The 53,510-nt window shown below is 64.7% G+C and carries 60 protein-coding genes and 2 pseudogenes (2 of these 62 cut by a window edge); 38 read left to right on the top strand and 24 right to left on the bottom strand.

From position 1 onward, the window contains the following. The 3 genes from ACVJ19_RS40335 to ACVJ19_RS40325 all read left to right on the top strand — a co-directional run. On the top strand, positions 1–119 hold the 3' portion of the coding sequence (locus ACVJ19_RS40335) for an MFS transporter (RefSeq protein ID WP_453954619.1). 1,075 nt of this gene lie to the left of the window's left edge; only the last 119 of its 1,194 coding nucleotides appear in the window; its start codon lies off the left edge, out of view; its stop codon occupies positions 117–119. 161 nt (positions 120–280) lie between these two features. Beyond that, positions 281–700, top strand: a complete 420-nt coding sequence (locus tag ACVJ19_RS40330; protein ID WP_453954618.1) for a DUF4118 domain-containing protein — start codon at positions 281–283, stop codon at positions 698–700. Positions 701–838: 138 nt separating this feature from the next. Next, complete coding sequence (locus ACVJ19_RS40325) at positions 839–1,048, top strand: hypothetical protein (protein ID WP_232993882.1); 210 nt, start codon at positions 839–841, stop codon at positions 1,046–1,048. Positions 1,049–1,290: 242 nt separating this feature from the next. On the opposite strand, the gene ACVJ19_RS40320 is transcribed toward ACVJ19_RS40325, so the two are convergent. Then, the gene (locus tag ACVJ19_RS40320) at positions 1,291–2,268 is read right to left on the bottom strand and encodes a LysR family transcriptional regulator (RefSeq protein ID WP_453954617.1); all 978 of its coding nucleotides are present in this window, start codon (positions 2,266–2,268) and stop codon (positions 1,291–1,293) included. A gap of 120 nt (positions 2,269–2,388) precedes the next feature. On the opposite strand from ACVJ19_RS40320, the gene ACVJ19_RS40315 reads away from it, so the two are divergent. The 11 genes from ACVJ19_RS40315 to ACVJ19_RS40265 all read left to right on the top strand — a co-directional run bounded on the left by ACVJ19_RS40315 (position 2,389) and on the right by ACVJ19_RS40265 (position 13,638). Next, positions 2,389–3,426, top strand: coding sequence for a class 1 fructose-bisphosphatase (locus tag ACVJ19_RS40315; protein ID WP_453954616.1), 1,038 nt, complete (start codon positions 2,389–2,391; stop codon positions 3,424–3,426). A 12-nt stretch (positions 3,427–3,438) separates the two neighbouring features. Then, positions 3,439–4,314 carry a phosphoribulokinase gene (locus ACVJ19_RS40310; protein ID WP_211401688.1) on the top strand — a complete coding sequence of 292 codons (876 nt, stop codon included), beginning with the start codon at positions 3,439–3,441 and terminating at the stop codon, positions 4,312–4,314. Positions 4,315–4,330: 16 nt separating this feature from the next. Next, on the top strand, positions 4,331–6,349 hold the full coding sequence (gene tkt / locus ACVJ19_RS40305) for a transketolase (protein ID WP_453954615.1): 2,019 nt from the start codon (positions 4,331–4,333) through the stop codon (positions 6,347–6,349). A gap of 12 nt (positions 6,350–6,361) precedes the next feature. Beyond that, entirely contained in the window at positions 6,362–7,447 is a 1,086-nt protein-coding gene (gene fba, locus ACVJ19_RS40300; RefSeq protein ID WP_453954614.1) for a class II fructose-bisphosphate aldolase, read from the top strand. Between the two features lie 38 nt (positions 7,448–7,485). Then, entirely contained in the window at positions 7,486–8,946 is a 1,461-nt protein-coding gene (locus tag ACVJ19_RS40295; RefSeq protein ID WP_453954612.1) for a form I ribulose bisphosphate carboxylase large subunit, read from the top strand. Positions 8,947–8,957: 11 nt separating this feature from the next. Beyond that, positions 8,958–9,365 carry a ribulose bisphosphate carboxylase small subunit gene (locus ACVJ19_RS40290; protein WP_453954611.1) on the top strand — a complete coding sequence of 136 codons (408 nt, stop codon included), beginning with the start codon at positions 8,958–8,960 and terminating at the stop codon, positions 9,363–9,365. Between the two features lie 98 nt (positions 9,366–9,463). Beyond that, the gene (gene cbbX, locus ACVJ19_RS40285) at positions 9,464–10,399 is read left to right on the top strand and encodes a CbbX protein (protein ID WP_453954610.1); all 936 of its coding nucleotides are present in this window, start codon (positions 9,464–9,466) and stop codon (positions 10,397–10,399) included. Then, positions 10,396–11,133 (top strand): ribulose-phosphate 3-epimerase, encoded by a 738-nt coding sequence (rpe, locus tag ACVJ19_RS40280; protein ID WP_453954609.1) that lies wholly within the window; start codon positions 10,396–10,398, stop codon positions 11,131–11,133. Before cbbX ends, rpe begins: the two co-directional genes overlap by 4 nt. Positions 11,134–11,404: 271 nt before the next feature. Then, a complete protein-coding gene (locus tag ACVJ19_RS40275) occupies positions 11,405–12,565 on the top strand; it encodes a diguanylate cyclase domain-containing protein (RefSeq protein WP_453955306.1) in 1,161 nt (386 codons plus the stop codon). Beyond that, the gene (locus ACVJ19_RS40270) at positions 12,475–13,254 is read left to right on the top strand and encodes a putative bifunctional diguanylate cyclase/phosphodiesterase (RefSeq protein WP_453955305.1); all 780 of its coding nucleotides are present in this window, start codon (positions 12,475–12,477) and stop codon (positions 13,252–13,254) included. The genes ACVJ19_RS40275 and ACVJ19_RS40270 overlap by 91 nt, the downstream gene beginning before the upstream one ends. A gap of 171 nt (positions 13,255–13,425) precedes the next feature. Beyond that, the gene (locus ACVJ19_RS40265; protein ID WP_453954608.1) at positions 13,426–13,638 is read left to right on the top strand and encodes a hypothetical protein; all 213 of its coding nucleotides are present in this window, start codon (positions 13,426–13,428) and stop codon (positions 13,636–13,638) included. Between the two features lie 21 nt (positions 13,639–13,659). On the opposite strand, the gene ACVJ19_RS40260 is transcribed toward ACVJ19_RS40265, so the two are convergent. Continuing rightward, positions 13,660–15,027: an NAD(P)/FAD-dependent oxidoreductase gene (locus ACVJ19_RS40260; protein WP_453954607.1), complete on the bottom strand. Its 1,368-nt coding sequence runs from the start codon at positions 15,025–15,027 to the stop codon at positions 13,660–13,662. A gap of 41 nt (positions 15,028–15,068) precedes the next feature. Beyond that, positions 15,069–15,758: a GntR family transcriptional regulator gene (locus ACVJ19_RS40255; protein WP_453954606.1), complete on the bottom strand. Its 690-nt coding sequence runs from the start codon at positions 15,756–15,758 to the stop codon at positions 15,069–15,071. 111 nt (positions 15,759–15,869) lie between these two features. Between ACVJ19_RS40255 and ACVJ19_RS40250 the strand changes: the two genes are divergently transcribed. Continuing rightward, on the top strand, positions 15,870–16,757 hold the full coding sequence (locus tag ACVJ19_RS40250) for a transporter substrate-binding domain-containing protein (RefSeq protein ID WP_453954605.1): 888 nt from the start codon (positions 15,870–15,872) through the stop codon (positions 16,755–16,757). A gap of 19 nt (positions 16,758–16,776) precedes the next feature. On the opposite strand, the gene ACVJ19_RS40245 is transcribed toward ACVJ19_RS40250, so the two are convergent. Next, positions 16,777–17,613: a universal stress protein gene (locus ACVJ19_RS40245; protein WP_453954604.1), complete on the bottom strand. Its 837-nt coding sequence runs from the start codon at positions 17,611–17,613 to the stop codon at positions 16,777–16,779. A 207-nt stretch (positions 17,614–17,820) separates the two neighbouring features. On the opposite strand from ACVJ19_RS40245, the gene ACVJ19_RS40240 reads away from it, so the two are divergent. Then, positions 17,821–19,368, top strand: coding sequence for a Do family serine endopeptidase (locus ACVJ19_RS40240; RefSeq protein ID WP_453954603.1), 1,548 nt, complete (start codon positions 17,821–17,823; stop codon positions 19,366–19,368). Positions 19,369–19,598: 230 nt separating this feature from the next. Next, positions 19,599–19,958 (top strand): hypothetical protein, encoded by a 360-nt coding sequence (locus ACVJ19_RS40235; protein WP_453954602.1) that lies wholly within the window; start codon positions 19,599–19,601, stop codon positions 19,956–19,958. A gap of 13 nt (positions 19,959–19,971) precedes the next feature. On the opposite strand, the gene ACVJ19_RS40230 is transcribed toward ACVJ19_RS40235, so the two are convergent. Continuing rightward, on the bottom strand, positions 19,972–20,250 hold the full coding sequence (locus tag ACVJ19_RS40230) for a DUF6496 domain-containing protein (RefSeq protein ID WP_453954601.1): 279 nt from the start codon (positions 20,248–20,250) through the stop codon (positions 19,972–19,974). An 87-nt stretch (positions 20,251–20,337) separates the two neighbouring features. After that, the gene (locus ACVJ19_RS40225) at positions 20,338–20,532 is read right to left on the bottom strand and encodes a DUF3072 domain-containing protein (RefSeq protein WP_453954600.1); all 195 of its coding nucleotides are present in this window, start codon (positions 20,530–20,532) and stop codon (positions 20,338–20,340) included. A 115-nt stretch (positions 20,533–20,647) separates the two neighbouring features. Here ACVJ19_RS40225 and ACVJ19_RS40220 point away from each other — a divergent pair, with 115 nt between their 5' ends. Continuing rightward, entirely contained in the window at positions 20,648–20,869 is a 222-nt protein-coding gene (locus ACVJ19_RS40220) for a hypothetical protein (RefSeq protein WP_453954599.1), read from the top strand. 18 nt (positions 20,870–20,887) lie between these two features. Then, positions 20,888–21,097: a hypothetical protein gene (locus ACVJ19_RS40215; RefSeq protein ID WP_453954598.1), complete on the top strand. Its 210-nt coding sequence runs from the start codon at positions 20,888–20,890 to the stop codon at positions 21,095–21,097. 90 nt (positions 21,098–21,187) lie between these two features. Here ACVJ19_RS40215 and ACVJ19_RS40210 read toward each other — a convergent pair whose 3' ends face one another. After that, positions 21,188–21,415 carry a hypothetical protein gene (locus ACVJ19_RS40210; RefSeq protein ID WP_453954597.1) on the bottom strand — a complete coding sequence of 76 codons (228 nt, stop codon included), beginning with the start codon at positions 21,413–21,415 and terminating at the stop codon, positions 21,188–21,190. Positions 21,416–21,510: 95 nt separating this feature from the next. Next, positions 21,511–21,780: a hypothetical protein gene (locus tag ACVJ19_RS40205; RefSeq protein ID WP_453954596.1), complete on the bottom strand. Its 270-nt coding sequence runs from the start codon at positions 21,778–21,780 to the stop codon at positions 21,511–21,513. 139 nt (positions 21,781–21,919) lie between these two features. Here ACVJ19_RS40205 and ACVJ19_RS40200 point away from each other — a divergent pair, with 139 nt between their 5' ends. After that, on the top strand, positions 21,920–22,141 hold the full coding sequence (locus ACVJ19_RS40200; RefSeq protein WP_453954595.1) for a hypothetical protein: 222 nt from the start codon (positions 21,920–21,922) through the stop codon (positions 22,139–22,141). Here the strand turns inward: ACVJ19_RS40200 and ACVJ19_RS40195 are convergent. After that, positions 22,138–23,622 (bottom strand): HWE histidine kinase domain-containing protein, encoded by a 1,485-nt coding sequence (locus ACVJ19_RS40195; protein ID WP_453954594.1) that lies wholly within the window; start codon positions 23,620–23,622, stop codon positions 22,138–22,140. The two genes, ACVJ19_RS40200 and ACVJ19_RS40195, sit on opposite strands and share 4 nt — an antisense overlap. A gap of 13 nt (positions 23,623–23,635) precedes the next feature. Then, positions 23,636–29,932 (bottom strand): HAMP domain-containing protein, encoded by a 6,297-nt coding sequence (locus tag ACVJ19_RS40190; protein ID WP_453954593.1) that lies wholly within the window; start codon positions 29,930–29,932, stop codon positions 23,636–23,638. 288 nt (positions 29,933–30,220) lie between these two features. Here ACVJ19_RS40190 and ACVJ19_RS40185 point away from each other — a divergent pair, with 288 nt between their 5' ends. Continuing rightward, positions 30,221–30,511, top strand: a complete 291-nt coding sequence (locus tag ACVJ19_RS40185) for a hypothetical protein (protein ID WP_453954592.1) — start codon at positions 30,221–30,223, stop codon at positions 30,509–30,511. A 6-nt stretch (positions 30,512–30,517) separates the two neighbouring features. On the opposite strand, the gene ACVJ19_RS40180 is transcribed toward ACVJ19_RS40185, so the two are convergent. Then, complete coding sequence (locus ACVJ19_RS40180) at positions 30,518–31,027, bottom strand: DUF4142 domain-containing protein (protein WP_453954591.1); 510 nt, start codon at positions 31,025–31,027, stop codon at positions 30,518–30,520. 93 nt (positions 31,028–31,120) lie between these two features. On the opposite strand from ACVJ19_RS40180, the gene ACVJ19_RS40175 reads away from it, so the two are divergent. From ACVJ19_RS40175 to ACVJ19_RS40165, 3 genes are all read left to right on the top strand, one after another. Beyond that, a complete protein-coding gene (locus ACVJ19_RS40175) occupies positions 31,121–31,315 on the top strand; it encodes a hypothetical protein (RefSeq protein ID WP_453954590.1) in 195 nt (64 codons plus the stop codon). Positions 31,316–31,430: 115 nt separating this feature from the next. Beyond that, positions 31,431–31,562, top strand: a complete 132-nt coding sequence (locus ACVJ19_RS40170; RefSeq protein ID WP_018648714.1) for a hypothetical protein — start codon at positions 31,431–31,433, stop codon at positions 31,560–31,562. Positions 31,563–31,642: 80 nt separating this feature from the next. Then, positions 31,643–31,849, top strand: coding sequence for a hypothetical protein (locus ACVJ19_RS40165; protein ID WP_453954589.1), 207 nt, complete (start codon positions 31,643–31,645; stop codon positions 31,847–31,849). 159 nt (positions 31,850–32,008) lie between these two features. Here the strand turns inward: ACVJ19_RS40165 and ACVJ19_RS40160 are convergent, their stop codons facing one another. Next, positions 32,009–32,257, bottom strand: coding sequence for a hypothetical protein (locus ACVJ19_RS40160; RefSeq protein WP_453954588.1), 249 nt, complete (start codon positions 32,255–32,257; stop codon positions 32,009–32,011). Positions 32,258–32,429: 172 nt separating this feature from the next. Between ACVJ19_RS40160 and ACVJ19_RS40155 the strand changes: the two genes are divergently transcribed. Then, on the top strand, positions 32,430–32,588 hold the full coding sequence (locus ACVJ19_RS40155; protein ID WP_453954587.1) for a hypothetical protein: 159 nt from the start codon (positions 32,430–32,432) through the stop codon (positions 32,586–32,588). Between the two features lie 148 nt (positions 32,589–32,736). Here ACVJ19_RS40155 and ACVJ19_RS40150 read toward each other — a convergent pair whose 3' ends face one another. The 5 genes and pseudogenes from ACVJ19_RS40150 to ACVJ19_RS40130 form a co-directional block, all read right to left on the bottom strand. Next, positions 32,737–33,219, bottom strand: coding sequence for a hypothetical protein (locus ACVJ19_RS40150; protein WP_453954585.1), 483 nt, complete (start codon positions 33,217–33,219; stop codon positions 32,737–32,739). Next, positions 33,219–33,566 carry a DUF3147 family protein gene (locus ACVJ19_RS40145; protein ID WP_453954584.1) on the bottom strand — a complete coding sequence of 116 codons (348 nt, stop codon included), beginning with the start codon at positions 33,564–33,566 and terminating at the stop codon, positions 33,219–33,221. Before ACVJ19_RS40145 ends, ACVJ19_RS40150 begins: the two co-directional genes overlap by 1 nt. Continuing rightward, the gene (locus tag ACVJ19_RS40140) at positions 33,563–34,138 is read right to left on the bottom strand and encodes a phosphatase PAP2 family protein (RefSeq protein ID WP_453954582.1); all 576 of its coding nucleotides are present in this window, start codon (positions 34,136–34,138) and stop codon (positions 33,563–33,565) included. Before ACVJ19_RS40140 ends, ACVJ19_RS40145 begins: the two co-directional genes overlap by 4 nt. Positions 34,139–34,209: 71 nt before the next feature. Then, a pseudogene (locus ACVJ19_RS40135) lies at positions 34,210–34,567 on the bottom strand (SDR family oxidoreductase); the annotation flags it as partial. Further along, complete coding sequence (locus ACVJ19_RS40130; RefSeq protein ID WP_453954580.1) at positions 34,568–34,795, bottom strand: hypothetical protein; 228 nt, start codon at positions 34,793–34,795, stop codon at positions 34,568–34,570. It abuts the pseudogene before it with no gap. A gap of 152 nt (positions 34,796–34,947) precedes the next feature. On the opposite strand from ACVJ19_RS40130, the gene ACVJ19_RS40125 reads away from it, so the two are divergent. Both ACVJ19_RS40125 and ACVJ19_RS40120 read left to right on the top strand, forming a co-directional pair. Next, positions 34,948–35,322, top strand: a complete 375-nt coding sequence (locus ACVJ19_RS40125) for a PRC-barrel domain-containing protein (protein WP_453954579.1) — start codon at positions 34,948–34,950, stop codon at positions 35,320–35,322. 23 nt (positions 35,323–35,345) lie between these two features. Continuing rightward, on the top strand, positions 35,346–35,504 hold the full coding sequence (locus ACVJ19_RS40120) for a hypothetical protein (RefSeq protein WP_453954577.1): 159 nt from the start codon (positions 35,346–35,348) through the stop codon (positions 35,502–35,504). 294 nt (positions 35,505–35,798) lie between these two features. Here ACVJ19_RS40120 and ACVJ19_RS40115 read toward each other — a convergent pair whose 3' ends face one another. Beyond that, complete coding sequence (locus ACVJ19_RS40115) at positions 35,799–36,263, bottom strand: winged helix-turn-helix transcriptional regulator (protein ID WP_453954575.1); 465 nt, start codon at positions 36,261–36,263, stop codon at positions 35,799–35,801. Positions 36,264–36,424: 161 nt separating this feature from the next. Here ACVJ19_RS40115 and ACVJ19_RS40110 point away from each other — a divergent pair, with 161 nt between their 5' ends. From ACVJ19_RS40110 to ACVJ19_RS40090, 5 genes are all read left to right on the top strand, one after another. Beyond that, entirely contained in the window at positions 36,425–37,162 is a 738-nt protein-coding gene (locus ACVJ19_RS40110) for an SDR family oxidoreductase (protein WP_453954574.1), read from the top strand. Between the two features lie 64 nt (positions 37,163–37,226). After that, on the top strand, positions 37,227–38,228 hold the full coding sequence (locus tag ACVJ19_RS40105; RefSeq protein ID WP_453954572.1) for an NAD(P)H-dependent flavin oxidoreductase: 1,002 nt from the start codon (positions 37,227–37,229) through the stop codon (positions 38,226–38,228). 107 nt (positions 38,229–38,335) lie between these two features. Continuing rightward, positions 38,336–38,755: a hypothetical protein gene (locus ACVJ19_RS40100; protein WP_453954571.1), complete on the top strand. Its 420-nt coding sequence runs from the start codon at positions 38,336–38,338 to the stop codon at positions 38,753–38,755. A 338-nt stretch (positions 38,756–39,093) separates the two neighbouring features. Beyond that, positions 39,094–40,683 (top strand): alkaline phosphatase D family protein, encoded by a 1,590-nt coding sequence (locus ACVJ19_RS40095; protein WP_453954570.1) that lies wholly within the window; start codon positions 39,094–39,096, stop codon positions 40,681–40,683. A 127-nt stretch (positions 40,684–40,810) separates the two neighbouring features. Next, a complete protein-coding gene (locus ACVJ19_RS40090; RefSeq protein WP_453954568.1) occupies positions 40,811–41,629 on the top strand; it encodes an aldo/keto reductase in 819 nt (272 codons plus the stop codon). 70 nt (positions 41,630–41,699) lie between these two features. Here the strand turns inward: ACVJ19_RS40090 and ACVJ19_RS40085 are convergent, their stop codons facing one another. Together ACVJ19_RS40085 and ACVJ19_RS40080 are read right to left on the bottom strand one after the other, a co-directional pair. Next, positions 41,700–41,930, bottom strand: coding sequence for a hypothetical protein (locus tag ACVJ19_RS40085; protein WP_453954566.1), 231 nt, complete (start codon positions 41,928–41,930; stop codon positions 41,700–41,702). 175 nt (positions 41,931–42,105) lie between these two features. Beyond that, entirely contained in the window at positions 42,106–42,558 is a 453-nt protein-coding gene (locus ACVJ19_RS40080) for a hypothetical protein (protein WP_453954565.1), read from the bottom strand. Between the two features lie 157 nt (positions 42,559–42,715). On the opposite strand from ACVJ19_RS40080, the gene ACVJ19_RS40075 reads away from it, so the two are divergent. Further along, positions 42,716–42,988, top strand: coding sequence for a helix-turn-helix domain-containing protein (locus ACVJ19_RS40075; protein WP_453954564.1), 273 nt, complete (start codon positions 42,716–42,718; stop codon positions 42,986–42,988). Positions 42,989–42,995: 7 nt separating this feature from the next. On the opposite strand, the gene ACVJ19_RS40070 is transcribed toward ACVJ19_RS40075, so the two are convergent. Both ACVJ19_RS40070 and ACVJ19_RS40065 read right to left on the bottom strand, forming a co-directional pair. Then, on the bottom strand, positions 42,996–44,228 hold the full coding sequence (locus tag ACVJ19_RS40070) for an aminotransferase-like domain-containing protein (protein WP_453954562.1): 1,233 nt from the start codon (positions 44,226–44,228) through the stop codon (positions 42,996–42,998). Positions 44,229–44,314: 86 nt separating this feature from the next. Then, positions 44,315–44,836, bottom strand: a complete 522-nt coding sequence (locus ACVJ19_RS40065) for a DUF3124 domain-containing protein (protein ID WP_453954561.1) — start codon at positions 44,834–44,836, stop codon at positions 44,315–44,317. A 67-nt stretch (positions 44,837–44,903) separates the two neighbouring features. Between ACVJ19_RS40065 and ACVJ19_RS40060 the strand changes: the two genes are divergently transcribed. The 4 genes and pseudogenes from ACVJ19_RS40060 to ACVJ19_RS40045 all read left to right on the top strand — a co-directional run bounded on the left by ACVJ19_RS40060 (position 44,904) and on the right by ACVJ19_RS40045 (position 50,340). Continuing rightward, positions 44,904–46,634, top strand: a complete 1,731-nt coding sequence (locus ACVJ19_RS40060; RefSeq protein WP_453954560.1) for a cation:proton antiporter domain-containing protein — start codon at positions 44,904–44,906, stop codon at positions 46,632–46,634. A gap of 189 nt (positions 46,635–46,823) precedes the next feature. Beyond that, positions 46,824–47,900 carry a 3,4-dihydroxy-2-butanone-4-phosphate synthase gene (gene ribB, locus ACVJ19_RS40055; protein ID WP_453954559.1) on the top strand — a complete coding sequence of 359 codons (1,077 nt, stop codon included), beginning with the start codon at positions 46,824–46,826 and terminating at the stop codon, positions 47,898–47,900. Between the two features lie 192 nt (positions 47,901–48,092). Beyond that, positions 48,093–49,308: pseudogene (locus tag ACVJ19_RS40050) on the top strand (acyl-CoA dehydrogenase). A 114-nt stretch (positions 49,309–49,422) separates the two neighbouring features. Continuing rightward, positions 49,423–50,340, top strand: a complete 918-nt coding sequence (locus ACVJ19_RS40045) for an MBL fold metallo-hydrolase (protein ID WP_453954557.1) — start codon at positions 49,423–49,425, stop codon at positions 50,338–50,340. A 124-nt stretch (positions 50,341–50,464) separates the two neighbouring features. Here the strand turns inward: ACVJ19_RS40045 and ACVJ19_RS40040 are convergent, their stop codons facing one another. Then, on the bottom strand, positions 50,465–51,319 hold the full coding sequence (locus ACVJ19_RS40040) for a DUF1499 domain-containing protein (protein ID WP_453954555.1): 855 nt from the start codon (positions 51,317–51,319) through the stop codon (positions 50,465–50,467). 203 nt (positions 51,320–51,522) lie between these two features. Then, a complete protein-coding gene (locus ACVJ19_RS40035; RefSeq protein ID WP_453954554.1) occupies positions 51,523–53,151 on the bottom strand; it encodes a fatty-acid--CoA ligase in 1,629 nt (542 codons plus the stop codon). Positions 53,152–53,216: 65 nt separating this feature from the next. On the opposite strand from ACVJ19_RS40035, the gene ACVJ19_RS40030 reads away from it, so the two are divergent. Continuing rightward, a protein-coding gene (locus ACVJ19_RS40030) for an extensin family protein (protein ID WP_453954553.1) crosses the window boundary here: on the top strand, positions 53,217–53,510 show its 5' portion. 789 nt of this gene lie beyond the right edge of the window; only the first 294 of its 1,083 coding nucleotides appear in the window; its start codon is at positions 53,217–53,219; the stop codon falls past the right edge of the window.

The raw sequence follows: 53,510 nt of genomic DNA, 5'->3' as shown, positions 1-53,510 counted from the left end.
CCGGCGCCGCCGGCTCCGCGGTCGGCGCCTGGGCCTTCGCACAGGGCGGCTGGGCGCTCGCATCGGCCATTGGCCTCGCTCTGCCCGTGGCGGGCCTGCTCTATGCGGTCACCGAGTAGCCGCCGGCCGGGACCGAAATTGTCCGATGCGCGTGTTTACCAAGCCGGGACACGCGGCCGTGCCATGCGGTATGTGCCGCAATTTCCATCTCGCGGTTTGGTTGCAGTTGTAGTACTTTCGTCGCAATCGGACCTGGTTAACGGGCGGCAGGGGGAGGTTGATGAGGGGTGCGGGGCTGTTTGGCGTACCGCGGGTACGGCCATGGTCGTGGCAGGCGTTTGTGCTGGGCCTCGTCATCGTCGCGGTTTCGGCCCTGCTTCAGGGCATCTGCGTCGCGCTTGGCGCAAAGCTTTATTTCGCGGCGTTCCTGCCAGGCCTGTTCGTGCTCGCGCTCGTCGCGGGCGTGCCGGCCGCGGCGTTCGCTGCACTGCTCACCATTCCGCTGGTGTGGTGGGCGTTCATGCCGCCGTTCTTCGCGTTCAATGCGCTGACCAGCGCGAACGCCGATTCCATCAACCTGTTTTGCCTGCTCGCCGTGCTCCTGATCGGCCTTGCCGATCTGTGCCGGAAGACGATGACGATCAACAGCCGCGGCGGGCTGAAGCCTTCGGGCAAGAGCGCGGCAACGAATTCGCAATAAATCGGCATTGCGCCAGCGTGCACGTTGCGCACGCGCAACAGTCCGGCAACCATGCGCGAGCTTGCCGCGCGCCGCTAACTTTTCGAAAAAGATTTGGCCGCAATTTCTCCCCCGGGAATGACGAGGGAGTTTTTGGACATGAACGGCCAGATCAACGGACACGCCATCCTGGAGAACGTGCGCCGCTATCGCGGCATCGCATCGCTCTATCGCCAGACCGCCGCATTCCGCCCGGGCCAGAGCTGGTCGCTGCTGGAGCAGGCGAGGGATTGGGAAGCGCGGGCGCTGTCGGAGCTGGAAGCCTATTTCGCCACGCGCATGGACTACGCCGCTCCGCTCGCAGCCTGATCGTTGATCGCGCAGGGCGGGGCGCAATCGGCCCCGTCGGGCGCGGGCGACCCGGGGCGACTACGGAGTTGTCTCGATGCCCGCTTGTGCTAGCAACATCCCGATCGAGATCTCCTTTAGGGAGGGCGGGGGCGAGCGATGACCACCTTCAACCGCATATTCACCACAGAGCGCCTGCTGCAGATCATCGTCATTCTGGCAGCGACGATCGCGATGAAGTTGATGGCATAGCCATCGGCGGGCTATGGCCCGCCGAGCTCGGGCACGACGGGCAGATAGTTCGACCCTTCGGAACCAAGAAAATCGAACATCGCCTGCGCCGGCGGCAGCAGCACCTTGTCGCTGCGGCGGATCACGTACCATTGCCGCACGATCGGCAGGCCGGCGACATCGAGCACGATGAGCCGGCCCTCGGTGAGCTCATGTGCCACGGTGTGCGCCGAGATGAAGGCGATGCCGAGCCCGGCGATCACCGCCTGCTTGATGGTCTCGTTGCTGCTCATCTCCATGCCGATGATCGGCTCGAGGTCCGACCTCTGGAACATGCCCTCCATCAGCGTCCGCGTGCCCGAGCCGGGCTCGCGGGTGAGGAAGGTCTCGTGCACGAGATCGGTCAGGCTGAGGCCGGAATCCTTCTCCAGCCAGTGCCCCTTGCGCGCGACGATGACGTGCGGATTGCGTCCGAGCTGACGGACGTCGACGCTGACGTCGGCCGGTGGCCGACCCATCACCGCGAAATCGAGGTCGTAGCCGTGCATGGCCTCGCGGATCTCCTCGCGATTGCCGATGGTGAGCTTGATCTCGATCTTGGGATGTCGCTTCGAGAACGCCGCGATGGCATGCGGCACGAAATATTTCGCGGTCGAGACCGCGCCGAGCTGCACCGTGCCGCCGGTCCGCCCCGCAAGCAGGTCGAGCGCGCCCTGGCAGTCCATGATCGCGGCTTCGACCCGCTCGGCCAGCGCCAGCACCTCCTTGCCCGCCTCGGTCAGCAGCATGCCGTCGCCGGTCCGCTGCACCAGGGGCAGGCCGGCGAGGTCCTGAAGCTGCCGCAGCTGCTGGGTCACGGCCGGCTGCGTCAGCCCGAGATGGCCAGAGGCCGCGGTCACGCTGCCCTTGGCCGACAGCGCCGCAAGCGAGCGAAGCTGCCGGATCGTCAGATGCCGGAGCTGGGCCGCCGCATGGCCGGGGCCATTATAAGAAAATTCTTTGGCGCTCATTATGAATAGAAATTTTCCTTATTAAGCCGCCCCTGTCAATCTCCTGATGCCGGGACTGACCGCACCGACCTCCAGCGTGGAGGGCAATGGATGCGGCGCCGGCCCAGGGGATGGACGCAGATGACCGGGCAACTCAGGCTGGACGACCACCTTCAACGGTATTCAGAGACCGCGCCCCACGCGCTGGCCGTGGCGGCCGCAGTCGATGCCATCGCGGCGGCCGCGATCGAGATCGCCGACCTCATTGCCAGCGGCGATTTGGCGGACGCATCGGGCCTGACCACCGGCCGCAACAGCGACGGCGATGTCCAGCGCGATCTCGACGTGCAGGCGGATGCGATCCTGCGCCGCTGCCTCGGCAGCCTGCCGGTCGCAGCGCTGGCGTCGGAGGAGATGCGCGAGCCGCAGATCGGCGACCGCGACGGCCGGATCTGCGTCGCGATCGATCCGCTCGACGGCTCCTCCAACATCGACATCAACATGACCGTCGGCACGATCTTCTCGATCCTGCCCGCGCCCGATGATCTCGCGCTCGCCTTCCACCAGCGCGGCTCGGCGCAGCTCGCGGCCGGCTTCGTCACCTACGGGCCGCAGACCTCGCTGGTGCTGACGCTCGGCGACGGCGTCGACATCTTCACCCTCGACCGCAAGGCCGGCTGCTTCCGCCTCGCGCGCAGCGCCGTGCAGATCTCCGAGGCCTGCGAGGAGTTCGCGATCAACGCGTCGAATCGCCGGCATTGGGACTCGCCGGTGCGCGCCTTCATCGACGAATGCCTCGCAGGCATCGAAGGCCCTGCCAACCATAATTTCAACATGCGCTGGATCGGCTCGCTGGTCGCGGAGGCCTATCGCATCCTCACCCGCGGCGGCGTGTTCCTCTATCCCTCGGATGCGCGTCCCGGCTATGGCGACGGCCGCCTGCGCCTCATCTATGAGGCGCACCCGATGGCGATGATCATCGAGCAGGCCGGCGGCTCGGCCTCCACCGGGCGCGAGCGCATCCTCGACCTCTCGGCACAGAGCCTGCACCAGCGCGTGCCGCTGATCATGGGATCGAGCAACGAGGTGCGGCGCGTCGAGGAATTGCACTGCGATCCGCTGCTGGTTGCCAGCGTCTCAGCGCCGCTGTTCGCGCGGCGCGGATTCTTCCGGCTCTGAGCGAGGTATCCCATGTCCAGGAAGCATCCGATCATCTCCATCACCGGCTCCTCCGGCGCCGGCACCACCTCGGTGAAGAAGACCTTCGAGCAGATCTTCTTCCGCGAGAAGGTCAACGCCGCCTACATCGAAGGCGACGCCTTCCATCGCTACGACCGCGCCGAGATGCGCACGCAGATGGCGAAGGAAGCCGAGCGCGGCAACAAGCACTTCAGCCATTTCAGCCCCGAGACCAACCTGTTCGAGGAGCTGGAGCGCGCCTTCCGCGACTATGGCGAGACCGGCACGGCGGTGACGCGGCACTACGTCCACGACGCCGAGGAATCCGCGCTGCATGGCGCGGCGCCCGGCACCTTCACCGATTGGAAGCAGCTGCCGGAGAACTCCGACCTGCTGTTCTATGAAGGCCTGCACGGCGCCGTTGTCACCGACAAGGTCAACGTCGCGCGCTATGCCGATCTGAAGATCGGCGTCGTGCCTGTCATCAATCTCGAATGGATCCAGAAGCTGCACCGCGACCGCAGCGCGCGCGGCTATTCGACCGAGGCCGTCACCGACACCATCCTGCGGCGGATGCCCGACTACATCCACTACATCTGCCCGCAATTCACCGAGACCGACATCAACTTCCAGCGCGTCCCGACGGTCGATACCTCGAATCCGTTCATCGCGCGCTGGATCCCGACGCCGGACGAATCGATGGTCGTGATCCGCTTCAAGAACCCGCGCGGCATCGACTTCCCCTATCTGCTGTCGATGTTGCCGCAGAGCTGGATGTCGCGCGCCAATTCGATCGTGTGCCCCGGCGCGAAGCTCGATCTGGCGATGCAGCTGATCCTGACACCGCTGATCATGCAGCTGATCGAGCGCAAGCGCAGCCTGAAGTGAACAGGGAGAGAATCCGATGAACATCTCCGTCCACGCCGAAGCCGACCTCACGGCGGTCACGCACAACGATCTCGCCAACGCCGTCCGCTTCCTCGCGGTCGACGCCATCGAGGTCTCGCAATCCGGCCATCCCGGCCTGCCCATGGGCATGGCCGATGTCGCGACCGTGCTGTTCTCGCGCTTCCTGAAATTCGACTCGGCCCACCCCAACTGGCCGGACCGCGACCGCTTCGTGCTGTCGGCGGGGCACGGCTCGATGCTGCTCTATGCGCTGCTGCACCTCACCGGTGGCGACGTCAGCCTCGACGACATCAAGGCCTTCAGGCAGTGGGGTTCGAAGACGCCGGGCCATCCCGAATATGGTCACACGCCCGGCGTTGAGACCACCACCGGTCCGTTGGGGCAGGGGATCGCGACCGCGGTCGGCATGGCGCTCGCCGAGCGCATGGCCAATGCGCGGCATGGCGATGGCCTCGTCGATCACTTCACCTATGTCATCGCCGGCGACGGCTGCCTGATGGAGGGCATCAGCCAGGAGGCGATCTCGCTCGCCGGCCATCTCGGGCTCGGCCGCTTGATCGTGCTGTTCGATGACAACGGCATCTCCATCGACGGTCCGACCTCGCTTGCAACGTCGGACGACCAGCTCGCCCGTTTCGCAGCCTCCGGCTGGTCGGTGCGCCGCGTCGACGGGCATGATCCCGAGGCCGTTGCGCAGGCGATTGCGGAGGAGCGGGAGACCGCAAAGCCGTCGCTGATCGCTTGCCGCACCATCATCGGCTATGGCGCGCCTGATAGACAGGGCACCGAGAAGGCGCATGGCGCGCCGCTCGGCATCGAGCAGACGGCGGCGGCGCGCCGGACGCTCGGCTGGGACTATCAGCCCTTCGTGGTGCCTGTCACGATCCAGAAGGCATGGCGGATGATCGGGCAGCGCGGGCAGGTCGATCGGCTCGCCTGGCTCGATCGCTACGAAGACGCGACGCCCGAGCAGCGCGATTTGTTCGTTGAGGGCAAGGCCGTCGCGCTGCCGGCCGCCTATGCGCTGGCCGCCGCAAAATTGCGCGAGCGCTTTGCCAGCGAGCGGCCAAAGCTCGCGACGCGGCAGGCCTCGCAGCAGGTGCTCGACGGCATCGCCGGAACGATTCCCGGCCTGGTCGGCGGCTCCGCGGACCTGACCCATTCGAACCTGACGCATGCCAAGGCGCAGGCGCCGGTCAAGAGCGGCGCGTTCGCCGGTGACTACATCCATTATGGCATTCGCGAGCACGGCATGGCCGCTGCGATGAACGGCCTGGCGCTGCATGGCGGCTTCATCCCGTATGGCGGCACGTTCCTCGCGTTCTCCGACTACAGCCGGCCCGCGATCCGCCTTGCGGCCCTGATGCGGCTGCGCGTCATCCATGTGATGACGCACGACTCCATCGGGCTCGGCGAGGATGGGCCGACGCACCAGCCGGTGGAGCATCTCGCGGCGCTGCGGGTCATTCCGAACCTGCTTGTGTTTCGCCCCGCCGACGCAGTGGAAACGCTGGAGGCCTGGGACTGTGCGCTCGAAGCGGAGGATCGCCCCTCGGTGCTGTGCCTGTCGCGGCAGGCGTTGCCGACCTTCCGCAGCGATGTCCGCGGCAGGAACCGCGTCGCACGCGGCGCCTATCTCGTCGTCTCGCCGGATGGCGGCCGCGACGTGACGCTGATCGCAACCGGCTCGGAAGTGTCGATTGCCCTGGAAGCCGCGCGTCTGCTTGCGACCGAACACATCCGCGCGGCCGTCGTGTCCGCACCCTGCTTCGCACTGTTCGAGGAGCAGCCGGAAGATTACCGCGCCTCCGTGCTCGGCACCGCGCCGCGCGTCGGCATCGAGGCGGCCGTCGCCGGCGATTGGCATCGCTGGATCGGCACCGACGGTGAATTCGTCGGCATGCGCGGTTTCGGCGCCTCGGCGCCGGCGCCGGTGCTGTACCGCGAATTCGGCATCACGCCGCAAAGCATTGCGGAAGCGGCCCGCCGGGCGATCGCCCGCAAGAGCCAATAAGGAGGACGACCCTTGGCCCGTATCACCCTTCGCCAATTGCTCGATCACGCCGCAAGCCACGGCTATGCCGTGCCGGCGTTCAACATCAACAACATGGAGCAGGGCATCGCGATCATGCAGGCGGCGGCCGAGGTCGACGCACCTGTCATCATCCAGGCCTCGCGCGGCGCGCGCAGCTATGCCGGCGATCTCATGCTCTCGCACATGATCGACGCGCTGGAGCGGACCTATCCGGACATTCCGCTCTGCATGCACCAGGACCACGGCAATGACGAGGCAACCTGCGCCTCCGCCATCGCCCACGGCTTCACCTCGGTCATGATGGACGGCTCGCTGAAGGCCGACACCAAGACGGCGGCCGACTATGACTACAACGTCGCGATCACGCGCCGCGTCGTCGATCTCGCCCATTGGGTCGGCGCTTCCGTCGAAGGCGAGCTCGGTGTGCTCGGCTCGCTGGAACATGGCGGCGGCGAGCAGGAGGATGGCCACGGCGTCGAGGGCAAGGTCAGTCACGACCAGTTGCTGACCGATCCGGACCAGGCGGTGGATTTCGTCCGCGCAACGAAAGTCGATGCGCTGGCGATCGCGATGGGAACCTCGCACGGCGCCTACAAGTTCAGCCGCAAGCCTGATGGCGACATCCTGGCGATGCGGGTGGTCGAGGAGATCCATCGCCGGCTGCCGAATACGCATCTGGTCATGCACGGCTCCTCCTCGGTGCCGCAGCCGCTCCAGGACATGTTCAACCAGTTCGGCGGCGAGATGCCGCAGACCTGGGGGGTACCGGTCGAGGAGATCGTCCGGGGCATCAAGAGCGGGGTGCGCAAGGTCAATATCGACACCGACTGCCGTCTCGCGATGACCGCGGTGTTCCGCAAAGTGGCCGCGCAGGCTCGCTCCGAGTTCGATCCGCGCAAATTCCTCAAGCCCGCGATGGACGCGATGCGCGAGCTGTGCCGCGAACGGTTCGAGCAGTTCGGCACCGCGGGCCATGCCAGCAAGATCAAGGTGGTCCCGATGAGCGAGATGGCGCGGCGCTATCGCGCAGGCGAGCTCGATCCTCGCATCGATGCCCGCGAGTCCGTGGCGGCTTAGTCAATCAGAAAGAGCAGAGAAAAGAGCAGGAGAGAGACATGAACGCACATGCAGGCACAGTTCGCGGCAAAGATCGCTATCGCTCCGGCGTGATGGAATACAAGCGCATGGGCTATTGGGAGCCCGACTACACGCCAAAGGACACCGACGTCATCGCGCTGTTCCGCGTCACGCCGCAGGAGGGCGTCGACCCGATCGAGGCCTCGGCTGCGGTCGCCGGCGAATCCTCGACCGCGACCTGGACCGTGGTGTGGACCGATCGGCTGACCGCGGCCGAGAAATATCGCGCGAAATGCTATCGCGTCGATCCGGTGCCGGGCACGCCGGGCTCGTATTTCGCCTACATCGCCTACGATCTCGACCTGTTCGAGCCGGGCTCGATCGCCAACCTCTCGGCCTCGATCATCGGCAACGTGTTCGGCTTCAAGCCGCTGAAGGCGCTACGCCTCGAGGACATGCGTTTCCCGGTCGCCTATGTGAAGACATTCCAGGGCCCGGCGACGGGCATCGTGGTCGAGCGCGAACGGCTCGACAAGTTCGGCCGGCCGCTGCTGGGCGCAACGGTGAAACCGAAGCTCGGTCTGTCCGGCCGCAACTACGGCCGCGTGGTCTACGAGGCCCTGAAGGGCGGACTCGACTTCACCAAGGACGACGAGAACATCAACTCGCAGCCCTTCATGCACTGGCGCGATCGCTTCCTCTACTGCATGGAGGCGGTGAACCGCGCGCAGGCTGCTTCCGGCGAGGTGAAGGGCACGTACCTGAACATCACCGCAGGGACCATGGAGGACATGTACGAGCGCGCGGAGTTCGCGAAAGAGCTCGGATCGTGCATCGTCATGATCGACCTCGTGATCGGCTACACCGCGATCCAGTCGATGGCCAAATGGGCGCGGCGCAACGACATGATCCTGCATCTGCACCGCGCCGGTCACTCGACCTATACGCGGCAGAAGAGCCATGGCGTGTCGTTCCGCGTCATCGCCAAATGGATGCGCCTGGCCGGCGTCGACCACATCCACGCTGGCACGGTGGTCGGCAAGCTCGAAGGCGATCCGAACACCACGCGTGGCTACTACGATGTCTGCCGCGAGGACTTCAACCCGACCAAGCTCGAGCACGGCCTGTTCTTCGACCAGCATTGGGCGAGCCTCAACAAGATGATGCCGGTGGCCTCCGGCGGCATCCATGCCGGCCAGATGCACCAGCTGCTCGACCTGCTCGGCGAAGATGTCGTGCTGCAATTCGGCGGCGGCACCATCGGCCACCCCATGGGGATTGCGGCCGGCGCGACCGCCAATCGTGTGGCGCTGGAAGCGATGATCCTCGCCCGCAACGAAGGCCGCGACTACGTCCATGAGGGCCCGGAGATCCTGGCCAGGGCCGCCGAAACCTGCACGCCGCTGAAGGCCGCGCTCGAGGTCTGGAAGGACGTCACTTTCAACTACCAATCCACCGACACGCCGGACTTCGTGCCGACGGCGCTGGAAACCGTCTGAGGAGATTTGACATGAAACTGACCCAGGGATGCTTCTCGTACCTGCCGGATCTGACCGACGAGCAGATCACCAGCCAGGTGCAGTATTGCCTCGCCAATGGCTGGGCGGTGAACATCGAATTCACCGACGACCCGCATCCCCGCAACACCTATTGGGAGATGTGGGGCCTGCCGATGTTCGATCTCCAGGACGCCGCCGGCGTGATGATGGAGCTCGCCGAATGCCGCAGGGTGTATGGCGACCGCTACATCCGCATCAGCGGCTTCGATTCCAGCCATGGCTGGGAGTCGGTGCGGATCTCGTTCCTCGTCAACCGGCCGCCGCAGGAAGCGGAATTCGAGCTGGTGCGGCAGGAAGCGGCCGGACGCGCGATCCGCTACACCACGGTGCGGAAGCCCGCCGCCCACGCGCCTCAATAGCCATTCTCTCTCCGCGCGGAGCACTCCCTGCTCCGTATCCTTGGCGGACCACTGCTTCGCCGCTCCCCCGCGGCGAAGCTCTTTTCTTCGAGGTGCCGATGCTCGATGTCCCCCATGCCACGACGACCGAACAGAGCGAGACCCAATTCGATCTCCGCAAGGAGGCCGAAGCGGCCGGGATCACCGATACGCTGCAACAGCTCGATCAGGAGCTGATCGGGCTCAAGCCCGTCAAGAACCGCGTGCGCCAGATCGCCTCGCTGCTGCTGATCGAGCGCATCCGGCAGCGCGCGGGTCTCGCCGCCGCGCCGCCGACGCTGCACATGTCGTTCACGGGCAATCCCGGTACCGGCAAGACGACTGTCGCGCTGCGCATGGCGAAGATCCTGCACGGCCTCGGCTTCGTGCGGCGCGGGCAGGTGATCTCGGTGACGCGCGACGACCTCGTCGGCCAGTATATCGGCCACACCGCGCCGAAGACGAAGGAGATCCTGAAGAAGGCGATGGGCGGCGTGCTGTTCATCGACGAGGCCTATTATCTGCATCGACCCGACAACGAGCGCGACTACGGCCAGGAATCCATCGAGATCCTGCTCCAGGTGATGGAAAACCAGCGCGAGGACCTGGTCGTGATCCTCGCCGGCTATGGCGAGCGGATGACGAGCTTCTTCGCCTCCAATCCAGGCTTCCGCTCGCGCATCGCGCACCACATCGAATTCCCTGATTATGCGGAGGCCGAGCTGCTCGTCATTGCCGAGCTGATGCTGAAGGAGCGGGGTTATCGCTTCTCGGTAGCGGCACGCGAGGCGTTCGAGAAATACATCGCCTTGCGCCGGACCCAGCCGTTCTTCTCCAACGCCCGCTCGATTCGCAACGCGGTCGATCGCATCCGCCTGCGGCAGGCCGATCGCCTGGTGTCCGATCTCAACCGCATGCTCGATGTCGCAGACCTCGAAACCATCGACCCGGCGGATGTCCTTGCGAGCCGCGTCTTCAGCGGCGGTCCGGTTGCGGAAAGGAACGTGAAGGCATGACCAGCGAGATCCTTATTGCTCCCTCGATCCTGGCTGCAGACTTCGCGCGTCTCGGCGAGGAGATCGCGGCGATCGACGCGGCCGGCGCCGACTGGATCCATTGCGACGTGATGGACGGACATTTCGTCCCGAACATCAGCTTTGGTGCCGACGTCATCAAGGCGATCCGGCCGCTGACGAAGAAGGTCTTCGACGTACATCTCATGATCGCACCGGCCGATCCCTACCTCGAGGCGTTCGCGAAGGCAGGCGCTGACGTCATCACGATCCACGCCGAAGCGGGTCCGCATCTCGACCGCTCGCTGCAGGCGATCCGCGCGCTCGGGAAGAAGGCCGGCGTCAGCCTCTGTCCCTCCACACCGGAGAGCACGATCGAATACGTGCTCGATCGCCTCGACCTCGTGCTGGTGATGACGGTCAATCCGGGCTTCGGCGGCCAGGCCTTCCTCGAATCCCAGCTCGAAAAGATCCGGCGCATTCGAAGCATGATCGGCGACCGGCCGATCCGGCTCGAGGTCGATGGCGGTATCACGCGCGACAATGCTGCTGCAGTTGCTGCCGCCGGCGTCGATACGCTGGTGGCGGGCTCCGCCGTGTTCCGCGGCAAGAGCAGCGCCGATTATGCCGCCAACATCGCCGCCATTCGCATTGCCGCTGAGGCCGGTCGGGTTCCGAAGCTGCAACATAGTTCCGCGCAGCCGAAGCGCGCGGGCGAAGGAGGTCGCATCCGGTAGACTACGGGAGGCGCAAGCATCAAAAGCTTCGTCGTTCCGGTTGTCCCAAGGCGTGGCACTTTGCTCCGGGGATCTACGGAGGATACTGTACAAACCGATTGGCTCTTTCAGGTCAGGGTAACCAACGCGCCTGAGGCGAAAATTCGATTAACGTCCGCGCAACGCTAAGCGTCACAAGCTGCGCCCTAGAAGTGCGAGAGTGCGCGGGGATGCGGATCGAGGACATTTTCAGGCATGTGGCCTCCGCGCGGCGCGGAGTGCTCGCGTGAGCATGCATCGGCTGTTCGCCGAGCAGCTTCGCTGCGCCACAGACGCCAGCGGACGAGTCGACGTGGTCAAGCTGGGCGAGCTCGTCAGCGCGGCCTATGCAGCAAGCGAGCGCGACCGCCAGCGGATGATCGACGCCCGCGCGCGCACGCACGATGAGGTCGAGCAAGATCTGCTGCGGACCCAGGAGTTCCTCGACACTATCGTCGAAAACATCCCGATCGCCGTGTTCGCGAAATGCGCGAAGGATTCGCGCTATATCCTGCTCAACCGTGCCGGCGAGAGATATTATGGCATGCCCCGCGAACAGATGCTGGGTCGGACACCGGACGAGATCTTTCCGGCCGACGTCGCCCGCATCATCAATGAGCAGGATCGTCGAGTCGTTGCCAGCGGCATGCCGATGTTCCTCGAGGAGCACCTGCTCGAAATAGGCGTCAAGGGTCACGACCGCGTCGTCAATTCACGCAAAATGCTGATCACGGATGGCGCCGGCGATCCGCAATATCTGGTCGGCGTGATCGAGGACGTCACCGAGCGCGTCACCACCCGGGAACGCATCAGCCACCTGGCATATCATGATGCGCTGACCGACCTGCCGAACCGTAGTGCTTTCAACGCGGCGCTGGACGAGCGGCTGGAGCGGGCGCAGGAGGCCTCGACCAGTTTTGCGGTGCTCAGCCTCGATCTCGACCGCTTCAAGGAGGTCAACGACGTCTTCGGCCACCCGGTCGGCGACATGTTGATACGGGCGGCGGCCGATCGTCTTGCCGCGGAAGCCGATGGCGCCTTCGTCGCCCGCATCGGCGGCGACGAGTTCATGATCCTGATGCCCGACAACGTCCGCCGTGAGGACGTGCTGACGCTCGCCGAGCGGCTGGTCGAGGTGATTGGCAAGGAACTCGAGATCGACGACTATCTTTCCCAGGTCGGCGTCAGCATCGGTATTGCTGTCTACGCCGATGACGGCGTGGATGCGGCGACGCTGCTCGCCAAGCCGATTCCGCGCTCTATCGCGCCAAGCGCGAGGGGCGGGGCAGGGTCCGGTTCTTCGAATCCGACACGGACCAGGAGCTGCGCGACCGCAGGCTGCTGCAGCATGATCTGCGGCAGGCGCTGGAGCAGAACCAGCTCCTGGTCTTCTTCCAGCCGCAGGCGCGGATAGATGGCGAGGTGATCGGCTTCGAGGCGCTGCTGCGCTGGAATCACCCGACGCGAGGCTTCGTGCTGCCGGACCAGTTCATTCCACTCGCCGAGGAGAACGGGCTGATCATCGAGATCGGCGAATGGGTGCTGCGTGAGGCCTGCCGCGAGGCGGCATCCTGGCCGCGGCCGTTGCAGGTCGCGGTCAATTTGTCGCCGGTCCAGTTCCAGGCCGGCAATCTCGAACGCTCGATCCATCAGATCCTGCTGGAGACGGGGCTTTCACCAACGCGGCTCGAGGTCGAGATCACCGAGGGCGTGCTGATTGGAGATTTCACCCGCGCGCTCAACCTGCTGCGGCGGCTGAAGGCGCTCGGCATCCGTATCGCGATGGACGATTTCGGCACCGGTTACTCCTCGCTGTCCTATCTGCAGTCGTTTCCGTTCGACAAGATTAAGATCGACCGCAGCTTCATCTCCAATATCGAGGCGACGCCGCAATCGGCCGAGATCGTCCGCGCGGTGCTAAGCCTTGCGCATGCGCTGAATATCCCTGTTGTCGCCGAAGGCGTCGAGACGGAAGCGCAGCGTGCCTTTCTGGCGCGCGAGGCCTGCGAGGAGATGCAGGGATATCTCGTCGGCCGGCCCGAGTTGATCGAGCGTTATCTCGACCTGGTCGGCGTGACCGTGGAGCGCCGCCTCTACGCCTAGTGCATTGGGACGAGAGTTCCACGCGGACGTTTGGAACTAAAATTCTGACCCGGCTTTCTCGAAAGTTGACCGAGGTCAGGCGCGTTATGCACGCAGCAAATGTTTTGCATAAACGCCATCGGCGTGACGCAAATCAGGGCAATAAACCCAGTGAATGCGAGGGAGGGTCTCATGGAGAACGTACGTCGCTACCGGGCGCTGGCGTCCCTCTGTCGTCAGCAGGCCGCCTACAGGCCGCTTCAGAACTGGGAACTCCTCGGCCAGGCCGAGCATTTCGAACATCTCGCCGAGGTCGCGCTGAAGGCGCATTTCGACGCGTGCAATGCGCAACGCGAAGAGGACGTAGTCGCGGCTGCAGCATGGGAGGCGCCCGCCGCGGCGTGAGAGCGTCGGGCTTATGGGCCGCTAGAGCAGCCCGCGACTTTCGGCATTCTCCAGCTCGTTCATGAGCGCCTGGTTTTCGTAGCGTGCAAGCGAGAGCGCGCCGGCAAAGGAAGGAACCGGCGCGCCGACAACCGCCCGGGCGCAGAGGTCGCCCGCAGCGCATGCCGACATCGTCCCATAGCCAGACAAGGCGGCCGTCAGGAATACGCCGGGCGTCCTGGCTGCGCCGATCAGCGGCCAGTTCTCCTTCGTCATCGGATAGAAGCCACCGTAATGCACACGGTCGCGCGGCAGGGCGTCCAGATATTGCCTGAGCGCGGGTTGGAGCCGGCTTGCGGCGCGAAGCACGATTTCGGGGAAATAGGGATTGAGCTCGGGTTCGCGCGTGGGCTCGGCCGGCTCTGCGTTGAAGGCCCAGCCCAGCTTGATCCATTGACCGTGATCGCCGCCGTCGGGGCGGCAATGAATGCTGCCCGGCATGGGCTCCAGCAGGCGGGCAAGTTCCGGAGACGCGGCCAGTGCCTCGCGCTCGTCGGTCGACCAAGCTAACGTCTGGCCGTCGAGATCGATCGCAAACGGCATCTTCCGGTCAACCGCGCGGTTGCGGTCGACGAAGGCGATCTTCTGCTGGACCACGTTGAAGATCGGCAGCTCTTCGCCATGCATGGCTGCGATGTACGCCGCAAACGGGCCGGCGGCATTGACGATGATATCGGCCCTGATGGTCTGGCGCGTGCCATCGGCGATGACGTCGACCACAAACCGGTCGGCCTTCGAAATGCCCACCACGCGCGCCTGCTGAAACTGAGCGCCCAAAGGGCGCATCGTCTCCAGCATGTACTGGCCGAGCTGCTGACCGCTGATGTCGCCGGCCCTGCGGATATGCAGTGCAGTGGCGACCTCGCTGTCGAAGGCCGGGTAATATTGGTGGATGAGGTCGCGGCCGAGCAGCACATCGACGCCGTCGGGCGCGGTCTGCCAGTCGGCCGACAGCGGGGGCGAATAGTCCTTGGCTGCGCCATCGTGCAGGCGGATCAGCTTCGAGGCCGAAGTGCCGTAGCCTGCATATAATTGCTGCAGCAGCTCTTCCGGCCTCTCGTCGCGCGTCACGAGAAGATAACCGCGCCGCGTCATGTGGAAGCGGTTGTCGGTGCGACGCGCGATGTCCTCCATCAGATCGGTGCTGTGGTCGGTGAACGCGGCCATGGTCGGATGCGGCCACCAATTGCGATAGTTCTCGCCCGACTGGGCGGACGTCAGCGCCATTGGCTGGCCCTCGTCCACGATCAACAGGCGCGAGCGCTTGTGCTGGACGGCAAGGTAATAGGCAGTGGCAAGGCCTGCCATGCCCGCGCCAATGACCAGGATTTCGACGTCGTTCGTCTTCAAGCGGACTCTCCTTGAGCACGGTGGGCGGATTGATCCCAAGATCAATCCGTCTTGTCCCGCGATGCATGCCGCTGAGCCGATCTCAGCGTCTTCTGCGTCTGCACGATATGCTCGCGCAGCAGGCGCACGGCCTTCTCGACGTCGCCGTCGTGGCAGTATTCGAGCAGCTGATAATGCTCACGCTGGGGTCGATCCTTGCCGGTGGCGCGCGAGACCAGCGCACGCGTGAAGCGGCTGACATGACCGTAGTTGGCCTCGATCATCGCGAGCAGGCGCGGGCTATTGCAGGGGGCGTAGAGCGCGCTGTGGAAGCGCCAGTTGAACGCGCCCCATTTCTCCGGATCAGGCTCATCATCATAGGAACGCAGGACTGCACGGGCGTCGTCGAGATCGATGTCACCCATGGCCGGGATGGCAAGGCGTAGCGCGTGACATTCGAGCGCAATGCGGATTTCGAGTAGCTCCACCACCTCGTCGATGGAGAGATCCGAGACCACCGCCCCGCGATTGGGCAGGAACGTCACAAAGCCCTCGGCCTCCAACTGCCGCAGCGCCTCTCTGACGGGGATGCGGCTGGTCCCGAATTTTTCGGCGAGCTCGTCCTGCCGGAGCTGAATGCCAGGCGCGAGCTCGCCGGCGCTGATCGCGCGCCTCAGCGCCTCGCGGACCGTGTCGGGCGTCGAGCCGTGAAGGCCGCCGTTGCGTTGCTTCGCCGCTGCTTCCGATTTCATCCGGCATCTCGTCGCGGTTGCCCCAGGATTGATTGTATAAAATCAGTTGGCAGATTATGCAATAGCGTGTATAAAATATTGAGTAATTGTATCCAATAGAGGAGTAAGACCATGAAGGGGCTGCTGTATTCACTTGTGTTTTTGACTGCAGCCTCGGGCTCTGCTCTGGCTCAAGCTCCTGATGGCACGCTGGCCAAGATCAAGGCGGCCGGCGAAATCCGGCTCGGGCACCGCGATGTCTCGGTCCCGTTCTCCTATCTCGACGACAATCAGAAGCCGGTCGGCTTCGCGATGGACCTTTGCGCGCGGATCGTCGATGCCGTGAAGGACGAGCTGAAGCTTCCCTCGCTCCAGACAAAGCTGCAGCCGATCCAGCTCAGCACGCAGATTCCGCTGATCGAGAACGGCACCATCGACATCGTCTGCGGTCCCGCCACCAACACGCTGGAGCGGCAGAAGGTGGTGGCCTTCAGCAACACCATCTTCGTTTCGAGCATTCGCGCGGTGGTCAGGAAGGATGGGCCGATCAAGGCGTTCGAGGATTTGAAGGACAAGCCGGTTGCACTGACCACTGGATCGACATCGATTGTCTTGCTGTTGGCCCGCGGTCAGGAAAGGAATTTTGCGGTCAAGCAGGTGCTGTCGCCGGACCACGCCGCATCCTTCCTCGCGCTCACGACGGGACGCAGCGACGCGTTCGTGATGGACGACATCCTGCTCGCCGGCCTCATCGCCAACAGCCAGTCGCCGGACAACTGGCGGATCATCGACGACAGTCTGCGCACCGAGCCTTACGGACTGATCATTCGAAAGGGTGATCCGGACTTCAAGGCACTGGTCGACAAGACGCTTGGCGCGATGATGAAGAGCGGCCAGTTCGCAGAACTCTACGCGAAATGGTTCACAAAACCAATTCCGCCCAAGAACGTGAACCTGAACTTCCCGATGCCGGCGCCACTGAAGGATGCGGTTGCCAACCCGAATGACAGGGGCGTGTGATCGAGTCCTCGCGGGTCGATCAATGCGACATCAGAGCCGGGATCGTCATGGCCTCCAGCATGGCCCGGGTAACGCCGCCGAGAAGGCGCTCCTGCAATCGCGAATGGCCGTAGCCGCCCATCACCAGCAGATCGAGGCCCTCGTCGGCCGCCAGCGACAGGATGGTCGGCTGGATGTCGGAGCGGGTCGCTGACAGGCCGATCGTCCGGGTCGACAGTCCGCGCCGGCCGAGATGCCTCGCCAGATTGCTTGCCGACACCTCGCCCGGGACCGCGTCGGCCTCGTTGATCGTGATGAGCAAGATCTCCTCGGCGCGCGCCAGGAACGTCGCTGCGTCGTGCATCGCGCGGGCGGCGACGCGGCTGCCGTCCCAGCAAATGCCGATCCGCTTCGCCTTGAAGGGGCCACGGAAGGTGTACGGCAGGAACAGCACCGGGCCGCCGGCCTGGAACAGGATTTCGCTGGGCACGTCGTTATCGAATGAAGCCTGCGCGGGATCGGGCTGGAGCACGATGCTGAGGTCGTGCAGCCGCGCCATCTCGCCGAGCGAGACGGCTGCATCCACGGGGATCGCGCCGAGCGGATGGCAGGCGTAGGAAATGCCGGCGTTCGCCGCTTCGCTTTTGAACACCTCGAGTGCGGCCTCGGCCCGCTCCACGGCGCGCTCGCGCTCCAGTTCGAACACGGCCGCCACGGCGGCACCGCCCTCCATGACGTAAGCTGCTCTGGTTGCGACATAGCCGACCGCGACCGCGTCGAGATGGGCGTTGAGATACGCCGCGAGCGAGATCGAGCCGTCGATCACGGCGCGCATCGGCCGCTCGGTCGGGATGTGGACGAGAATGTCTTTGTACATGGCGCGCCTCCGATCGACATCGTTGATAGAGGCAGTCTTTCACTGCGCGGAGGGGCAGCCTTGAGCTGCATCAAATGTGCAGCCGAGATTTTGGCCGGCCGGCCGCGACACCTTTGCCAAGATTTAATCGCGTGGACGGAACGCCGTAAGGTGGCAACGGCCATGTTGGGTGCAAGGCGACACCTGACCCAACATGGACATTTCGACATGAACGATCGCGTCAATTCCGACACCACCACGACCGGGAAGATCCTGAGACCGCGCCGGCTTGCGCTGCTCGGCACCGTGGCCGCGCTTGGCGTGGCCGTGCTGGCCGGCTCTCCCGGGTCCGCGCAGTTCGGCCTGACCTCCCTGGTCTCGCCCGCGCACGCCGCGGAAAGCGCCGCGACCCCGCCGGGCTTCGGCGACCTCGTCGCCAAGGTCAAACCCGCCGTGATCTCGGTGCGGGTCAAGATCGACCGCGACAACGACAAGAACGCGATGCTGCAACAGAACCGGATGGACTCCGACGAGGATGCGCCGTTCGACCAGTTCTCGCGGCAGTTCGGCTTCCGCTTTCCGGGCGGCATGAACGGCATGCCCCGCCAGCGCCACCAGATGGTCACGGGCGAAGGCTCCGGCTTCTTCATCTCCGCCGACGGCTACGCCGTGACCAACAATCACGTCGTCGATCACGCCGAGTCCGTGCAAGTCACCATGGACGACGGCACGACTTACACCGCGAAGGTGGTCGGAACCGATCCGAAGACCGATCTTGCGCTGATCAAGGTCGACGGCAAGAAGGACTTTCCCTTCGTCAAATTCGCCGACCAGAAGCCGCGGATCGGCGACTGGGTGGTGGCGGTCGGCAATCCCTTCGGCCTCGGCGGCACCGTGACCGCCGGCATCGTCTCGGCCAGTGGTCGCGACATCGGCAACGGGCCCTATGACGATTTCATCCAGATCGACGCGCCCATCAACAAGGGCAATTCCGGCGGCCCGGCCTTCGACATGAACGGCAACGTGATCGGCGTGAACACGGCGATCTTCTCGCCGTCGGGCGGCTCGGTCGGCATCGGCTTCGACATCCCGGCGACGACCGCAAAGCTCGTCGTCGCGCAGTTGAAGGACAAGGGTGCCGTGACCCGCGGCTGGCTCGGCGTGCAGGTGCAGCCGGTGACCGCCGACATCGCCGACAGTCTCGGTCTGAAGGAGGCGCGCGGCGCGATCGTCGACAATCCGCAGGACGGCAGCCCGGCGGCGAAGGCCGGCATCGAGGCGGGCGACGTCATCACCGCCGTCAACGGCACCGCGATCAAGGACTCCCGCGAACTTGCCCGCACCATCGCGACGCTGGCACCGGGCACGTCCGTGAAGCTCGATGTCTTCCACAAGGGCGGAGCCAAGACGGTGACGCTCACCCTCGGCGAGTTGCCGAACGAGCGGCAGGCCCAGGGAAGCGGCAAAGCCGGCGAGGGCAAGGCGCAGCCGGGCAACGGCACGCCGCGGCTCGGGCTCAGCCTGGCGCCGGCCGGCGAGGTGCAGGGCGCCGGCCAGAAGGGCGTCGTCGTCACCGAGGTCGATCCGCAAGGGCCGGCAGCGCAGCGCGGCATCCAGACCGGCGACGTCATCCTCAATGTCGGCGGCAAGCCCGTCGCCAATGTCGGCGACGTCCGCGCTGAATTGGCGCAGGCGAAGTCGTCCGGCAAGAACAGCGTGCTGCTCCAGGTCAAGGGTGCGGAGGCGACCCGGTTCGTCGCGGTGCCGCTCGCGTAAGCCTCTCGTTTTGAACGGCAATTCAAAAGGCGGCCCGCGGGCCGCCTTTTTCGTGCCGGCGTGAAGATACCCACAGGCCGACGATAACATTCTCGTTAACGGCAGCGTTGATGACGGGTTAGTCCGAAAAAGCCGCGTTCGCTCGTCAGACTTGAGTCCATATTACTTGCAGGGGTGGAACTCCGAACGTCCGGCTGACCGGCCGGTGTTCGCATTTGATCGGTGCCGACATGGATCGATTGAAGCTCTCGCTGAGACTTGCGCTGCTCGTGGCGCCGCTCGTGCTGTCGACCGGAAGCGCACTCGGGCGCGACGGCCGATATGCCAATTCACCGCTCAAGCCGTGGTTCGACAGTCTGCGCAGCCATCTCGGCCCGTGCTGCTCGGATGCCGATGGATTTGCCGTCTCGGATCCCGATTGGGAATCGCACGACGGGCATTATCGCGTGCGCCTCGACGGTCAATGGGTGGATGTGCCGGATGAAGCCGTCATCACCGAACCGAACCGGGCGGGGCGCACCATGGTTTGGCCGGTGAAGACGGCGTTCGGGATTTCGATCCGGTGCTTCATGCCGGGCAGCATGATCTGACGCGTGTCAGCCATCACCGCTTGCTGGATTTGCGCTTCGACGATTTCTTTGCCGTTTTCTTGGCCGTCTTCTTCTTGGACGTCTTCCGCTTGGACGCTTTCTTCGGGACCTTCTTGCCCTTCTTGCGGGCCTTCGAGAGTCCAATCGCGATCGCCTGCTTGCGACTCTTCACGCGGCCGCCGCGACCACCGCGGCCGCTCTTCGCGGTGCCTTTCTTGTAGCGGCGCATTTCGCTCTCGACATCGCTGCCGGAGCTGCGCGAGTAACGCCGTTTCTTTGCCTTGCGTGCCATGCGTTTTCTCCCTTGGCCGGGGAAAACCACACGACACAGGCATGGTTCCGAAAGAGCGTCAGCAACGTTCCCAATGAATGACGCAGGCTAGAAGGAGTTCGCGAGCTCGATCTCCGCTTCGAGCACCTGGATGCGCCGCGCGGCTTCGGCGAAGGACAGATCCCGCGCATATTGCGCAGGCTGATACGCCTCTTCGCTCAGCCGCTTCAGCCGCAAGCCTTGCGCCCGGGTCATCTGCTCCATGAGAAAAGCCCTGGCGTCGTATTTACCCTGAACCTGCATGTCCGCTCTCCGTTCTGAAATCGCGACTTGACTATATGTTCTTATTTTGTTCTAACAAGCCATGGACAATAGAATTAATGAAATTCGACGTAAAATCAGCGCCTTGAGGTTGGAGATGGCCAACGTCGAGGCATCCGTGCGCGAACTCGTCGACCGGGATCGCGACTGCACGGAAAAGGCCCTGGCGCAGATGGACCTGCGCCGGAAAATCAACCTGTTGATCGGCGAATGGAGAGCGGCTGGCGGTGGCGATGTCCTGCCGGATGTCCGCGATCGTGTACGGCTTCGTCCGCTGAAGAAAATCGCAGATCCCGTGCGGACGGTCGCGCGCCGCTGAGAGCTTTGGGAGCGCCTCATGGAGGAAGACCCGGACACGTACCGGATCCTGAGACTGCGCGCCGAGATTCTCGAACTGGGCTCCGCGATCCGGCAATTGCAGCGGGAAGGACTCGACGACGCCGCGGCCCAGCTCCTGATTGCGCGCAAGCGGGCGCAGCTCGATCATCTCGTGAAGATGAATCCTGCGAGAGGCGGACTGAACATCGCCGATATGCGACGCGACTAGCGCGTGCGATGTGGCGTCAGAGGGATCGCATCGAATGCCAAAGCGAGAAGGCCCCGCACATGCGGGGCCTTCGACAACCGCAGCTGCGCCTTACTTGGCGGTGCTCGTGCCCTTGGTCATGGTGCCGCCCTGATCGGAGCCGGGGCCGGAGCCGCCCTGGCCGGAGGCATCGGGGCTCTTGGTTTTCGTGTTGGCGCCGGTCGTCTGTGAGGTCGAGGATTCATGTTTCGCCTTGTGCGATTTGGCCTGTGCGGCAAACGGGGCGGCGGCGAGGCCGGTTGCCAACATCACGGCGAGAGCGAGCTTGGTCGTCTTCATGCGCGGGAACTCCCTGAGTTAAATTGACGCAGGCAGCCAACTGCTGTTCGTCACGGGAGTTCCCGACAAAGTCGCCCGCATGGTTCACGCGCGCTTCAAAATTCCTTGTCCTCGTCGATGATGAACACGACGCCGGTGAGCGTCGCGCCGATCGCGAACGTCGTCACCAATGTGAGCGCGAAGACCAGAATCGCCTGGCTGCCGCCGTGATTGAGCAGATTGGCGACCGCCGGATTGAACAGGGGGAGTGCCAGGCCGAATGCGAGCCCGAGAGCTGCGCCCATCATCGCATGCGTCACGAGCTTGATGAGGCCAGTGGGAGAGATCAGGCTCGGTGGCTTCTTGGGCGACTTGTTCGCACGCATGGAACCGACCCTCGATTGCACATGCAACGCGCGCGATGATCGCGGGTTCCCCTCGCATGAAGGAATTGTCATCCGCCGCTTCATCCGGCGTTCATGCCGGGCTTGCGAGGATGAAGGCCATCAACATGGGACACTCGACATGGGTAAGGTCGTCTATCTCTATCGCTCGCTGGCCTATCGGAATGCGGCCGCGGACATGTTGCGCAAGGCGCGCAAGCTGCCGCGCGGTGCGGAGCGAAGCGCCGCCCGTCGCTATGCAAGGGCGCTGCGCGATCTCGCACAAACGGAAGCGTGGCTCGAAGGGCGCGTCGCCGACGAACCTCGGTCGATCCTGCGCACGAAAGTCGCCGCGGCCGGTTAACCCGACGCGCGCTGCAGCTCAGGGGAGGTGTCGAACTTACCCTGCGCTGCCGAGGCAGGGGTCCTGCGGGTCAGCGGCACGTCCAGGCGGCACAACAGGCCCTCGGCCCGCCAATCGAATTGCGCCCGTCCGCCGAGCTGGGACTCGACGCTTGCAAGCAGGCTCCGCGTCCCGAAACCGCGAGACTTCGGCGTCCTCACGAGCGGGCCGCCGGATTCCTCCCAGGTCAGCGTGAGGTGGTCTTCCTCGACCTGCCAGCCGATCAAGAGCCGGCCCGATCGCGTCGAGAGCGCGCCATATTTTGCGGAGTTGGTGAAAAGCTCGTGCAGCGCCAGCGCCAGCGTCTGCGCGGTTGCCGGCAGCAACTGAACCTCCGGGCCTGCGAGCTTGATCTGGTCGCCGAGCGAATAGGGGGCAAGCTCCTCGTCGATCAGCTTGGAAAGCTCGGCGCCCTGCCAGCTCGACAGCGACAGGATCGTGTGCACGCGCGCCAGCGCGTTGATGCGCCCTTCGACGGCGTTGACATAGGCCTTGACCTCGTCGGCACGGGTAAGGCGCACGATCGACTGCGCCAGCGCCAGCGCATTCTTGGCGCGATGATCGACTTCCCGCGCCAGCAGGTTCTGCCGCTCCTCGGCACGCTTGCGTTCGGTGATGTCCACGGTGACGCCGCTCACGCGCACCACGCGGCCGGCCTGGTCCACGGTCGCGGCCGCTGTACCGACGCACCAGCGCACCTCACCGTCGGGCCGGGTGACGCGAAATTCCCCTTCATAGGCGCGCGCCCCGCTATTGAACGCGGCAATCGCCTGGCCGAACCGGTCGACGTCATCGGGGTGCAGCAGCGCCTGGATGTTCGCCGAGGTGACGTTGAAGGTCTCCGGCGTCACGCCGAAGATGCGGTACTGACCTTCGTCCCACATCCAGTCGCCGTTGATCCAGTCCCAATCCCAGGATCCCATCTTGCCGGCGGCAATCGCCATGCTGCGGCGCTGCTCGCTCTCGCGCAGCTTGGTGGTGGAGTTCTCCAGTTCCGCCGTGCGGGCGCGGACTCGGTCCTCGAGTTCCTGGTTCAGCCGTTCGAGCTCACGGGTCTTGCGGTAGAGCTCGGAAAACACCTTGATCTTGGCGCGCAGCACCTCCGGCACCACGGGCACCGGTACGTAGTCGACCGCGCCCATCTCGTAGCCACGCAACCGGTCGATGTCGCTCACTTGAATGGCCGAGATGAAGATCATCGCGGTCTTCTGGAAGCGCGGATGTTCCCGGATCATCGCCGCGAGCTCGAAGCCGTCGAGCTCGGGCATGCAGACGTCGACCAGGATCACCGCGATCTCGGTCTTGAGCAGCACCTCCAGCGCCTCGCGACCGGACGAGGCGATCACGAGGTTCTCGCCGAGATCCTTCAAGATCACCTCATAGGCGAGCAGCTTGGCCGGCTGATCGTCGACGAGGAGGATATTGACCTTTTCGTGGTCCATTCGCGGATCCAGCTCAGCGATGCAGCCACATGCGGATCGCAAGCAGCAATTGATCGGTGTTGACGGGTTTGGCGAGGTAGTCGGACGCGCCGGCTTCCAGGCATTTCTCCCGGTCGCCCTTCATCGCCTTGGCGGTCAGTGCGATGATCGGAAGGCGGGCGAAGGCCGGGTTCTCGCGGATCACCCCGATGGTCTGATAACCGTCCATCTGCGGCATCATGATGTCCATCAGCACGATGGCGATTTCCGGGTTGGATTCGACCAGCGTCACGGCTTCGCTGCCGGTGGTCGCCGTCAGCACCTTCATGCCGCGCCGTTCCAGCACGCTCGACAGTGCGAAGATGTTGCGGGCGTCGTCGTCGACCAGCAGCGCGGTCTTGCCGATCAGGTCCTCGTCGGAACTGTTCAGCTTCTCCAGCATGCGCTGCTTTTCGACCGGAAGTTCCGTGATCACGCGGTGCAGGAACAGCGCGGTCTCGTCGAGCAGCCGTTCCGGCGATTCCACGCCCTTGACCACGATGCTGCGCGCCATGGTGTGCAGCTCGGCATCTTCCTCCGCCGAAAGCTCGCGGCCGGTGAAGACCACCACCGGAACATTCGAGAGCGCCTCGTCATTGCGGATCTGGTCCAGCACCTCGAAGCCGCTCATGTCGGGCAGTCGGAGGTCGAGCACCACGCAGTCGCAGGGCGCTTCGCGCAGCATCGAGAGTGCGCCGGCGCCGGTGTCGGTCGCGACGATCTCGATGTCGTCGTGATGCAGCAGCTCGCGGATCGAGAGCTGCTCGGCCTCGTTGTCCTCGACGATCAGGAGCCGCTTGCGCCGCGGCCGCGCATATTCCTTGATCTGCGTCAGCGCCGCCGCGACGCCTTCGGTCGTCGTCGGCTTGTTGACGAAGGAGAAGGCGCCGCGCGCCAGCGCATGCTGGCGGTCCTCGTCGAGCGTGATGATCTGCACGGGGATATGCCGGGTCAGCGGATTGTGCTTGAGCTGGCTCAGCACCGTCCAGCCGAGCATGTCGGGCAGGAACACGTCGAGCGAGACCGCGCGCGGCTGGTACTGCTTGGCAAGCTCCAGTGCCTCCGCGCCGCGTGCGGCGACCAGCACCTTGAAGCCCTTGTCGCGCGCGAGATCGACCAGCACCCGCGCATAATGCGGATCGTCCTCGACGATCAAGAGGATGCTGTCGCCGGGCTCGAGATTGAGACGGTCGTCGGGCAGCTGCTCGATGACGCGCTGCTGCTCCGGCGCGGCCGGCTGCAGCGCCGGTGGCTGGCTGTATTGCTGCGGCGCCGGCGCGGCACGCGGCGCCAGCGTCGGTCCGGAATATTTCAGCGGTAGATAGAGCGTGAAGGTCGAGCCCTTGCCCGGCGCACTGCGCAGATGGATTTCGCCGCCGAGCAGGCTCGCGAGTTCGCGGCTGATGGCAAGGCCGAGGCCGGTGCCGCCATATTTGCGGCTGGTGCCGGCGTCGGCCTGCTGGAACGCCTCGAAGATCAGCTTCTGCTTCTCCAGGGGAATGCCGATGCCGGTATCGGACACCTCGAACGCGATCACGGCCGGCGCGGAGTTCAGCACCGGGTGATCGGTTCCCCAGCCGCCGAGGGCGGCCTCGACCTTCAGGCGCACTTCGCCTTCGGCGGTGAACTTGAAGGCGTTGGAGAGCAGATTCTTCAGAACCTGTTGCAGGCGCTTGGAGTCGGTGACGATGCTGCGCGCGAGGTTCGGATCGACGTCGATCTTGAACGCGAGGCCGCGGTTCTCCGCCTCGTGCCGGAACGGCCGGCCGACGGTCTCGAGCAGATTGGCGGTCAGGATCTCCTCGGCATCGACCGTCACCGTGCCGGACTCGATCTTGGAGAGGTCGAGAATGTCGCTGATGAGGTTGAGCAGGTCGGTGCCGGCGCCGTGGATGGTGCGGGCGAACTCGACCTGCTTGGCCGTGAGGTTGCCGTCCGGATTGTCGGTGAGCTGCTGACCGAGGATCAGGATCGAGTTCAGCGGCGTGCGCAGCTCGTGGCTCATATTGGCGAGGAATTCGGACTTGTACTTCGAGGTCAGCGCGAGCTCGGTCGCCTTTTCCTCGAGCGCGCGGCGGGCCTGCTCGATCTCCTGATTCTTGCGCTCGACCTCGACGTTGCGCTCGGCGAGCTGCTGCGCCTTCTGCTCGAGCTGCTCGTTGGTCTGCTGCAATTCGCGCTGCTGGGTCTGAAGCTCGCCGGCGAGCTGCTGCGACTGCTTGAGCAGGCCTTCGGTCTGCATCGTCGCCTCGATCGAGTTGAGCACGATGCCGATGGAGTCGGTGAGCTGCTCCAGGAACGTCATTTGCGAGGTCGTGAAGGACGCGAGCGAGGCGAGCTCGATCACGGCCTTGACCTGGCCTTCGAACAGAACCGGCAGCACGACGAGGTTCTTCGGGGCGACACGGAACAGCGCGGAATTGATCGGCACCACGTCCGTCGGGATGTCCGCGACGACCCGCGGGCGCCTGTCGAGCGCGCACTGGCCGATCAGGCCCTCGCCGAATTGCAGGACGCGTTGATAGGGATAGACGCCGTCGCCGGCGTAGGAGGCGAGCAGCAGGAGCTGCGGATTGTCCTCGCTCTCGATCTGGTAGATCACGCCGGTGTGGGCGTTCACCAGGGGCGACAGCTCGGTCAGCAGCAGCCGGCCGACGGTGGTGAGGTCGCGCTGGCCCTGCAGCATGTTGGTGAATTTCGCGAGGTTGGTCTTCAGCCAGTCCTGCTCGGTGTTCACGTCCGTCGTGAGACGGAGGTTCGTGATCATCGTGTTGATGTTGTCCTTCAATTCCGCGACTTCGCCGCGGGCATCGACCTGGATCGACCGCGTCAGGTCGCCCTTGGTCACGGCGGTCGCGACCTCCGCGATCGCGCGGACCTGCGAGGTGAGGTTCGCGGCGAGGAGATTGACGTTGCCGGTGAGGTCCTTCCAGGTGCCGGCAGCGCCCGGCACGTCGGCCTGGCCGCCGAGGCGGCCTTCGACGCCGACTTCGCGCGCCACCGAGGTCACCTGATCGGCGAAGGTTGCGAGCGTCTCGGTCATGTTGTTGATGGTATCGGCGAGCGCTGCGACCTCGCCCTTCGATTTCACCGTGAGGTTCTGCTTGAGGTCGCCGTTGGCGACCGCCGTCACCACCTTGACGATGCCGCGGACCTGCTCGGTCAGGTTCGCCGCCATGACGTTGACGGTGTCGGTGAGATCCTTCCAGGTGCCGGCGACGCCGGGCACCTGGGCCTGGCCGCCAAGCTCGCCCTCGGTGCCGACTTCGCGCGCCACGCGCGTGACTTCGCCGGCGAAGGCGTTGAGCTGGTCCACCATGGTGTTGATGGTGTTCTTCAGCTCGAGGATTTCGCCCTTCACGTCCACGGTGATCTTGCGGGACAAGTCGCCGCGGGCCACGGCGGTGGTCACTTCGGCGATGTTGCGGACTTGCGTGGTGAGATTGGCAGCGAGCAGGTTGACGTTGTCGGTGAGGTCCTTCCAGGTGCCGCCGACGCCGGGCACGACGGCCTGGCCGCCGAGCCGGCCCTCGGTGCCGACCTCGCGCGCGACGCGCGTCACTTCGGCGGCGAAGGAGCGGAGCTGCTCGACCATCGTGTTCAGCGTATCCTTCAGCAGCAGGATCTCGCCGCGCACGTCCACCGTGATCTTCTTCGAGAGGTCGCCGCCGGCGATCGCGGTTGCGACCTCGGCGATGTTGCGGACCTGCGCCGTCAGGTTCGACGCCATGAAGTTGACGTTGTCGGTCAAGTCCTTCCAGGTGCCGGCGACGCCGGGCACCTCGGCCTGGCCGCCGAGCTTGCCTTCGGTGCCGACCTCGCGCGCCACGCGCGTCACTTCGCCGGCGAAGCCGTTGAGCTGATCCACCATGGTGTTGATGGTGTTCTTCAGCTCGAGGATTTCGCCCTTCACGTCCACGGTGATCTTGCGGGACAAGTCGCCGCGCGCCACGGCGGTCGTCACCTCGGCGATGTTGCGGACCTGCGCGGTAAGGTTGCCCGCCATCGAGTTGACGCTGTCGGTGAGGTCCTTCCAGGTGCCGGCGACGCCGGGCACGTTGGCCTGACCGCCGAGGCGGCCTTCGGTGCCGACCTCGCGCGCCACGCGCGTCACCTCGCCCGCGAAGCGGTTGAGCTGGTCGACCATCGTGTTCAGCGTGTCCTTGAGCTGAAGGATCTCGCCGCGCACGTCCACCGTGATCTTGCGCGACAGGTCGCCGCCGGCAATGGCGGTTGCGACCTCGGCGATGTTGCGGACCTGCGCGGTGAGGTTGCCCGCCATCGAGTTGACGTTGTCGGTGAGGTCCTTCCAGGTGCCGGCGACGCCCGTCACCTGGGCCTGGCCGCCGAGCTTGCCTTCGGTGCCGACCTCGCGCGCGACGCGGGTGACTTCGCCGGCGAAGGCGTTGAGCTGGTCGACCATGGTGTTGAGCGTTTCCTTCAGCTGAAGGATTTCGCCCGACACGTTGACGGTGATCTTCTTCGACAGGTCGCCCTTGGCGACGGCGGTCGCGACCTCGGCGATGTTGCGGACCTGGCCGGTCAGGTTCGAGGCCATCGAGTTGACGCTGTCGGTGAGGTCCTTCCAGGTGCCGGCGACGCCGCGCACCTGGGCCTGGCCGCCGAGCTTTCCTTCCGTGCCGACCTCGCGCGCGACGCGGGTGACTTCGCCGGCGAAGGCGTTGAGCTGGTCCACCATGGTGTTGATGGTGTCTTTCAGCTCCAGGATCTCGCCGCGGACGTCCACGGTGATCTTCTTGGACAGGTCGCCGCCGGCGACCGCCGTCGTCACTTCGGCGATGTTGCGGACCTGCGCGGTCAGGTTCGACGCCATCGAGTTGACGCTTTCCGTGAGATCCTTCCAGGTGCCGGCGACGCCGAGCACGTTGGCCTGACCGCCGAGCCGCCCTTCGGTGCCGACCTCGCGCGCGACGCGCGTGACCTCGCCGGCGAAGGCGTTGAGCTGGTCGACCATGGTGTTGAGCGTTTCCTTCAGCTGAAGGATCTCGCCCGAGACGTTCACAGTGATCTTCTTCGACAAGTCGCCGCCGGCGATAGCGGTCGCGACGTCGGCGATGTTGCGGACCTGCGCGGTCAGGTTCGACGCCATGAAGTTGACGTTGTCGGTCAAGTCCTTCCAGGTGCCGGCCACGCCGGGCACCTGGGCCTGGCCGCCGAGCTTGCCTTCGGTGCCGACCTCGCGCGCCACGCGCGTGACTTCCGAGGCGAAGGAGTTGAGCTGGTCCACCATGGTGTTGATGGTGTCCTTCAGCTCCAGGATCTCGCCGCGCACGTCCACCGTGATCTTGCGGGACAGGTCGCCGCGCGCCACGGCGGTGGTGACGTTGGCGATGTTGCGCACCTGTGCAGTCAGGTTGCCGCACATCGCGTTCACGGAGTCGGTGAGGTCCTTCCAGGTGCCGGCGACGCCGGGCACGATCGCCTGGCCGCCGAGCTTGCCGTCGGTGCCGACCTCGCGCGCCACGCGCGTCACTTCGGAGGCGAAGGAGCGGAGCTGGTCCACCATCGTGTTGATGGCTTCCTTGAGCTGAAGGATCTCGCCGCGGACGTCGACGGTGATCTTCTTGGACAAGTCGCCGTTGGCGACCGCGATCGTGACCTCGGCGATGTTGCGAACCTGGTTGGTCAGGTTGTTCGCCATCGAGTTGACGCTCTCGGTCAGGTCCTTCCAGACACCGGTCACCTCCGGCACCTGGGCCTGGCCGCCGAGCTTGCCTTCGGTGCCGACCTCGCGCGCCACGCGCGTCACCTCGGAGGTGAACACGCCGAGCTGCTTGATCATGGTGTTGACGATGTTCGCCGACTGCAGGAACTCGCCGCGGAGCGGACGGCCGTCGACGTCGAGCTTGACGGTCTGGAGCAGGTCGCCTTGCGCCACCGCGGCGACGGCGCGCGTCACCTCGCGGGTTGGCCACAACAGGTCGTCGATCAGCGTGTTGACGGAGCCTTCCATGTCCGCCCAGGAGCCGGAGGCGAGGCCGAACTTCACGCGCTGCCGGGTCTTGCCCTCGCGCCCCACCACCTGGCCGACCAGCTCGAGCTGTTGCGCCATGCGCTGGTTGGCGGCGATGATTTCGTTAAAAGTGTCGGCAATCTTGCCGTCAATGCCGAGATAGTCGCCGCTCATGCGCACCGAGAAATCGCCGCTGCGCATGGCCTGTAAGGCGAGTAGCAATTCCGCCCGGGAATCCGGCTCCGACATACCGTTGTTTTTTGGCTTTGGGACGCGACGACCGGAGCGTGATGCAGTTCCGGGATCGAGGTCGCTCATACGTGATTCCCCCGCAGGCGCCGGCCGAATCTAAGGCGAGACGCAATTGCTCGAAATAGAGCGTCAGCCAAATTCGAAATCAAGCGCCAAGGTTGCGGCGCGTGGAAATGGAACCTGCTTTGCTCAGCCCGGCTAAAGCAACGGCGAAGGCTGCCAATGGTTCCATAGGGTTTCAGAAGATTCCTGGCCCCCGGCTTTCGACCATTTTTCGATGCTTCCCGGACCTACGGGTCTCAGGAACGGGCAATGGGTCCCGAGGTTGAGCCAGCAGACACAGGGAGAGTACATATGAGAGCCGGGTTCGTCGTCTTGATCGTTACAGTATTTGCTGCGGGATCGGCGCTTGCGCAGGCTGGCGCGCCCAGCGGCCGCGGAGCCGTGACCGGCGATCCCGCTGCGAGCTCTGCCAACCCGCGGGCGGATCCGCAGACCACGGGAGCCGCGGCCCGGTCCAACCCCAGCGGCAGCGGCACGTCGACCTCGGGCGGCAAGGACGACAACGCGGATGCGGGCAGGGACAAGATGCCGGAGAGCGACCGCACGGTGCGACCGGAGAGCCAGCAGCATCATCCGAAGTGAGGGAGGCTACTTGTCCGCCATGGTGCGCTCGACGTCCCTGATCTGTGAGCGCAGCAGCGGCAGTTGGCTGCGCGCGAACACTGCAAGCTCCGCATTGTCGGGGGCTTTCAGATAGCGTTCGAGCAGGGCGATGGTTGACTCATATTCGGGAATCTGTGCGGCATAGAAAGTCCGGACATAGGCCGGTCCGTCCGAGCTGTCGGGCTCGGTGATGCCAGCACTCCCCGCCGCCTTGCCGATGCGCGGCTCGGCGCCGATCACCGCCTGAATATCCTTCAGAGCCTTGTCGCGTTTCGCGGCTTCTTCGGCGCGCAGGGCGGCAAGGTTTTTCACCTCCGCATTGCCCTTCAGGTCGGTGCTCTCCAGAAGGCCATGCTGAAAGCGGCTGAACGCGTAGAGGCCGCTGATCACGTCAATGGCCGTCGGCGCGCGACCGACCGGCCTTTGCTCGCCGGTGCTGTCGGCCAGTGCTGCGCTGCCAATGAACGCCAGGATGATCGCGACGAGAATCCGCATCCCTGACAATGACCGATCCCGTGCGAAGTTCCCGAACGTTACGATGAGGTAAGGGCGGTTGCGACGCACGAGTTCCGTCCCCACGTCTTCCCCATGAAGCAGTCTGACATTTTCAGAGATAACGCCGAGAACTGCCTGCAGCTTGCCGAGCGAGCGGAAGGGCGACCCGCCTACAAGCGCTATTCGCGCATGGCGGACGCCTGGACGGCGCTCGCAAGGGAGCAGGACTGGCTCGATGGCGAAATCCCACCCGTGACGGTCCGCATCCCCCAAAACAAGGAGGCATAGGCGGCTCGTCTTCGTAAATCCGCGTGTGAGACGGCGCACGGAACGCAAGCGACCAATCCAGGATCATCCGGAACAGTCGACCGCGTGGATTTTGATTCCAGAAGGAGTTTTGGCAATGGCTCCACGTCTTGCCCTTCTTTCACTCATTCTCGCCTTTGGCGTCTCGGTCGCGTTCGCGACGGTGACGACGGTACGGCAGGTCCAGCTCGAGAAGGCGTCGGCCGCGGTTCATGCCGCGCATAGCTAACGCTGCTGCCCGCGTCCGGAACATTCGGCGCTGACCTGCGTAGCCGCTTCGATACATCAAGAGAGAAGCGGGAGCATATCATGGCCCATTCCGACCACGGCATCGTCAAGGACAAGCGCGCGGAGGATCAGCCGCGCGACAAGCAGCGCGCCCAGACGGTGCACAAGACGGACTCGAAGGGCTCGCCGTCGCGAGAGGCGACGCGCGATCCTGACCTCACCGACAAGAACAAGACGCCGGACTCCGGCGTGATGCCGGACGATTCCGGCGACGCGCCGACGGGTTAGAGGATGGTTCGCTAGAGGATTCTCGCAAGGAACGAATCCGCGCGCGAAGAGTCGACGGATTGCTTCCGGTTGGCATGCCCCCGGTGCGCTGGAAGCAATCTCCAAGGACGGCCCTGGCCCCCACCGTGCCGGGGCCGTTTTGCCTTGCGAGGCCTGTGATCAATCTTCTTTGCCGCCTTCCGGGTCGGTTTGAGTGTGGCCTTCTGGCCCGCGGCCGAACACACCGAAATTGCTCGACTTCGCGCCGGCAGCGGCATCGACGCCCGCTGCCGCCAGCCCGAACTTGAGCAGCTCGCGGACCGCCGCTGCGCGTGTCGGCATGCGGTGCTTGAACCGGAAATCGTCAACTGCGGCCAGCTCTTCCGGCGAGAGCATGACCTGGAGGCGCTCGGCGCGAAGGTCTTTCATGGTCGATCACGCAAAATGAGTAAGTTGAGTAGTCTGCTCAACAAACGAACTTGACGACAGTTCCACAAGAGTCGGTGAAGATGCCAAATGAGTAAAAATAGCTAGTAAAATCAATAGGTTATATTGAAACGAGTCCCGTGCTGGCGCATTCTCCTGCAAAGGGAGATTGGCCATGACGGATGAGGTCAGGTTACCCCGCAAGCTTTCCGACGAGCCAGAAGCACCCAAGCCGGTGCGGCCGAGCCACCAGAAGGTCATCGATCAAGTCGAGCGCTGGGCCAACAGCCCGGGCCTGCAACCTCCGAGGACGGACAATGCGAAGACGGTCTGAACCCCACACATTCGAACAACGTCTCGATGCGCAGAGGCTGCGGCTCGAGCACCAGCTTGCAACTCTGCCGGTCGGCGTTCAGCGGGATTCCGTTGCCGCGCGCATCGAACAGCTTCATGCCGCCGCGGAGATGTTTGAATTCCTGAAGCTACGGGACGCTCCGACGCCGCGTTGATCGCGACCCGGATTGGGACGACAGGCGATGCGAGACGATGCGAAATTTCCGTCTCATCCACCACGCCGAGACTGAAACCACGACCCAGGTGAGAATGGCGGCGATGAAGGCCGCGACGCTGCTCACGGAGACCGTAACGGAGAAGACGGCAGCGAAGGCAGCAAGCCCGATGCTTGCCAAGGCGGCGCCGGCAGCGTCGAGCGCCGCGGCCTTTTGCCCACGTCGGCGGCCGTCGAGACCTGCCTTCTCCTTGGCGCGGCGCTCATGACTTTCGATCAGCGTTGCACTGGCGCAGAAGATTGCAGGAAGGGCAAGGAAGAGCCCGCCTATGGAGGTGCCGAAGCTCGCACCCATGACGCCTGCCAGCACTGTCGCCAGTCCGCCGAGCACGAAGCGAATGGCGTATTCGTACCAGCGCGTTTGCTTCAGCGCCGATGGGGACAGCTCGACCAGCATCAGGCGGTACCTCCAAAGCTCGCGAGCAGGCCGAAGGCGACGACCAGCCATACCGCGAAGGCGAGAATGGTGGCGGGCAGCGCGCCAAGACGAAACCTCATCAGCAGATGGCACACCGCGACGCTGTAGCAGGCAAGCGCGAGCGCGCCATAGATCATGGTCCAGCTTTCGGCTGCGGCGTAGGCTCTGCCATGCTGCACGATCGCGATGGCGAGCGTGGCGAGTGCGACCGAGGGGGCGGCGCCGAGCAGGCCGGCAAAACTCTTTGGCCGCAGCATGTCGCCAAGGACCGCGAAGGCTGAAACGATCACCCCGCCGGCGATGAAGCGTACGATATATTCGGTCATGACTGCGCCCGCTCGCGCTGCCGTCGCCTCGCCAATGTGAGCGGCCTCAGAAGTCGTTCGACGACAACGCCGAGCGAGAACCCCGCCAGCACATCGCTCGGCCAATGCGCCAGCAGCGCAACGCGCGTCAGCGAAAGTGCGACCGCGATGAAGCGTACCGCGCGGCGCGGCCCCGCCGGCAGGAGACCTGCCGCTGAGGCGAGTGCTCCCATGTGCATGGCGTGGCCGGAGGGGAAGGCATCCCGCGCTCGCCCGGAGAAGGGAACGCCATTTCGATGACCGCGAATGGTCGTGCGATCGGGTCTTGTCTGGCCGAACACGGACTTCAGGGCGTGCGGTAGCATCGCCGTCGCCAAGGTCACTGCCAGAATATGATTGGCGGCGGGGCGTGCCTCCGGACGTCGCATTTGCGCGTAGAGCCACCCTGCAGCGGCAAGCGCCAGAAGCACGTGCTCGTCGGCCGCCCAGGTCAGCGTCTGCGCTGTCTGCTCCAGCCCTGAATTGGTGTGGTCGGCGATCTCATTTGCGATCGCCGTGTCGATCCGAGTGGGTTTGACTGTTACGACTGCCATCGGTCCGCGGTTGGTGAAATGTCCTCCATGACGCTGTTGTAAAGCTTGGGTGACGATGATCGTTCCTGTGGCTACGGCTGTCCGGATCCGCCCGCAGCGCCATAGACCTGACCGGTCGCGTAGCTCGCATCGGCCGCGGCAAGCTGCACGTAAATGGAGGCGAGTTCGGCGGGCTGGCCGGGTCGCGGCCTTGGTCTGCGCGTAGTCGTAGAGCTCCGGAGACGGATCGTAAGCCTGCTCGGACGTCGTGCCGATGATGCACGAGCCTGGCTTCAGATGCGGCAGCGCCGCCTTGATGATCCAGAAGGGAGCGTAGATGTTGGTCTTCATGGTCGCGTCGAAGTCCTCGGACGAGATGTCGAGGATCGACTCGCGGGTCTGCTGTCGCGCGGCGTTGCAGACGACGATGTCCAGGCCGCCGAGGCGCTCCTAGTCCGTGGGATTGCGGCCGGTGCGCGGGTTGATCGGATCGGTCGGTTTCCGCCGGAGCCGCTCCGGCAGGAACGGCTCTGCCGAAGACGCCGATGGTTCGGCGCGCACATCGGCATGGCGTTGGGCCCGCTCATGCGGGGTCTGATTGCTATTGATATGATGCTTCACGTCGACGCCATCGACGGGATCGTTGACGCCATGCTGGATGTCGCGGAAGTCGCTCATGGTCCACCTCACTCCCGGTTTCCTGATGGGCACATTGAGAACGGCGCGTTTTCCGTGATGTTCCTGTTTGCCCGCGAGATGCCGCACCCGCACGCTGGAACGATCACCATCAGGGCAGGTTGGTCCACACATAGGCTGAGTGGAGAATTGCAATGTTGAATCAAGGCGAGCTGGATCGCAGCGAGATGGGCCGGTTGATCGGCAGCGACAAGGTCGAGGGAACATCGGTCTACGGTGCCGACCGCAACAAGATCGGCTCGATCGAGCGCGTGATGATCGACAAGATCAGCGGCAAGGTGTCCTACGCGGTGCTCGGGTTCGGCGGATTTCTGGGCCTCGGCAACGACCACTATCCCTTGCCCTGGCAGTCGCTGAAATACGACACCGAGCTCGGCGGCTATGTCACCGGCATCACGGCCAAGGAGCTGGAAGGCGCGCCGAAATACGGCACAAGGAGCGATTGGAACTGGAGCGATGAATCCGCCGTTCGCGGCATCAACTCGTACTATGGTGTTCCGTTCGCGTAAGGCGCTTCACGGAAGGAGATCCGATGAGCAAGGAACGGCCCAACGACGATCCCCGTCAGCAGAATGACTGGGGATCTCATGCCCAGACGGACAAGCCCTGGAAGGGCAATCCGGAGAAAGAACAGGCACCGGACAAGGTGAAACCCGATCTCGAGAAATGGCACGAGACGAAGACGCACTGAGACAAGCGCTCTTCTTGTGGGACATTCGCGACGAGCGCGGCACGCACAATGCCGCGTTTCGTTTTTGAGGGCGCAGTGGCGGTTCTGATGATCCCACGGCGGCCGTGTTGCGCCCGATCGACCTGAGGGCGCCGACAAGGGGGCATTGAGTCCCCGCTGTCGTCCTGGCGAAGGCCAGGACCCATACTGCGGCCATCTATCGATGGCGTGTGATCGTAGTACCGAACTCCCGGTCTTCGCCAAACGTCTCCCTGGGGTAATGGCTCCTGGCTTTCGCCAGGACGACATTGAGACTCATCTCACCGCTTCTTCCCGCCCCGGACCCGCATGCACATGCACCTGCTTGGCATGCAGCGGCTCCCCGCATTCCGAGCACACCATCACCGGGTCGAACAGCTTGCCGCAGTTCTTGTGTTCATGCAGCAGCGGGCGGCCGCGCTCGTCGCCCATGTGGGTGTCACCCCAATGCACCATCGCCATGATGATCGGGTAGAGGTCGAGGCCCTTCTGGGTGAGGATGTATTCGTAGCGCTTGGGCGCCTCGGAATAGGGGACGCGGCGCAGGATGCCGAAGCGGACCAGCTTCTTCAGCCGCTCCGACAGCAGGTGTCGCGTGATCTGGAGCGAGGACTGAAACGCCTCGAACCGTCGCACGCGCAAAAAGCATTCGCGCAGGATCAACAGCGTCCAGCGATCGCCGACCACGGCGACGGTGCGGGAAAGCGAGCAGGGCTCCTCGTCCAGCGTGTCCCACTTCATGATCCGGTCTCCGGCGCAGCACCAGTCAGTCAGAAAAAGGAACTGACTTGAATGATCAACGCAATTTCCGGCCAAACCTAGCATTTAGCCCGGAAGTTTGACAGTTCTATTTTAGAACTATAGCCTCCCACCTAATCACACGCTCAGCGGAGGAGGCGACCTTGCCCAAGCGAAACGCGACAGCCGCCGTGATCGGGGCCGGCGATTTCATCGGCTCCGAGATCGCCAAGAAATTCGCCGCCGAAGGATTTTCGATCTTCGCCGGCCGCCGCAACGGCGACAAGCTGGCGTCGCTGGTGAAGGACATCGAGGCCTCAGGCGGGGAAATCCATGCGCGCTCGCTCGATGCGCGCAAGAAGGACGAGGTCATCTCGTTCCTCAACGATGCCGACAAGCATGCGCCGCTCGAGGTCTGCATCTTCAACGTCGGTGCCAACGTCAATTTCCCGATCCTCGACACCACCGAGCGCGTGTTCCGAAAAGTGTGGGAGATGGCCTGCTATTCCGGCTTTCTCGCGGGCCGTGAAGCGGCGCGGCTGATGCTGCCGCGCGGCGGCGGCAACATCTTCTTCACCGGTGCAACTGCCTCCTTGCGCGGGGGCAGCGGCTTTGCCGCCTTCGCAAGCGCCAAGTTCGGCCTGCGCGCGGTGGCGCAGGCGATGGCGCGCGAGCTCGGGCCGAAGAACATCCACGTCGCTCATCTCATCATCGATTCCGGTGTCGACACCGAATGGGTGCGGCAGCGCCGGCTCGAGGCGCTCGGGCCGAATGCGCTCGACAATCCCGACCTGCTGATGCCGCCGTCGTCGGTCGCGGATGCCTATTGGCAGCTCTATCAGCAGCCGAAGAGCGCATGGACCTTCGAGATGGAGATCAGGCCGTTCGGAGAGAAATGGTGACCGCGGCGCAAAAGTCCGGCTAGACTGATCCAAACACAAACCGAAAATCCGGGAGGCGACTTACGTGAAGACCGCGATCACCGAACTGTTCGGCATCGAGCACCCCATTATCCAGGGCGGCATGCATTTCGTCGGCTTTGCCGAACTGGCGGCCGCGGTCTCCAATGCCGGCGGGCTCGGTATCATCACCGGTCTCACGCAGAAGACGCCGGAGTTGCTGGCGAAAGAGATCGCGCGCTGCCGCGACATGACCGACAAGCCGTTCGGCGTGAATCTGACCTTTCTGCCAGCCTTCTCGGCGCCACCTTATCCGGAATATATCGCGGCCATCGTCGAAGGCGGCATCAAGGCGGTTGAGACTGCGGGCCGCAGTCCCGAACAATACATGCCGGCGCTGAAGGCCGCCGGCATCAAGGTGATCCACAAATGCACCTCGGTCCGCCACTCGCTGAAGGCCGAGCGCATCGGCTGCGACGCCGTCAGCGTCGACGGCTTCGAGTGCGGCGGCCATCCCGGCGAGGACGACATTCCCAACATGATCCTGCTGCCGCGTGCGGCGGAGGAGTTGAAGATCCCGTTCGTCGCCTCCGGCGGCATGGCCGACGGGCGCAGCCTCGTCGCGGCGCTGTCGCTGGGTGCGGCCGGCATGAACATGGGCACGCGCTTTATCGCGACCAAGGAAGCGCCGGTGCATCAGAATGTGAAGAACGCGCTCGTCGCGGCCACCGAGCTCGACACCCGCCTGATCATGCGCGCGCTGCGCAACACCGAACGCGTGCTGAAGAACGCCAATGTCGATCGGCTGCTCGAGATCGAGCGCGAGAAGGGCGCCAAGCTCACCATCGACGACATCCATGACCAGGTCGCCGGCGTCTATCCCAGGATTATGCTGGACGGGCAGATGGACGCGGGCGCCTGGAGCTGCGGCATGGTCGCCGGCCTCATCCACGACATCCCCTCCTGCAAGGAACTCGTCGATCGCATCATGAACGAGGCGGAAACCATCATCCGCGGCCGCCTGATGGGGTTCCTGGATGGGACGGGGGCGGCGCGAAAGGTCGCCTGACGCCGTCAAACTTCTTAACCACGGCGGCAACCGGCCGCTGGAATTCCGCGCGACGCCTCCTAAATAGGGGTAAATTACCCCTAATAATTCAATTTCAGGAGGCGTCCGTGGTCCTGAAAAGCGTTCCTTTCGCGGTTGCCGTTGCCCTCGCCGTCGCGTGGGGCGGCATCGCGCGCGCTGACGACTACAAGCCTGACGAATATCTCGGTCTCGATCTCTCCAAGGCGGTGCTGTCGCCGAAGCGTCTCGGGCCCGAGACGCAGTTCGCACCGGTCGCTCTCGAAGCGAAGGGCGGCAACGAGGCGCAGGCGCGGGTCGAGCCGATGGACGTGCCGAAGAAGGTCGCCACTGAGCGCGTGCGCGTGTCCGAGCCGAAGGTCGCGCATGCCAGGAGCACGCAGCCGCGTGGCGCGGCGCGCGCCAAGCTCGCGCATCGCCGCGGCAATCCGCTCGATGCCCAGGCAATGGACACCCGCATCCAGACCTGGCCGTGCCGCTCCGGCGGCATCTGCAACTGGAAGCGCTAGCTAGCAACATCGCTGCCGCTTAACCTCGCCCCGCTTGCGGGGAGAGGTCGGATTGCGCTCGGCGATGCGAAGCATCGTCCGAAGCAATCCGGGTGAGGGGGTACAGGTCTATCGACGATCTCGCGTGTGGAGAGAGGCCCCTCACCCCAACCCTCTCAGCGCGAGCGAAGCTCGTCGCGGCCCCGTAAGAACGGGGCGAGGGAGCAGACCGTCGCCGCGGCTGCACCTCGGCACGTCATCCCCGCGTCGCAAAACCGTAGGCGCGGAGTCAAGAACCCGTCAGGGTGGAGTCAAGGAGCGCAGGCACCTTCCGTCGCGATTCGACGAAGGTCTCCTGAATGGCAACGCTCCGCGCCCCGCGCGCATGGACCCGGCGGCAATTCCTGGTCCGCTCGACTTCAAGCCTCGCCGTCGCCTCGCTCGGCACGCTCGCAACGCCCCGCATCAGCCGCGCCGCTGACCGCCCGCAAATCGCGGGCAGCATCCAGTCCGGCGATGTCTCGGATGGTTCTGCCGTGGTCTGGGCGCGCGCGGACCGGGCCGCACGGATGCACGTCGAATGCTCGACCGTCGAGAGCTTCAAGACCATCATTGCCTCGGCTTCGCGCGACGCTCTCCCGGATGCAGATTTCACCTCGAAACTACTGCTGAATGACCTGCCGCCCGGGCAGGACATCTTCTACCGCATCCGCTTCGACGACATCGCCACCGGTATCGCCAGTGAAAGCCGCGTCGGTCATTTCCGCACCGCGCCGGCCGCTGGTCAGTCGATCTCGTTCCTGTGGTCCGGAGACACCGCGGGGCAGGGCTGGGGCATCGACGTCGCGCGCGGCGGCTACCGCAGCTATCGCACCATGCTCGACAACCGTCCCGATTTCTTCATCCACTCCGGCGACCACATCTACGCCGACTGCACGATTCCGTCCGAGCAGAAGCTGCCGAACGGCGAGACCTGGCGCAACATCGTCACCGAGGAGAAAGCCGAGGTCGCGCACACGCTGGCGCAGTTCCGCGGCAACTACAAGTACAACCATCTCGACGAGCACTTTCGCGCCTTCCACGCGCAAGTGCCGATGTTCGCTCAGTGGGACGACCACGAGGTCACCAACGACTGGTCGCCGACCGGCAGCTATGACGATGCGGGCATCGAGGACGACGGCACGCCGCGCCTGATCGCGCGCGCCCGCCGCGCCTTTTTTGATTTCATGCCGATCCGCGACATCGGCGCGCGGCAGGGCCGGGTCTATCGCAAGATCGCCTACGGTCCTCTGCTCGACGTCTTCATGATCGACATGCGCAGTTTTCGCGATGACAGCTGGAACAAGGGCAACGATCACCGCGGCTGGATCCTCGGCGCCGAGCAGCTCGCCTGGCTGAAGCGCGAGCTTGCTGCCTCACGCGCGACCTGGAAGGTGATTGCGGCCGATCTGCCGATCGGCCTGGTCAGCCTCGATGCGGTCGCGCTCGGCAATGGGGCGCCCGACCGGCGCGAGCACGAGATCGCCGACCTGCTGGCATCTATCAAGCGCGCGGGCGTCTGCAACATCGTATGGCTCACTGCCGACATGCATTACACGGCCGCACACTATTACGATCCCAACAAGGCGCAATTCCAGGACTTCGAGCCGTTCTGGGAGTTCGTCTCCGGCCCGCTCCATGCCGGCACTTGGGGACCGGGAGAGCTCGACAATACGTTCGGCCCTGTTGCGATGTACCAGAATGGTTGCAGCGAGGCGCAGGGCGAGAATCTCGCGCCTTGCTTCGGGCTGCAATTCTTCGGCAAGGTCGACATCGACGGCGCGAGCGGCGTGATGACGGTGACGCTGAAGGACGTTGACAACCGCGACCTCTGGTCGGTCGACATCGTGCCGCAGCCGCAGCCGCGCCCGGCCGTGGTGGCACATCTTAGGCCGCTAACCCGATCTTGATTGGCCGCGCCTGCGCCTCCCGCGCTATACTGCGCATTCCCGCCACCTCTTTTCCACCACCAAAGAGTCTGTCCCCGCGGCCTCACCGCGCGTCTGGCGGGATGAATGACGTCAGGAGCCTAGTTTCATGGATAATCTGAAGACACAGGGCATCAGCATGCCCAAGCTCGGCCTCGGCACCTTCCGCATGCAGGGCGATGCCTGCCGGGCGGCGGTCGAGAGCGCGCTCGCGATCGGCTACCGCCACATCGACACCGCCGAGATGTACGCCAACGAAGAGGCGATCGGCGCCGCGCTTGCCCCTGCCCGCCTGCCGCGCAGCGAGCTGCACGTCACGACCAAGGTCTGGCACGAGAACCTCGGCCCCGACGCCATCCGCCGCGCCTTCGACGCCAGCCTGACCAAGCTGCGGCTCGATCATGTCGATCTCTATCTCGTGCACTGGCCGTCGAAGTCCGCGAACTGGGGCGCGGTGTTCGAGACCTTGATGAAGCTGAAGGAGGAGGGGCGCACGCGGGCGATCGGCGTTGCCAACTTCACCACCGCACTGCTCAAGACAGCGGTCGAGGACATCAAGGCGCCGATCGCCTGCAACCAGATCGAATATCACGCAATGCTCGATCAATCGAAGGTGCTGGCCTATCTCGAGGCCAAGTCGATCCCGCTGGTCGCCTATTGCCCGCTTGCGCAGGGGCGTATCGCGTCGGATCCGGTGCTGGCCGAGATCGGCGCCAAACACAATGCGACCGCCGCGCAGGTCGCGCTGAAATGGCTGCTTGACCAGGACGGCGTTGCGGCCATCCCGAAAGCCTCGCGCCGCGAGAGCCAGCAGGCCAATCTCGATGCGCTGAAGATCACGCTCGACGAGGCCGACCGCAAGAAGATCGCGGCGCTGGCGAAGGACAGACGCTGCGTCAATCCGGGCTTCGCGCCGGCGTGGGATTGATTCCGCCGAACGTTTCGAGCACGCAAAGAAATGGCCCCGTGAGGGGCCATTTCCACGTTTGCGTTGCGCATTAGTCGAAGTGGTGATGGCGGTGGCTGCGCTTGATCACCACGACCCTGTCGCCGTGATGACGCCAGCCACGATGCCAGCCGTGGTCACGATGCATGCCGTACTCGGCACGCGCGGCGTACGGGCCGTGGTGATGACCACGCTTGATCACCACCGTCTCCGCGCTCGCCAGCGTCGGCGCTGCGATCGCGAGAGCGCCGAGGGCTGCAACCACATAACCAAGCTTCTTCATGCTGTCCTCCTCCAGTCGAATGCCAATCTAAACCGCGCATTCGAGTGAACGTTCCGGAGGAATTGCAAGAGAATTCTGAACGGTTGTTCAGACAGAGCATTGATCCGGACCCGAAGGGCCACGCGAGTGCAAAGTGTGGAGCGGTTTTCCGAAAGATCATGCTCGAACGGAATGCTCAATCGCAGCGCTGCTGCGCGGGCGTCGGCGCGCCAGTGGCGACGTACTTGCCGTCCCTGATCGTGTACTCGCCGCGTTCGCTGCGATTGTAGATCGCGCGCAAATTGCCGTCTTTCGCCAGCAGCAGCCCGAATTCGCGGGCCTGATGCAGCGAGGGGAAGTACACCATCACATTGAGGAGGCCTTCGGCGTTGACCGTGGCGGACACGACCTCGTTCTCGTCCCTGGCGTCGCCGAAATTGCGCCGGTACATCACCCGGCCGTCCTTACGGATCTCGTATGTCAGGAGCGCACCCTTGTCGCGGTCCGGCCTGACAGCGCAATCGACCGCCCATGAGCCGAGCAGGCCCCATTGCTCGACGGTCGTCGCAAGCGTCTCCGCGCGCGCCAGAGGTATGAAAGCAACCCATAGCAATGCAGCCGTGGTCCAGCGGCTCAAACAACGCGTCATGTCCCGAAAAGCCCCGCCTCGAAGAATTCCAAAGTGTAGCATCCCGGGCGCGGCCGTCCACGCTGGCCGCCGATCGCGCGCGAATTTGATCCGCGTCAATGAGGCCGCCTGTGGCGGGGGTAGGATGGCAGCTCCGAAGGCGAACGTGGATACACCAATGCTGAATCAAGTCATGGATTTTGCGGGCGAAGTGCTGCCGGGGAGCTGTGCCGCGCCGCCCTATTCGGAGACCGCGTTTTTGGCGGAGCTGGGCGACCGCCTGAGGTCCTCGCGCACCCGCTGCGACCTGTCGCGCCGCGAGCTTGCCCGCCGCTCCGGGATTTCCGAGCGCTACATCGCCCAGATCGAGGCTGGCAAGGGCAACGTCTCAATCGTCCTGTTGCTGCGGCTGGCCTCGGCGATCCACAGCAGCCAGCCCCAGGCGGCCTGACGCTTCCTCAGGCCCGCTTCTCGACATTGGCGCTGCGGGCCGGCACCCCGAACTCCTTGCGGCAGACTTCGGCCAGCACGGCGACGCCTTCGCGGATCTGCTGATGGGAAGGGCTTGCAAAGCACAGCCGCAGGCGTGAGCTTGAATGGCTCTTGTTGGTCGACCATTCCGGCCCCGGATTGATCGAGACGCCGGCGGCGAGCGCGGCCTGATAGAGTTTCAGCGTGTCGACCTGGTCCGGCAGCTTCACCCACAGGAAGATGCCGCCTTTGGGCTCCTCGAACTCGGCGGCCGTGCCGAACTGCTCGTTCAGGGCTTCCATCAGCGTGTCGAGCTTGGTGCGCAGCGCCTTCGTCAAGGCCGGCACGTGGGCCGAGAAATGCGGCTTGCAATAGGCCGCCAGCACCATCTGTTCGAGCGCACCGGAGCCGGCGTCCGTCTTCAGTGAGAGCATCCGCGACATCACATCCCAGGGCGCGACGATGAAGCCGACGCGCAGCGCCGGCGCGATCGATTTAGAGAACGAGCCGATATGGATCACGCCGCCGTTCGGGCTCATCGCGTAGATCGCCGGCGGTCGCTGTCCCGACCAGACCAGGTCGGCATAGCAATCGTCCTCGAAGATCGGCACGCCATACTCGGCCGCGAGTCGCACCAATTCCGCGCGGCGGCTCTCCGGCATGATGCTGCCGGTCGGGTTCTGCACCGTCGGGATGGTGTAGATGTATTTCGGGCGGATGCCGCGGCTTTTCAGATCGGCGAGCACCGTCGCCAGCGCGTCCATGCGCATGCCGTCCTTGTCGAGGGGGATGCCGACGACATTGACGCCGAGTCGCGCGAGGCGTGTCAGCGAGCCCTGATAGCTGTCCTGCTCGAAGATCACGGTGTCGCCGCGCGTCAGCAGCGTGTTGTTGACGAGATCGAGCGCCTGCAGCGAGCCCGAGACGATCAGGAGATCGTCGACCGTGCAGTTAATGCCGGCATCGCGCTTCAGCTTGGTGACCAGAAATTCGCGTAACGGCAGGTAACCCTGCGGACCATGGGCCAGACCGTAAGTGGCGAGCGAGCGGCCCTCGCGCCGCAGCACCGTGTTGGTCGCTTCGATCAGCTCGTCGAGCGGCACCTGTTCGGAATCATTGTTGCCACCGACAAAGCTGTATTTGGCAAGGCCCGTCCAGCGCGCAGTCGGGGCCGGCAGCCCTGCGGGAAACAGGGGGGCGAAATCGAAGCTGGACGTCATGGGAGCGTTCCTCGTTTTGTTCTTGTTGAGCCGGCTGGCGTTGCGCCGGCCTTACGCCTTGCGGGCCGTCCGGGCGGACAGCTTTCTTACTTCTTTCCGGCCGTCCTGGTCGGACGGCCCTGGCTGATGAAAGCGTAATGCGCATTGGCGACGCCGCCAACCATCAAGGCTTCGACCACCGGCTCGGAGATGTCGCCCGTGGCGGCCCAGTCGACGATGAAATTGGCGCCAGTGCCGCCGCGCACGTCGTCGGTCGGGATGAAGATCGAGACGGTGGCGAGGGGCTTCAATGCCACCGGCGCCTTCAGATAGCTCTCGACCTGCTTGCCTGCGGTGTCGAAATAGGCGATGCGTTTGAGCACCAGTGCTTGCGTCTCGGAGGCGTTGTGCACGCTCAACGTCACCGAGAAGTCGACACGCAGCTTGCCCTGGCTCATCGCGACGCTGGAATAGGCCGGCACGTAAAACCCGCCGGAGACGGCGAGCTCCTCCTTTGGCAGCGCGGTGAGCGAATCGGCAAAGTTTTGTTCGATATTGACCTTGGATTGCGCGGCGGCCGGCAATGCGAACAGACCCAGCAGGGCTATCACAGAGAGCACGATCCGCATGTGACGAATTGCTCGCTTGCCGCGTTGCACTCGGCCACTAGGGTGCGGCAAAACGGACCAATTTGGCATGCATGAGCTCATTCGCGACATCACCCTCTGTATTCTGTTTGCCTGGATGCTGGGCCTGCTCGCCCATTTCTCCCGGCAACCGCTGATCCTCGCCTACCTTATCGCCGGCTTCTGCATAGGTCCATTCGGTGCCGGCTGGGTCCATTCGCAGGAATCGATCAGCGTCATCTCCGAGCTCGGCCTGATCTTCATGCTGTTCATGATCGGCCTGGAGATCGACCTGAAGAAGATCGTGCGGGCGGGAAGGGTGATCCTGTTCGCGGCGGGTGGCCAGCTCCTCGGCGGCTGCCTGCTCGGCGTGCTGTTCTTCGTCGGCATCGGCCTGTCGCTCGGTGGCGGGCAATTCGACGCGGTCTATCTCTGCGTCGCCTGCGCGCTGTCGAGCACCGTCATCATCGTCAAGGTGCTCTACGAGAAGCGCGAGCTCGATACGCTGCCGGGCCGGATCACGCTCGGCGTCCTGGTGCTCCAGGACATCTTCGCCATCCTGTTCCTGGCGGTGCAGCCGAGTCTCGCCAATCTCGAGGTCACCGTCATCCTGCTCTCCATCGGCCGTGTCGCGGTGCTGGTTGCGGCCGCGCTCCTGGTCAGCCGTTACGTGCTGCCGCGCCTGTTCCACCAGATCGCCCGGCGGCCCGAGCTGATCCTGCTCGGCGCGCTCGCCTGGTGCTTTCTCGTCGCCGAGACCGCCGAGCGGCTGTCGCTGTCGCGCGAGATGGGCGCCTTGATCGCCGGCGTCTCGCTCTCGACCTTTCCCTACGCGCTCGACGTCACCGCCAAGGTCACTACGCTACGGGACTTCTTCATCACGCTGTTCTTCGTTGCGCTCGGCATGACCATTCCCGTGCCAGGCCTCTCCGTGATCGGGCTTGCCTTGATGATCGCGGCGTTCACGGTGGTGAGCCGGCTCGTCACCACCTTCACCCCGCTCTACCTGATGAAGCAGGGCCTGCGCGCGAGCCTGCTGCCGGCGCTCAACCTCGCGCAGATCTCGGAATTCTCGCTGGTGGTGATCCAGACCGGCGTCGCCGACCACCACATCGCTGCCGAGACGGCGAATGCCGCCTCCTTCGCCTTCGTGGTGCTGGCGGTGCTCTCGACCTTCGTGATGACCCGCAGTGACGAGATCACGCGCTGGGCGATCGGTCCGCTGAAGCGGATCGGCCTGCGCGATCTCGATCACGGCAACGGCCATGCCGAGGAGAGCCACGAGGGCGGTCATAGCGAGGCCCGCCGCATCGTCATCCTCGGCTTTTTCCGTGCGGCGAGCGCGCTGCTGGCTGAGATCGAGCGGCAGGCTCCGGTGCTGCTGGAGCAGATCACGGTGGTCGATTTCAACCCCAATGTGTACCAGACGCTGCTGTCGCGCGGTCTGCACGTGATCTATGGCGACATCAGCAGCGCCGACACGCTGCTCCATGCCGGCGTCGGCAAGTCCGAGATGATCATCCTCAGCGTGCCGGATGCCCTTTTGAAGGGCGCCAGCAACGAGAAGCTGGTCCGTCACGTCCGCACCCTCAATCCGACCGCCATGATCGTTGCCACGGCCGATCTGCTGTCGGATGTGGGCGAGCTCTATGCGGCCGGCGCCAGCTACGTCACCGTGACCCGGCTCAGCGATGCTCATGAGCTGTTTACCGTGATCGAAGCCGCCCAGGCCGGCCTCCTCGACGACAAGCGCGCCGAGCTCGATCTGCGGCTCGGCGAGCGGCGCGAGGTGCTGCCCTGACGGCGGCCGGCCGTCTTCCGTCTGGGCCCTGCGCACCTATATCCCTGGTATCTTCGGTGCAAGCCTGAGGCCCGCGGGCCGGCCCGCCGTCAGGCATATGCGGTTGCGTCCAGGACACTAGCGCTTGGAGCCAAGTCCGGCTAAGGCGTCCGGCAAGCCCCCGGCCCCATAACCGATAGAGATTGGGAAATGCCCGATACCGTCCAGGAAGTCTTGCAGGCCTTTGCCAGGGGCGAGCTCGTCGTCGTCACCGACGACGAGGACCGCGAGGGCGAGGGCGATCTGATCGTCGCCGCCTCGCTCTGCACGGCCGAGAAGATGGCGTTCATCATCCGCCACACCTCCGGCATCGTCTGCGCCCCCGTGACCACCGAGGACGCCCGCCGCCTGCGGCTCGATCCGATGGTCGCCCACAACGATTCCGCGCACACCACCGCGTTCACGGTCTCGGTCGACTACAAGCCCGACGGCGGCACCGGCATCTCGGCCGAGGAGCGCGCCTCGTGCTGCCGCGCGCTCGCCAATCCCAATGTCGGCGCCCACGACTTCGCCCGGCCGGGCCACATCTTCCCGCTGATCGCCAAGGATGGCGGCGTGCTGCTGCGCTCGGGCCATACCGAGGCCGCCGTCGATCTCTGCAAGCTTTCCGGCCTGCCGCCGGTCGGCGTCATCAGCGAGCTGATGAACGACGACGGCAGCGTGATGAAGGGCGAGCAGGTCGCGCAGTTCGCCGCCAGGCACAAGCTCAAGCACGTCACCATCGCGGACATGATCGCCTACCGCCAGGCGCGCGAAAAACTGATCGAGCGGGTTTCGACCTTCGTCACGGACAGCCCGATCGGCCCCTTGCAGGGTTATGCCTACCGCTCGCCGTTCGATTCCATCGCCCATGTCGCCTTCGTCTATAACGGCGTCGGCGACGGCAAGAACGTGCTGACGCGCTTCCACAAGCCGAACATCGTCAAGGACACCTTCACCGGGCACAAGCGCATGGCCGCCGTGCTCGAGCATTTCAAGAAGACCGGCCGCGGCGTGCTGGTCTACTTGCGCGACGGCGCCGCCGGCGTGCCCGTGTCCCCGCTTCCGGACGAGACTTCGACGGAGGCCGACCGCAACCGCCAGTGGCGCGAGATCGGCGTCGGCGCGCAGATCCTGCGCGATCTCGGCGTCACCTCGATCCGGCATCTCACCTCCTCGGTGCATGACTACAAGGGCCTGTCGGGCTTCGGCATCGAGATCGTCGCCAATGAGCAACTCGAGAACTGACATGCCGTGTCATTCCGGGATGACGTTGAAAGCGCCAGACCCGGCATCTCGAGGTGGTAGGCAAAGAGATTCCAGGTTCGCGCCCTTGCGCGACCCGGAATGACCGAAACCAGGATGCAATTGCACTTGTTGCCGCGGCGCTTTAATTTGTCGGGCAATTTCTAGACGGAACCAGACGCGAAAGGACGTTTCATGAGCGTGCGCCCTCAGGCCAAGGACAAGCCGGCTGCGGCTTCTTTCCAGTGGGACGATCCGTTCCTGCTCGACGAGCAGCTCACCGAAGACGAGCGTATGGTGCGCGACACCGCCCGCGCCTATGCCCAGGACAAGCTGCTGCCCCGCGTCTCCAAGGCCTATCTGGAAGAGAAGACCGACCGCGAGATCTTCAACGAGATGGGTGAGCTCGGCCTGATCGGCATCACGCTGCCGGAGGAATATGGCTGCGCCAACGCGAGCTACGTCGCCTATGGCCTCGTCGCGCGCGAGATCGAGCGGGTCGATTCCGGCTACCGCTCGATGAACTCGGTGCAGTCCTCGCTGGTGATGTATCCGATCTACGCCTATGGCGACGAGAACCAGCGCAAGAAGTACCTGCCCAAGCTCGCCAGCGGCGAGTGGGTCGGCTGCTTCGGCCTGACCGAGCCGGACGCCGGCTCCGACCCAGCCGGCATGAAGACCCGCGCCGAGAAGGTCTCGGACGGCTATCGCCTCACCGGCAGCAAGATGTGGATCTCGAACGCGCCGATCGCCGACGTGTTCGTGGTCTGGGCCAAGTCGGCCGCGCATGACAACCAGATCCGCGGCTTCGTGCTGGAAAAGGGCATGAAGGGCCTCTCCGCGCCGAAGATCGGCGGCAAGCTCTCACTTCGCGCCTCCATCACCGGCGAGGTCGTGATGGACGGCGTCGTGGTTCCCGAAGACGCGCTCTTGCCCAACGTCTCCGGCCTGAAGGGCCCCGTTCGGCTGTCTCAACCGGGCCCGCTATGGCATCTCCTGGGGTGCGCTCGGCGCGGCCGAAGACTGCATGCACCGCGCCCGCCAGTACACGCTCGACCGCAAGCAGTTCGGCAAGCCGCTCGCGGCGACCCAGCTGGTGCAGAAGAAGCTTGCCGACATGGAGACCGAGATCGCGCTCGGCCTGCAGGGCTCGCTTCGCGTCGGCCGCCTGATGGACGAGGGCAAGTTCGCGCCCGAGATGATCTCGATCATGAAGCGCAACAATTGCGGCAAGGCGCTCGACATCGCCCGCACCGCCCGCGACATGCACGGCGGCAACGGCATCTCGATCGAGTACCACGTGATGCGCCACGTCCATAACCTCGAGACGGTCAACACCTACGAGGGCACCCACGACGTCCACGCCCTGATCCTGGGACGTGCGATCACGGGCATCCAGGCGTTTTTCTGATTACGTTCTTCGTCAATCCGGGGCGATGCGAAGCATCGAACCCGGAATCTCGAGATTCCGGGTCTGGCCCTGACGGGCCATCCTGGAATGACGTCAAAGAACAAAGAAGAAGCCATGTCCGACAACGACGACGTCCCGTTCAACCGCAACTTTCCACTTCAGCCTGGCGTCGTCGAGGAAGTCCGTCCCGGCGTGCGGCGTGTGCTCTGTAACAATCCGAGCCCCTTCACCTTCACCGGCACGGTCAGCTACATCGTCGGCACCGGCAACGTCGCGATCATCGATCCCGGCCCGGACGACGCGGCGCATGCGGCCGCGCTGCTCGAGGCCGTGCGCGGCGAGACGGTGAGCCACATCTTCGTCACCCACACCCACCGTGACCACTCGCCGAACACCGCGCGGATCAAGCAGGCGACCGGCGCGCCGGTCTATGCCGAAGGCCCGCACCGCGCCTCGCGCCCGCGCTTCGAGAGCGAGAAGCACAATCCGGAGTCCGGCGTCGATCGGGATTTCGCGCCTGATATCACGCTCGCCCATGGCGACGTCGTCGAGGGGGCCGGCTGGCGCCTCGAGGCGGTGGCGACGCCCGGCCACACCGCCAACCACCTTGCCTTCGCCTGGCCAGAGCGGAAATTCAATTTCGTCGGCGACCACGTGATGGGCTGGTCGACCTCGATCGTGGCACCCCCCGACGGCTCGATGATCGACTACATGGACTCGCTCGACCGTCTCGCCGCGCGCGCGGAGGATCTTTACTTCTCCGGCCACGGCCCCGAGATCCCGGACGGTCCGCGCTTCGTGCGTTTCCTGATCCGCCACCGCAAGTCCCGCGAGGCTTCGATCCTGCACCGCCTCGCCAAGGGCGAGGCCGACATCCCGACCATGGTGCGCGCGATCTATATCGGCATCGATCCGAGGCTGACGACGGCCGCCGGCTATTCCGTGCTGGCGCATCTGGAAGACCTCGTCGCGCGCGGCGTGGTGGCGACGGATGGCGATCCCGTGATCACCGGGACGTACAGGATGGCCTAGCTCGTTATTCCGGGGCGCGCATCAGAGCGGCCCGGAATCTCGCGCTACAATCTCGAGATCCCCAGGTGCGCAATTGCGCACCAGAGTTCGCCGCTTTGCGGCGCCCCGGGATGACGCTAGCGCATTACTTCTTCACCGTCTTCGCCGGCGCCTTTGGCGGCGCCACCGGGGTCTTCTTGACCGGCTTGAGCGCGTCGGCATCGGCGGCAGTGTTGAGATCCTCGATGAACTTCGTCACGCGTGCGGCATTGCTGCCGAGATCGCTGTCGAAATAGCGCGAGGCGGAACGGATATCGACGCGGGAATCCTCGCCGTCGGGCACGACCCTGATGGAAATGTCCTCGCGCAAGCCCATGATTGGCGTGCGGGCCACCGCCTCGATGCGGCCCATGCGGCGCGGCGGCTGCGGCGCGCGCTCGTCGATGACGAGCCATTTGCGCTTGTTGACCAGCTGGAGCGCGATCGCGTAGGCGCGATCGACGGGGATCTCGAGCTCGATCGGTTCGATATCAGGGTAGAAGTGGCGCTGCTGCTCGGCCGAATAGAGGCCGGCATAGACCGCCGTATTGGCGCCGTCGCCGCTGCGCAGACGCGCCAATGCGTCGAAGCGCGGCGGGTCGATCGGGTCGGTGGTGATGTCGTGGATCGCCGGCAGCTTGCGGTATTGCAGGGCGAGGTAGGCCGGGTAGGCGAGGATCGCGCCGTCGATCAGGAACGCGAGCAGGATGCGCGCCATTCCGCGCGAGCCGTTCTGCCAGATCGCGGCGAAGCCCGCGAGCCCGAACAGGATCGAGAGCCCGGCGATCGCGAGGCCCCCGAAGAAGGTGGCGAGCGCCGGCTTTGGCTCCAGGAAGCCGAAGCGGACGATGAGGATCGACACCAATACGGCCACCACCGCGAACACGGCGAGATTGCGCGCCCAGCTGGCGAGGCTGGACACGGGCTCCGTCTGGTAGGGAGCGGAAAACCTGCGGGCCATCGGGTGAGCTCTGCCGGGGTCTTGGAGGCGGTGCCGGCCGATCTGGCGCGACGATGGGCCGTTGAGACCACGGCCCGGGGGCAAATTCAAGGGTGACCGGACTGTTACGGCCCGTCATTCCGGGGCGCCCGAAGGGCGAACCCGGAATCTCGAGATTCCGGGTTCGATGCCGTTGGCATCGCCCCGGAATGACGTGTACGTCCCTACGCCGCCGCGTTCGGGAAGCGGTAATCCTTGAACTGGTCGCGCAGCGCCGTCTTCAGGATCTTGCCGGTGGCGGTGTGCGGGATGCCGTCGACGAAGGCGACGTCGTCGGGCATCCACCATTTGGCGATCTTGCCGTCCATGAACTTCAGGATGTCCTCGCGCGTGGCCTGCTGGCCCTGCTTGAGCTGCACGATCAGGAGCGGCCGCTCGTCCCATTTGGGGTGGAACACGCCGATCACGGCGGCTTCCGCCACGGCCGGATGGCCGACCGCAAGGTTTTCGAGGTCGATCGAGGAGATCCACTCGCCGCCGGACTTGATCACGTCCTTGGAGCGGTCGGTGATCCGCATATAGCCGTCCTCGTCGATGGTCGAGACGTCACCGGTGTCGAAGAAGCCTTCCTCGTCGAGGATGTTGGCGTCGACGCGGTAATAGGCCTTGGCGACGGCGGGCCCGGAGACCTTGAGGCGGCCGAAGGTCTTGCCGTCCCAGGGCAGCTCCTTGCCGGCATCGTCGGTGATCTTCATCTGCACGGCGAAGGGCGCATAGCCCTGCATCTGCAGCACGTCGAGCTTGGCATCGCCGGTTGTGTTCTGGAACGGCGGCTTCAGCGCCGCGACCGTGCCGATCGGGCTCATCTCGGTCATGCCCCAGGCGTGGCGGACGTTCGAGCCCATGTCGAGGAAGGCCTTGATCATCGAGCGCGGCATCGCCGAGCCGCCGCAGATCACCATCTTCAGGTCCGGCAGCTTCAGATTATTGGCGGCCATGTGCTGGAGCAGCATCAGCCACACCGTGGGCACGCCGGCAGTGTGCGTCACCTTCTCGGTCGAGAGCAGCTCGTAGACCGAGGCGCCGTCGAGCTTGGCGCCGGGCATCACCAGCTTGGTGCCCTGCGAGGGCGCGGAGAACGCGATGCCCCAACTGTTGGCGTGGAACAGCGGCACCACCGGCAGCATGGTCTCGGAGGCGCTGGTGCCGAGCGCGTCGACATTGTTGGCCATCAGCGCGTGCAGCACGTTGGACCGGTGCGAATACAGCACGCCCTTCGGGTCGCCCGTGGTGCCCGAGGTGTAGCACATCGCGGCCGCCGTGTTCTCGTCAAAGTCCTTCCATTTGAATTTGCCGTCGGCCTGCGCAATCCAGTCCTCGTAGGCCACCGCATTCTTCAGCGTGGTCTGCGGCATATGCGCCTTGTCGGTGAGCACGATGTAGCGCTCCACGCTTGGCAGCTTGTCGGCGATCTTCTCCAGGACCGGAACGAAGGTGATGTCGGTCATCACGATGCGGTCCTGCGCATGGTTGATGATCCAGGCGATCTGCTCGGGGAAAAGGCGGGGATTGACGGTATGGCAGATGGCGCCGATCCCCATGATGCCGTACCACACCTCGAGATGGCGCCAGGTGTTCCAGGCGATCGTTGCGACCCGGTCACCGAGCTTGATGCCGTCGCGCTCCAGCATCTGCGAGACCTTGAGCGCACGCTTGTGGATTTCGGCATAGTTGGTGCGATGGATCGGTCCCTCGATCGATCGCGTGACCACCTCCTGCTTGCCATGAATCCTGGCGGCGTGTTCGATGATTCGGTGGCAGAGCAGGGGCCAGTCTTGCATCAAACCAAGCATTCCGACGTTCCTCCGAGAAGTCGCTGGGCGCGTTTTTGCTCTCAGCGTTGGGCCAAAGAATTGTCATGAATTTTAGCCTGCCGGACTTTCGCCGCAAATGGTCTTGTCGCGGCTATATGTCCGCCGGCGCGGCAATGGTTACCGTCGCGCTGGGGCTGTCGCTTGTGCTGACGGAGCGGGCAGAGGCGCGAAAATATGCTGCGCCGTTCGATATCTTTGGCCTTGGTACACCACGGCCGCGTGCGAGGGTTCATTCCGCCAGGATCCCGCTCCCGAAACCGCGCCCCGAGGAGGCCCCGAAAGTATCCGACGAGGCCCCGTCGGAGGCCGAGGGCAAGCCGTCCCCGGACAAGCCGGGG

The sequence above is a fragment of the Bradyrhizobium sp. USDA 376 genome, from assembly GCF_054063675.1.
The sequence above is the reverse complement of the archived record's forward strand: the minus strand, read 5'-3'. Positions and strand labels throughout refer to the sequence as shown.

What these genes read in the sequence shown, in the direction of transcription:
- ACVJ19_RS40330 (WP_453954618.1), top strand. Translation starts at nt 281, where the DNA reads ATGAGGGGTGCGGGGCTGTTTGGCGTACCGCGGGTACGGCCATGGTCG.
- ACVJ19_RS40325 (WP_232993882.1), top strand. Translation starts at nt 839, where the DNA reads ATGAACGGCCAGATCAACGGACACGCCATCCTGGAGAACGTGCGCCGC.
- ACVJ19_RS40320 (WP_453954617.1), bottom strand. Translation starts at nt 2,268, where the DNA reads ATGAGCGCCAAAGAATTTTCTTATAATGGCCCCGGCCATGCGGCGGCC.
- ACVJ19_RS40315 (WP_453954616.1), top strand. Translation starts at nt 2,389, where the DNA reads ATGACCGGGCAACTCAGGCTGGACGACCACCTTCAACGGTATTCAGAG.
- ACVJ19_RS40310 (WP_211401688.1), top strand. Translation starts at nt 3,439, where the DNA reads ATGTCCAGGAAGCATCCGATCATCTCCATCACCGGCTCCTCCGGCGCC.
- tkt (WP_453954615.1), top strand. Translation starts at nt 4,331, where the DNA reads ATGAACATCTCCGTCCACGCCGAAGCCGACCTCACGGCGGTCACGCAC.
- ACVJ19_RS40295 (WP_453954612.1), top strand. Translation starts at nt 7,486, where the DNA reads ATGAACGCACATGCAGGCACAGTTCGCGGCAAAGATCGCTATCGCTCC.
- ACVJ19_RS40290 (WP_453954611.1), top strand. Translation starts at nt 8,958, where the DNA reads ATGAAACTGACCCAGGGATGCTTCTCGTACCTGCCGGATCTGACCGAC.
- cbbX (WP_453954610.1), top strand. Translation starts at nt 9,464, where the DNA reads ATGCTCGATGTCCCCCATGCCACGACGACCGAACAGAGCGAGACCCAA.
- rpe (WP_453954609.1), top strand. Translation starts at nt 10,396, where the DNA reads ATGACCAGCGAGATCCTTATTGCTCCCTCGATCCTGGCTGCAGACTTC.
- ACVJ19_RS40275 (WP_453955306.1), top strand. Translation starts at nt 11,405, where the DNA reads ATGCATCGGCTGTTCGCCGAGCAGCTTCGCTGCGCCACAGACGCCAGC.
- ACVJ19_RS40265 (WP_453954608.1), top strand. Translation starts at nt 13,426, where the DNA reads ATGGAGAACGTACGTCGCTACCGGGCGCTGGCGTCCCTCTGTCGTCAG.
- ACVJ19_RS40255 (WP_453954606.1), bottom strand. Translation starts at nt 15,758, where the DNA reads ATGAAATCGGAAGCAGCGGCGAAGCAACGCAACGGCGGCCTTCACGGC.
- ACVJ19_RS40250 (WP_453954605.1), top strand. Translation starts at nt 15,870, where the DNA reads ATGAAGGGGCTGCTGTATTCACTTGTGTTTTTGACTGCAGCCTCGGGC.
- ACVJ19_RS40245 (WP_453954604.1), bottom strand. Translation starts at nt 17,613, where the DNA reads ATGTACAAAGACATTCTCGTCCACATCCCGACCGAGCGGCCGATGCGC.
- ACVJ19_RS40240 (WP_453954603.1), top strand. Translation starts at nt 17,821, where the DNA reads ATGAACGATCGCGTCAATTCCGACACCACCACGACCGGGAAGATCCTG.
- ACVJ19_RS40235 (WP_453954602.1), top strand. Translation starts at nt 19,599, where the DNA reads ATGGATCGATTGAAGCTCTCGCTGAGACTTGCGCTGCTCGTGGCGCCG.
- ACVJ19_RS40230 (WP_453954601.1), bottom strand. Translation starts at nt 20,250, where the DNA reads ATGGCACGCAAGGCAAAGAAACGGCGTTACTCGCGCAGCTCCGGCAGC.
- ACVJ19_RS40225 (WP_453954600.1), bottom strand. Translation starts at nt 20,532, where the DNA reads ATGCAGGTTCAGGGTAAATACGACGCCAGGGCTTTTCTCATGGAGCAG.
- ACVJ19_RS40220 (WP_453954599.1), top strand. Translation starts at nt 20,648, where the DNA reads ATGGCCAACGTCGAGGCATCCGTGCGCGAACTCGTCGACCGGGATCGC.
- ACVJ19_RS40215 (WP_453954598.1), top strand. Translation starts at nt 20,888, where the DNA reads ATGGAGGAAGACCCGGACACGTACCGGATCCTGAGACTGCGCGCCGAG.
- ACVJ19_RS40210 (WP_453954597.1), bottom strand. Translation starts at nt 21,415, where the DNA reads ATGAAGACGACCAAGCTCGCTCTCGCCGTGATGTTGGCAACCGGCCTC.
- ACVJ19_RS40205 (WP_453954596.1), bottom strand. Translation starts at nt 21,780, where the DNA reads ATGCGTGCGAACAAGTCGCCCAAGAAGCCACCGAGCCTGATCTCTCCC.
- ACVJ19_RS40200 (WP_453954595.1), top strand. Translation starts at nt 21,920, where the DNA reads ATGGGTAAGGTCGTCTATCTCTATCGCTCGCTGGCCTATCGGAATGCG.
- ACVJ19_RS40195 (WP_453954594.1), bottom strand. Translation starts at nt 23,622, where the DNA reads ATGGACCACGAAAAGGTCAATATCCTCCTCGTCGACGATCAGCCGGCC.
- ACVJ19_RS40190 (WP_453954593.1), bottom strand. Translation starts at nt 29,932, where the DNA reads ATGAGCGACCTCGATCCCGGAACTGCATCACGCTCCGGTCGTCGCGTC.
- ACVJ19_RS40185 (WP_453954592.1), top strand. Translation starts at nt 30,221, where the DNA reads ATGAGAGCCGGGTTCGTCGTCTTGATCGTTACAGTATTTGCTGCGGGA.
- ACVJ19_RS40180 (WP_453954591.1), bottom strand. Translation starts at nt 31,027, where the DNA reads ATGCGGATTCTCGTCGCGATCATCCTGGCGTTCATTGGCAGCGCAGCA.
- ACVJ19_RS40175 (WP_453954590.1), top strand. Translation starts at nt 31,121, where the DNA reads ATGAAGCAGTCTGACATTTTCAGAGATAACGCCGAGAACTGCCTGCAG.
- ACVJ19_RS40170 (WP_018648714.1), top strand. Translation starts at nt 31,431, where the DNA reads ATGGCTCCACGTCTTGCCCTTCTTTCACTCATTCTCGCCTTTGGCGTC.
- ACVJ19_RS40165 (WP_453954589.1), top strand. Translation starts at nt 31,643, where the DNA reads ATGGCCCATTCCGACCACGGCATCGTCAAGGACAAGCGCGCGGAGGAT.
- ACVJ19_RS40160 (WP_453954588.1), bottom strand. Translation starts at nt 32,257, where the DNA reads ATGAAAGACCTTCGCGCCGAGCGCCTCCAGGTCATGCTCTCGCCGGAA.
- ACVJ19_RS40155 (WP_453954587.1), top strand. Translation starts at nt 32,430, where the DNA reads ATGACGGATGAGGTCAGGTTACCCCGCAAGCTTTCCGACGAGCCAGAA.
- ACVJ19_RS40150 (WP_453954585.1), bottom strand. Translation starts at nt 33,219, where the DNA reads ATGCTGGTCGAGCTGTCCCCATCGGCGCTGAAGCAAACGCGCTGGTAC.
- ACVJ19_RS40145 (WP_453954584.1), bottom strand. Translation starts at nt 33,566, where the DNA reads ATGACCGAATATATCGTACGCTTCATCGCCGGCGGGGTGATCGTTTCA.
- ACVJ19_RS40140 (WP_453954582.1), bottom strand. Translation starts at nt 34,138, where the DNA reads ATGGCAGTCGTAACAGTCAAACCCACTCGGATCGACACGGCGATCGCA.
- ACVJ19_RS40130 (WP_453954580.1), bottom strand. Translation starts at nt 34,795, where the DNA reads ATGAGCGACTTCCGCGACATCCAGCATGGCGTCAACGATCCCGTCGAT.
- ACVJ19_RS40125 (WP_453954579.1), top strand. Translation starts at nt 34,948, where the DNA reads ATGTTGAATCAAGGCGAGCTGGATCGCAGCGAGATGGGCCGGTTGATC.
- ACVJ19_RS40120 (WP_453954577.1), top strand. Translation starts at nt 35,346, where the DNA reads ATGAGCAAGGAACGGCCCAACGACGATCCCCGTCAGCAGAATGACTGG.
- ACVJ19_RS40115 (WP_453954575.1), bottom strand. Translation starts at nt 36,263, where the DNA reads ATGAAGTGGGACACGCTGGACGAGGAGCCCTGCTCGCTTTCCCGCACC.
- ACVJ19_RS40095 (WP_453954570.1), top strand. Translation starts at nt 39,094, where the DNA reads ATGGCAACGCTCCGCGCCCCGCGCGCATGGACCCGGCGGCAATTCCTG.
- ACVJ19_RS40090 (WP_453954568.1), top strand. Translation starts at nt 40,811, where the DNA reads ATGGATAATCTGAAGACACAGGGCATCAGCATGCCCAAGCTCGGCCTC.
- ACVJ19_RS40085 (WP_453954566.1), bottom strand. Translation starts at nt 41,930, where the DNA reads ATGAAGAAGCTTGGTTATGTGGTTGCAGCCCTCGGCGCTCTCGCGATC.
- ACVJ19_RS40080 (WP_453954565.1), bottom strand. Translation starts at nt 42,558, where the DNA reads ATGACGCGTTGTTTGAGCCGCTGGACCACGGCTGCATTGCTATGGGTT.
- ACVJ19_RS40075 (WP_453954564.1), top strand. Translation starts at nt 42,716, where the DNA reads ATGCTGAATCAAGTCATGGATTTTGCGGGCGAAGTGCTGCCGGGGAGC.
- ACVJ19_RS40070 (WP_453954562.1), bottom strand. Translation starts at nt 44,228, where the DNA reads ATGACGTCCAGCTTCGATTTCGCCCCCCTGTTTCCCGCAGGGCTGCCG.
- ACVJ19_RS40065 (WP_453954561.1), bottom strand. Translation starts at nt 44,836, where the DNA reads ATGCGGATCGTGCTCTCTGTGATAGCCCTGCTGGGTCTGTTCGCATTG.
- ACVJ19_RS40060 (WP_453954560.1), top strand. Translation starts at nt 44,904, where the DNA reads ATGCATGAGCTCATTCGCGACATCACCCTCTGTATTCTGTTTGCCTGG.
- ribB (WP_453954559.1), top strand. Translation starts at nt 46,824, where the DNA reads ATGCCCGATACCGTCCAGGAAGTCTTGCAGGCCTTTGCCAGGGGCGAG.
- ACVJ19_RS40045 (WP_453954557.1), top strand. Translation starts at nt 49,423, where the DNA reads ATGTCCGACAACGACGACGTCCCGTTCAACCGCAACTTTCCACTTCAG.
- ACVJ19_RS40040 (WP_453954555.1), bottom strand. Translation starts at nt 51,319, where the DNA reads ATGGCCCGCAGGTTTTCCGCTCCCTACCAGACGGAGCCCGTGTCCAGC.
- ACVJ19_RS40035 (WP_453954554.1), bottom strand. Translation starts at nt 53,151, where the DNA reads ATGCTTGGTTTGATGCAAGACTGGCCCCTGCTCTGCCACCGAATCATC.